The sequence below is a fragment of the Pandoraea aquatica genome, assembly GCF_902459565.1.
GTDB classification, from domain to species: domain Bacteria; phylum Pseudomonadota; class Gammaproteobacteria; order Burkholderiales; family Burkholderiaceae; genus Pandoraea; species Pandoraea aquatica.
On record NZ_CABPSN010000010.1, the window covers coordinates 56,647 to 114,317 of the forward strand.

At 60.2% G+C, this 57,671-nt stretch carries 51 protein-coding genes, 1 tRNA gene and 2 pseudogenes (2 of these 54 only partly in view); 26 read left to right on the forward strand and 28 right to left on the reverse strand.

The genetic code is table 11. From position 1 onward, the window contains the following. Nucleotide 1 carries a 1-nt sliver of a DUF805 domain-containing protein gene (locus PAQ31011_RS23865; RefSeq protein ID WP_150578152.1) on the forward strand. It extends 209 nt beyond the left edge of the window, so only 1 of the gene's 210 nt is visible here; the start codon falls outside the window, past its left edge; only part of the stop codon is in view: it crosses the left edge, with 1 base visible at nt 1. Nucleotides 2-99: 98 nt separating this feature from the next. Here PAQ31011_RS23865 and PAQ31011_RS23870 read toward each other — a convergent pair. Beyond that, nucleotides 100-174 (reverse strand) — tRNA-Arg (locus PAQ31011_RS23870). A gap of 171 nt (nt 175-345) precedes the next feature. Between PAQ31011_RS23870 and PAQ31011_RS23875 the strand changes: the two genes are divergently transcribed. Next, complete coding sequence (locus PAQ31011_RS23875) at nt 346-1,407, forward strand: site-specific integrase (RefSeq protein WP_150578153.1); 1,062 nt, start codon at nt 346-348, stop codon at nt 1,405-1,407. Nucleotides 1,408-1,482: 75 nt separating this feature from the next. On the opposite strand, the gene PAQ31011_RS23880 is transcribed toward PAQ31011_RS23875, so the two are convergent. The 14 genes from PAQ31011_RS23880 to PAQ31011_RS23955 all read right to left on the reverse strand — a co-directional run bounded on the left by PAQ31011_RS23880 (nt 1,483) and on the right by PAQ31011_RS23955 (nt 15,368). Beyond that, on the reverse strand, nt 1,483-2,574 hold the full coding sequence (locus tag PAQ31011_RS23880) for a GTP pyrophosphokinase (protein ID WP_150578154.1): 1,092 nt from the start codon (nt 2,572-2,574) through the stop codon (nt 1,483-1,485). 488 nt (nt 2,575-3,062) lie between these two features. After that, a complete protein-coding gene (locus PAQ31011_RS23890; RefSeq protein WP_174990250.1) occupies nt 3,063-3,842 on the reverse strand; it encodes a rolling circle replication-associated protein in 780 nt (259 codons plus the stop codon). 154 nt (nt 3,843-3,996) lie between these two features. Then, on the reverse strand, nt 3,997-5,661 hold the full coding sequence (locus PAQ31011_RS23895; RefSeq protein ID WP_150578156.1) for a type II secretion system protein GspD: 1,665 nt from the start codon (nt 5,659-5,661) through the stop codon (nt 3,997-3,999). Further along, nucleotides 5,658-6,716 (reverse strand): zonular occludens toxin family protein, encoded by a 1,059-nt coding sequence (locus PAQ31011_RS23900; RefSeq protein WP_150578157.1) that lies wholly within the window; start codon nt 6,714-6,716, stop codon nt 5,658-5,660. The genes PAQ31011_RS23895 and PAQ31011_RS23900 overlap by 4 nt, the downstream gene beginning before the upstream one ends. Before the next feature lie 5 nt (nt 6,717-6,721). Then, nucleotides 6,722-7,021, reverse strand: a complete 300-nt coding sequence (locus tag PAQ31011_RS23905; protein WP_150578158.1) for a DUF2523 family protein — start codon at nt 7,019-7,021, stop codon at nt 6,722-6,724. A 7-nt stretch (nt 7,022-7,028) separates the two neighbouring features. Continuing rightward, entirely contained in the window at nt 7,029-8,690 is a 1,662-nt protein-coding gene (locus PAQ31011_RS23910) for a hypothetical protein (protein ID WP_150578159.1), read from the reverse strand. A gap of 185 nt (nt 8,691-8,875) precedes the next feature. After that, on the reverse strand, nt 8,876-9,121 hold the full coding sequence (locus PAQ31011_RS23915) for a hypothetical protein (protein WP_150578160.1): 246 nt from the start codon (nt 9,119-9,121) through the stop codon (nt 8,876-8,878). Between the two features lie 47 nt (nt 9,122-9,168). Next, entirely contained in the window at nt 9,169-9,444 is a 276-nt protein-coding gene (locus PAQ31011_RS23920; RefSeq protein WP_150578161.1) for a hypothetical protein, read from the reverse strand. Between the two features lie 419 nt (nt 9,445-9,863). After that, nucleotides 9,864-10,172, reverse strand: a complete 309-nt coding sequence (locus PAQ31011_RS23930; protein ID WP_150578163.1) for a cellulose synthase — start codon at nt 10,170-10,172, stop codon at nt 9,864-9,866. A gap of 804 nt (nt 10,173-10,976) precedes the next feature. Beyond that, nucleotides 10,977-11,225, reverse strand: coding sequence for a hypothetical protein (locus tag PAQ31011_RS23935; RefSeq protein WP_150578164.1), 249 nt, complete (start codon nt 11,223-11,225; stop codon nt 10,977-10,979). Between the two features lie 434 nt (nt 11,226-11,659). After that, nucleotides 11,660-12,697, reverse strand: coding sequence for a nucleotidyl transferase AbiEii/AbiGii toxin family protein (locus PAQ31011_RS23940; RefSeq protein ID WP_150578165.1), 1,038 nt, complete (start codon nt 12,695-12,697; stop codon nt 11,660-11,662). Then, the gene (locus PAQ31011_RS26805) at nt 12,690-13,331 is read right to left on the reverse strand and encodes a DUF6088 family protein (protein WP_425495138.1); all 642 of its coding nucleotides are present in this window, start codon (nt 13,329-13,331) and stop codon (nt 12,690-12,692) included. Before PAQ31011_RS26805 ends, PAQ31011_RS23940 begins: the two co-directional genes overlap by 8 nt. A gap of 115 nt (nt 13,332-13,446) precedes the next feature. Continuing rightward, nucleotides 13,447-13,848, reverse strand: a complete 402-nt coding sequence (locus PAQ31011_RS23950) for a hypothetical protein (RefSeq protein ID WP_150578167.1) — start codon at nt 13,846-13,848, stop codon at nt 13,447-13,449. A gap of 149 nt (nt 13,849-13,997) precedes the next feature. Beyond that, the gene (locus PAQ31011_RS23955) at nt 13,998-15,368 is read right to left on the reverse strand and encodes a hypothetical protein (protein WP_150578168.1); all 1,371 of its coding nucleotides are present in this window, start codon (nt 15,366-15,368) and stop codon (nt 13,998-14,000) included. A 361-nt stretch (nt 15,369-15,729) separates the two neighbouring features. Here PAQ31011_RS23955 and PAQ31011_RS23960 point away from each other — a divergent pair, with 361 nt between their 5' ends. Both PAQ31011_RS23960 and PAQ31011_RS23965 read left to right on the forward strand, forming a co-directional pair. Then, nucleotides 15,730-17,436 (forward strand): hypothetical protein, encoded by a 1,707-nt coding sequence (locus PAQ31011_RS23960; protein WP_150578169.1) that lies wholly within the window; start codon nt 15,730-15,732, stop codon nt 17,434-17,436. Between the two features lie 80 nt (nt 17,437-17,516). After that, nucleotides 17,517-18,669 (forward strand): annotated as a pseudogene (locus PAQ31011_RS23965) (IS3 family transposase); the annotation flags it as partial. On the opposite strand, the pseudogene PAQ31011_RS27045 reads toward PAQ31011_RS23965, so the two are convergent. From PAQ31011_RS27045 to PAQ31011_RS24000, 7 genes and pseudogenes are all read right to left on the reverse strand, one after another. Further along, nucleotides 18,662-18,796: pseudogene (locus PAQ31011_RS27045) on the reverse strand (IS3-like element IS407 family transposase); the annotation flags it as partial. The pseudogenes PAQ31011_RS23965 and PAQ31011_RS27045 overlap by 8 nt on opposite strands. Then, nucleotides 18,771-19,292, reverse strand: coding sequence for an SLATT domain-containing protein (locus PAQ31011_RS23975; protein WP_150578170.1), 522 nt, complete (start codon nt 19,290-19,292; stop codon nt 18,771-18,773). The gene PAQ31011_RS23975 and the pseudogene PAQ31011_RS27045, both read right to left, overlap by 26 nt. Before the next feature lie 277 nt (nt 19,293-19,569). Further along, nucleotides 19,570-20,103 (reverse strand): dCTP deaminase, encoded by a 534-nt coding sequence (locus PAQ31011_RS23980; protein WP_150578171.1) that lies wholly within the window; start codon nt 20,101-20,103, stop codon nt 19,570-19,572. A gap of 12 nt (nt 20,104-20,115) precedes the next feature. Then, nucleotides 20,116-20,754: a dCTP deaminase domain-containing protein gene (locus tag PAQ31011_RS23985; RefSeq protein ID WP_150578172.1), complete on the reverse strand. Its 639-nt coding sequence runs from the start codon at nt 20,752-20,754 to the stop codon at nt 20,116-20,118. Then, entirely contained in the window at nt 20,755-21,285 is a 531-nt protein-coding gene (locus PAQ31011_RS23990) for a dCTP deaminase domain-containing protein (protein WP_150578173.1), read from the reverse strand. A 341-nt stretch (nt 21,286-21,626) separates the two neighbouring features. Further along, nucleotides 21,627-22,061, reverse strand: coding sequence for a hypothetical protein (locus PAQ31011_RS23995; protein ID WP_150578174.1), 435 nt, complete (start codon nt 22,059-22,061; stop codon nt 21,627-21,629). A gap of 681 nt (nt 22,062-22,742) precedes the next feature. After that, nucleotides 22,743-23,078, reverse strand: a complete 336-nt coding sequence (locus PAQ31011_RS24000; RefSeq protein WP_150578175.1) for a type II toxin-antitoxin system HicB family antitoxin — start codon at nt 23,076-23,078, stop codon at nt 22,743-22,745. Nucleotides 23,079-23,845: 767 nt separating this feature from the next. On the opposite strand from PAQ31011_RS24000, the gene PAQ31011_RS24005 reads away from it, so the two are divergent. The 14 genes from PAQ31011_RS24005 to PAQ31011_RS24070 all read left to right on the forward strand — a co-directional run bounded on the left by PAQ31011_RS24005 (nt 23,846) and on the right by PAQ31011_RS24070 (nt 39,292). Then, nucleotides 23,846-25,039, forward strand: coding sequence for a porin (locus PAQ31011_RS24005; RefSeq protein WP_150578176.1), 1,194 nt, complete (start codon nt 23,846-23,848; stop codon nt 25,037-25,039). A 281-nt stretch (nt 25,040-25,320) separates the two neighbouring features. Next, nucleotides 25,321-26,121, forward strand: coding sequence for a GntR family transcriptional regulator (locus tag PAQ31011_RS24010; RefSeq protein WP_150578177.1), 801 nt, complete (start codon nt 25,321-25,323; stop codon nt 26,119-26,121). A 20-nt stretch (nt 26,122-26,141) separates the two neighbouring features. After that, nucleotides 26,142-27,356, forward strand: a complete 1,215-nt coding sequence (locus tag PAQ31011_RS24015; protein WP_150578178.1) for an ABC transporter substrate-binding protein — start codon at nt 26,142-26,144, stop codon at nt 27,354-27,356. Nucleotides 27,357-27,360: 4 nt separating this feature from the next. After that, nucleotides 27,361-28,233 carry a branched-chain amino acid ABC transporter permease gene (locus PAQ31011_RS24020; RefSeq protein ID WP_150578179.1) on the forward strand — a complete coding sequence of 291 codons (873 nt, stop codon included), beginning with the start codon at nt 27,361-27,363 and terminating at the stop codon, nt 28,231-28,233. Nucleotides 28,234-28,256: 23 nt separating this feature from the next. Next, a complete protein-coding gene (locus PAQ31011_RS24025) occupies nt 28,257-29,273 on the forward strand; it encodes a branched-chain amino acid ABC transporter permease (RefSeq protein ID WP_150578180.1) in 1,017 nt (338 codons plus the stop codon). Then, on the forward strand, nt 29,266-30,042 hold the full coding sequence (locus PAQ31011_RS24030) for an ABC transporter ATP-binding protein (RefSeq protein ID WP_150578181.1): 777 nt from the start codon (nt 29,266-29,268) through the stop codon (nt 30,040-30,042). The genes PAQ31011_RS24025 and PAQ31011_RS24030 overlap by 8 nt, the downstream gene beginning before the upstream one ends. After that, on the forward strand, nt 30,039-30,749 hold the full coding sequence (locus PAQ31011_RS24035) for an ABC transporter ATP-binding protein (protein WP_150578182.1): 711 nt from the start codon (nt 30,039-30,041) through the stop codon (nt 30,747-30,749). Before PAQ31011_RS24030 ends, PAQ31011_RS24035 begins: the two co-directional genes overlap by 4 nt. A 4-nt stretch (nt 30,750-30,753) precedes the next feature. Further along, nucleotides 30,754-32,022 (forward strand): 3-isopropylmalate dehydratase large subunit, encoded by a 1,269-nt coding sequence (locus tag PAQ31011_RS24040; protein WP_174990251.1) that lies wholly within the window; start codon nt 30,754-30,756, stop codon nt 32,020-32,022. Nucleotides 32,023-32,077: 55 nt separating this feature from the next. Continuing rightward, complete coding sequence (locus PAQ31011_RS24045; RefSeq protein WP_150578183.1) at nt 32,078-32,608, forward strand: LeuD/DmdB family oxidoreductase small subunit; 531 nt, start codon at nt 32,078-32,080, stop codon at nt 32,606-32,608. Further along, nucleotides 32,602-34,302 (forward strand): hydantoinase B/oxoprolinase family protein, encoded by a 1,701-nt coding sequence (locus PAQ31011_RS24050; protein WP_150578184.1) that lies wholly within the window; start codon nt 32,602-32,604, stop codon nt 34,300-34,302. The genes PAQ31011_RS24045 and PAQ31011_RS24050 overlap by 7 nt, the downstream gene beginning before the upstream one ends. Beyond that, a complete protein-coding gene (locus PAQ31011_RS24055; RefSeq protein ID WP_150578185.1) occupies nt 34,299-36,350 on the forward strand; it encodes a hydantoinase/oxoprolinase family protein in 2,052 nt (683 codons plus the stop codon). The genes PAQ31011_RS24050 and PAQ31011_RS24055 overlap by 4 nt, the downstream gene beginning before the upstream one ends. Before the next feature lie 22 nt (nt 36,351-36,372). After that, entirely contained in the window at nt 36,373-36,990 is a 618-nt protein-coding gene (locus PAQ31011_RS24060; protein WP_150578186.1) for a cysteine hydrolase family protein, read from the forward strand. An 8-nt stretch (nt 36,991-36,998) separates the two neighbouring features. Beyond that, nucleotides 36,999-38,411 (forward strand): FAD-dependent oxidoreductase, encoded by a 1,413-nt coding sequence (locus PAQ31011_RS24065; RefSeq protein WP_246179764.1) that lies wholly within the window; start codon nt 36,999-37,001, stop codon nt 38,409-38,411. Further along, nucleotides 38,408-39,292, forward strand: coding sequence for an isocitrate lyase/PEP mutase family protein (locus PAQ31011_RS24070; protein WP_150578188.1), 885 nt, complete (start codon nt 38,408-38,410; stop codon nt 39,290-39,292). Before PAQ31011_RS24065 ends, PAQ31011_RS24070 begins: the two co-directional genes overlap by 4 nt. A gap of 133 nt (nt 39,293-39,425) precedes the next feature. Here the strand turns inward: PAQ31011_RS24070 and aqpZ are convergent, their stop codons facing one another. Further along, nucleotides 39,426-40,163 (reverse strand): aquaporin Z, encoded by a 738-nt coding sequence (aqpZ, locus tag PAQ31011_RS24075; RefSeq protein WP_150578189.1) that lies wholly within the window; start codon nt 40,161-40,163, stop codon nt 39,426-39,428. Between the two features lie 206 nt (nt 40,164-40,369). Next, entirely contained in the window at nt 40,370-41,593 is a 1,224-nt protein-coding gene (locus PAQ31011_RS24080; protein WP_150578190.1) for a CaiB/BaiF CoA transferase family protein, read from the reverse strand. Nucleotides 41,594-41,881: 288 nt separating this feature from the next. On the opposite strand from PAQ31011_RS24080, the gene alaS reads away from it, so the two are divergent. The 5 genes from alaS to PAQ31011_RS24105 all read left to right on the forward strand — a co-directional run bounded on the left by alaS (nt 41,882) and on the right by PAQ31011_RS24105 (nt 48,443). Continuing rightward, nucleotides 41,882-44,506: an alanine--tRNA ligase gene (gene alaS / locus PAQ31011_RS24085; RefSeq protein WP_150578191.1), complete on the forward strand. Its 2,625-nt coding sequence runs from the start codon at nt 41,882-41,884 to the stop codon at nt 44,504-44,506. Nucleotides 44,507-44,858: 352 nt separating this feature from the next. Next, nucleotides 44,859-46,103 carry a YbfB/YjiJ family MFS transporter gene (locus PAQ31011_RS24090; RefSeq protein ID WP_150578192.1) on the forward strand — a complete coding sequence of 415 codons (1,245 nt, stop codon included), beginning with the start codon at nt 44,859-44,861 and terminating at the stop codon, nt 46,101-46,103. 56 nt (nt 46,104-46,159) lie between these two features. Next, nucleotides 46,160-46,930, forward strand: coding sequence for a class II aldolase/adducin family protein (locus tag PAQ31011_RS24095; protein ID WP_150578193.1), 771 nt, complete (start codon nt 46,160-46,162; stop codon nt 46,928-46,930). A 114-nt stretch (nt 46,931-47,044) separates the two neighbouring features. Beyond that, a complete protein-coding gene (locus PAQ31011_RS24100) occupies nt 47,045-47,239 on the forward strand; it encodes a 4-oxalocrotonate tautomerase (RefSeq protein ID WP_150578194.1) in 195 nt (64 codons plus the stop codon). Nucleotides 47,240-47,342: 103 nt separating this feature from the next. Then, nucleotides 47,343-48,443, forward strand: a complete 1,101-nt coding sequence (locus PAQ31011_RS24105) for a threonine aldolase family protein (protein ID WP_150578195.1) — start codon at nt 47,343-47,345, stop codon at nt 48,441-48,443. A gap of 112 nt (nt 48,444-48,555) precedes the next feature. On the opposite strand, the gene PAQ31011_RS24110 is transcribed toward PAQ31011_RS24105, so the two are convergent. Then, nucleotides 48,556-49,863: a chloride channel protein gene (locus PAQ31011_RS24110; RefSeq protein WP_150578259.1), complete on the reverse strand. Its 1,308-nt coding sequence runs from the start codon at nt 49,861-49,863 to the stop codon at nt 48,556-48,558. Between the two features lie 255 nt (nt 49,864-50,118). Here PAQ31011_RS24110 and PAQ31011_RS24115 point away from each other — a divergent pair, with 255 nt between their 5' ends. After that, the gene (locus PAQ31011_RS24115) at nt 50,119-50,649 is read left to right on the forward strand and encodes an NUDIX domain-containing protein (RefSeq protein ID WP_150578196.1); all 531 of its coding nucleotides are present in this window, start codon (nt 50,119-50,121) and stop codon (nt 50,647-50,649) included. 140 nt (nt 50,650-50,789) lie between these two features. Further along, the gene (locus PAQ31011_RS24120; RefSeq protein ID WP_150578197.1) at nt 50,790-51,017 is read left to right on the forward strand and encodes a sulfurtransferase TusA family protein; all 228 of its coding nucleotides are present in this window, start codon (nt 50,790-50,792) and stop codon (nt 51,015-51,017) included. Nucleotides 51,018-51,109: 92 nt separating this feature from the next. On the opposite strand, the gene galU is transcribed toward PAQ31011_RS24120, so the two are convergent. Then, nucleotides 51,110-51,997, reverse strand: a complete 888-nt coding sequence (galU, locus tag PAQ31011_RS24125; protein ID WP_150578198.1) for a UTP--glucose-1-phosphate uridylyltransferase GalU — start codon at nt 51,995-51,997, stop codon at nt 51,110-51,112. Nucleotides 51,998-52,026: 29 nt separating this feature from the next. Then, nucleotides 52,027-54,888, reverse strand: a complete 2,862-nt coding sequence (locus tag PAQ31011_RS24130) for a valine--tRNA ligase (protein ID WP_150578199.1) — start codon at nt 54,886-54,888, stop codon at nt 52,027-52,029. Nucleotides 54,889-54,998: 110 nt separating this feature from the next. Between PAQ31011_RS24130 and PAQ31011_RS24135 the strand changes: the two genes are divergently transcribed. Next, nucleotides 54,999-57,317 carry a UvrD-helicase domain-containing protein gene (locus tag PAQ31011_RS24135; RefSeq protein ID WP_150578200.1) on the forward strand — a complete coding sequence of 773 codons (2,319 nt, stop codon included), beginning with the start codon at nt 54,999-55,001 and terminating at the stop codon, nt 57,315-57,317. Nucleotides 57,318-57,410: 93 nt separating this feature from the next. Here the strand turns inward: PAQ31011_RS24135 and PAQ31011_RS24140 are convergent, their stop codons facing one another. Next, on the reverse strand, nt 57,411-57,671 hold the final stretch of the coding sequence (locus PAQ31011_RS24140; RefSeq protein WP_150578201.1) for a BPSS1780 family membrane protein. The gene runs 552 nt beyond the window's last position; only the last 261 of its 813 coding nucleotides appear in the window; its start codon lies beyond the right edge, outside the window — the gene reads right to left on this strand; it ends in the stop codon at nt 57,411-57,413.

Below are 57,671 nucleotides of genomic sequence, written 5' to 3' on the forward strand. Positions count from 1 at the left end.
ACGCGTTAGTGCTGCAATTCTTGTGAAAGCAAAAAGCCCCGTCCGACGAACGCCGGACGGGGCTTTTTGCTAAATCTGATGAAACGCGGGACGCAAAATTGGTCCCCCCGACAGGAATCGAACCTGTATCTAGCGCTTAGGAGGCACTCGTTCTATCCATTGAACTACAGGGAGAGACTGGATTCTATCCACTGGCGAGACGTCCTTTGAAATCAAAGGCATCGCCTTATTCCACGGGGCTTTCCGGGCGGTAGTGACACCCCTACAGTATCACTCCAGATCACTCCGCAACCTGCTGTTTCACGTCGCCGTTGCTACACTTTTGCTACAGCAAGGAGGGCGACAGTGGCATCGATTGTGCAGATAGGAACGCGTTGGCGCGCTCAGGTCCGACGCGAGGGCAAGAGTATATCAAAAACGTTTCGGACAAAGGCGCAGGCCTCAACATGGGCGCGCGAAATTGAGGTAGCGGTTGATGAGGGCCGGAATCTGGACAAGGTGTCCGCCAAGACGCTGGTGCCCGCGATCATTACGCACTACCGGATTTTGCGTGAGGAATCGAAGCGTCCGGTGAGGGCGAAGTCGACTGAGGATTACACGCTTAAGCAGCTAGCGGAGCACTTCAACGGGGTCACGATAGCTGAACTCACGCCGAAGACGCTTGTGAAGTTCGCTCAGGCTCGGCATAGGGCCGGGGCAGGGGCGGCGACCGTGAATATGGATATCTCGAAGCTCGGGACGGTGCTGCGGCATACGGCGAGTTTTTTGGACTTCGACTTGCCGGACGTGATCGGCAAGGCTCGGCCAATGCTTCATCACCTGAGGTTGATCGGCGCTGCGGGGAAGCGGGAGCGTCGTCCGACAGCTGACGAGATCGCGAGGATTATGGCGTGGGATAGGGAGCATCCGGAACACACTTTGCCGCTGGCTGATGTGATTGAGATCAATGGGCAATCAGGATTTCGGCGTGGCGAGATTTTCCGTATCGAATGGCGTGATCTGGATGAGATCAACCGGATGGTGCTTGTACGTGATCGCAAGGATCCTCGCAACAAGGTTGGGAATCATGAGTGGGTGCCGCTGATCGGGACGTCGCTGGATGTGATCAAGCGGCAGCCTAAGGCTGTCGGCGAGCAGCGCATCTTTCCGTTTTCGCCCCAGACGGCCAGCAAGTATTTCAAGATGGCGTGCGACGACAAAGGCATTCGCGACCTGCGCCTACACGATCTTCGCCACGAAGCAACAAGTGCGCTATTTGAAGCCGGTTGGGGGATTGCCGAGGTAGCCGGTGTTACCGGCCACAAGGATTGGCGACATTTAAAGCGTTATACAAACCTTCAGCCTGAGGATCTTGCGGAGAAAGGTAAGCTTCTTCCGTTCAAAAAGATTCGTTGCGTTGATCGCTAAGAGAGGGGCGTCTTGATGTGTTGGGGAAAATGACCGAGATGGCATCTTGCTCGAAGATGCGACGTGATTTTTGATTTATGACATTTTTAGATATGTGGACTGTAGTTCTGATGTGATTTTGTTGACATCCATTTGTCCTGCGTTTCCAATAAAAATGCTGACGTAATCTTGTAATGTTTCAGTGTTGTGAGTTGCAAGAGCTAGAGTGTATGAGAGGTAGAATAGGCATATTCCTGGGCTAAATGATCCGCCGCTCTGATCGTCATTTCGAGTTAACCAGAGTCGAGCAAATTCTACAATAGATGCTTCATTGGTAGAAAGGGCATTGGTTACGTCATCAATGGTTGTCATGCCAAAAAATTCTAATCTCGCGGCCTCTTTTCCAAAGTCGTCTGTGTCAATTTCATCTATTACGCAATTTCCGGCGTCAGCAATGGCTTGGTCGATGCGCTTCACAAGTTCATTGCTGTCAACCAATGCTCTCAATGAAATGGCATTGAGATCAACGTCTGCCGGTGCTCTCTTGATACTTCCTAGAACCTCACTGGAATACGAGGTCAACTCTTCCCGAATGGTTCGGAACTCTTGGTCGGCCAGTTCGAGGAGGCCTGCGAGCCTTGAGAATCGACGACGAACTGTTTTGGGAATGCCATCGCGGGATTTATATCCAAGGTCATGTTCAATTTCAGCCCAAGCGTGTTGCAAAATAGAGCGAACTTGAATCTCTGCCTTGATGCCGTCGAATCTCTTGTATTCCGTGAGTTTATTTCTCTCTTGACCGTTTGATACTACGAAGTGAACGGAAAGATATCCGAACCTGTCGGGGTCCAGGGATTCTGATTTGTCGCTGGAGTTTGCTTCGTCAATTTCAAGTTCGGAAGAGAATATTTTAGAAACCTTCTTTACATCATCTTCGAAGTATGTGATGACGCGAAGTCCGCAAATATCAGTAATATCGGAAAGTCTCTCATACGTCGCACCTGGTTTATTAAGTTTGTTGCTTAAGCTAAGTCTTTCTTTTTTTCTAAATGAGACTGAGTGAAACGCAACTTTTGAGTCATTGAGTAACTCTTGAACGAGTTCGCTCAATTTTTGCCCGTATGCGGCATATAGCGCAGATTTCTGATCGTACTCTTTCAAAATTATATTTTTTGTTTTTGGGAGCATCGTGCGTGGCCAGTGGTTGGTTCGACAATGCGATATGGTAACCAATTATTTTTGGTTGGCACGAAAATTTTTTGGGGCGATTGGGTGACATCAGGTCCCGTATCGCAAGCCGCTGTTTGGAAAGCGCGTAATGACTATCCCCCTTCTTTTGATAGGGGGGGATGTGCTTCTGCACTTTCTGCTTCGTCGGTTATTTCATTAAGAAAGGGCTATCCGAATGAGTGGAATGGATTCCGATAGCCCCTTCAGTCTCTCAAGCGCTACAGCGGATATTCGCGTCTTTAGCAATGGAGTCGAGATAGTTTGCGATGGCCTCGTACGAGGCAAAGCGTCTACCCCCTTCCACATATGTTGGAACGGGAAAAATATCGGCACTAATCTGATTGCGGATTGTTCCCTCTGCCACGCACAGTAGTTGCGAAAGCTGGGAGACCCCGAGTCGTACTCCGTATCGTTCGAGGATGTAGGCGCGTGTAAGTAAGCTCATGTCAATTTTCCTGTGTGGCCAGCCAGAAGCACCCGAGCTCCTGATTCCAAAATGCCTGGCAGTTGTCTAACCTCGCGCCAGCCTCTTGAGCTGCTTCAAACGCCGTCACGATGGCCTTCACTGGGTCGTCGCTCAAGATGTGGTCGATGGGGTGTCGCTCGGGGATCGTGATGCCGCGACTCGACCAATAGCGCTTTTCGTTCATCTTGTGTTCTGCGAAGTCTTTGGTCAGGTACTTGCCGAGGTAGGCCGCTAGTTTGTGCTGCTGACCGTTGCGCCGAAATGGATTCCGTACATTCACGTTGCCATTGTCTTCGCCAACGATTGATATCCAAATTGCACGCAGTACGCGGTAGTTCTGTCTGCCCTTCACCGCGATGTGCAGATGCCACGCACCCCGCTTTTGACGTTCTGGGACCGCGACGTACTGGAAGTCCTGAATCTTGTTCAAGCGGCGGCGTAGCGCATCAAAGTGGCGCTTGAGGCGCTCCTTGTCCTGCATGTTCTCTCGGTACGTCACCGTAATCATGCGATCCGCACCGATTGCCTTACAACGCAATCTGACCTGCCGCTTGGCCCGTTGGGCCGACGCCATTTGGTTATCTTCCGAATTTTCAGATTCACCGCGCTTGGCTCTTGGCATCGCGTGAAGCGCCTGAGCGCCGATGTAGCGGTCGAATCGGGTGACTGTGACCTCCACCTGACCCCCTCCAAAATTCCGTCCTCTTACAAGCCACTCCCTCCGGAAGGCGGCATCGTTCCCTAAAATTGGTTCCTGCATGGCAGATCCTCCTCTGTCATGTGTCATTGCGGAGAAAGTCTTGGCCCCGGTGTATTTCTGCCGGGGCTTTTTTTCGTCCGGACTTAGATGTGCTCGTGTCTTGGTTGCGTAGGCCCTGTTACCTCCTTTGACGTTGAGTGTTACGGATATAAATTTAGGGCGCGCTTCGCGCGCCCCCGCCGTCCTCGACCCTGCGGGCGGCGGCGGTCGCGCGAATCGTCCCGTCTTCATCACGCACCGCCACGTTGCCGGCGAGGGCGGAAGGGCGGTCTTCAATGAGGCGGTGTGTGGTCGGCGGAAGCGCTTCGGCTGGCAGAAGTGGTGCCACCCGCTGCTCGGTCGCGCGAGCCGCGCTGAGTCGCGCGTTAACGGCCCGGACGTTGCAGTCACGCCCGTGCGCCAAGGCTTCGGCATCAGCGCCGACACTCCCGACGCTAGACGGTCTGACGCGCTCCACCTGGAGGACAAGGAGGATTTCCGTGTTTGAGGATGTGTCGGAGCGGCTGTCGAGAAATCGGGGCAGGAAAGCTAGGCCCGAGGTGTTGTCGGATGCCTTGTTGGTCGTTAGCCCGCCAATCAGGATGACGTCACCGTCCTGAGTGCTGATTTCCGTGCTCACTTCTCGCGTGTTCAGCGTTGGTGACTTGTTGACGCCCGTTGTCGTCTTCACGAAGTCGCTGATTTGCTGCGAGACGTGCAGATCAATGACGCAGTCCTTTATCGTCGGTCTTAGCTCGAAGATGACCCCGGACGAGTGGTATTCCACCGATTGAACCGGTTCGCCGCCGCCACGAGGGTAGGAGACGGACTTGAGTACAGGCACCTTTTGCCCCACGGTCAGCTTGCCGCGTGCGCCGGAGCGAATGCGCAGATTCGGGCTGTTAATGACCTGAAACCGCGTGTCTTTCGATAGGGCAGAAAACACCGTATCAACGTCTCCGGCTCGAATCCGAACGGAATTGCTGAGCTTCTCTCCGCTCATTTGGATCGACAGCCCCAAGCCTTGCGATAACAAATCCAAGGCAAGCTGGAACGCAGAGCCATGCTCTGTCGATTGTGTGACTTCATACGCGGTAGCGCGCACCGCGACCTCACCCACCGGCGTATCGACCTGGGGAAGCAAGTCTTGGAGCGTGACGATCTCGGCCCGCGTTCCACGGAAGACGAGCGTGTCGCCCTTCTGATCGATGAGCATTGCTGCGGACCCATCGGGAATGTTGCCGCCTGCTCGACTGTCAGGCGGCGCGGTCACTTCACGGTTCATCGTGAACTGGCCTCGAAATACCGGCCTGACAAGGTTCGCGAGATAGGAGGTATCGCGGTACTGAGGGCGATAAACGTAAGTGGCTCGACGCTCTGCCAAGTCGTCGACGCTTGATCGCTTCGATACGAAGTCGATGCCCTGTCGTTGTTCGATCCCGAATCCGAGAGAGTCCAGGATGGCAGCGAGGAACTGGCGCACGTTTCCACGCTTTGCATCGAATCTGACCGAGACCGTTCGCTGGTCATTGAGGACGTCCGGAGCAATGACGTAGGGCGTCTTGATGACTTCGCCGTACAGCAGCGAGACGAGCTGCCCGACATTGACGAACTGAAAATCAAAATCCCCGGCTGACGCGCGGTTGGTGCGGCTGAGCGTTTGTGTCTTCCTAACTCCCTCCGACAGGGGCGGGCGGCGCTCGACGTTGTCCCAGACCTCTGGACCGTCATCGTGAAGCGCTGGCCCTCGGTAGTCGATGGGTGCGGGCACGATACGAAGTTCGTCAGCGAATGTCTGAGCAGCGCCAAACAGTAAAGCGGTGACGATGATCGGTTTCATTGCGTCTCTCCAAACAGGCGAGACGAGGGCTTCTGACCGGACCACGTTGTGACCACTTGGCCATCGACTTCGCCCATGACCGCAACGCCGCTATTGCGGAACACCAATGGAGATTCGACGCGCAGACGACCAGTGTTGTCGCTGAGCACGACGTAGCGCCTGCCTGCGACCGAATACTGTCCCGCGACCCTCCATCGCTCGCTGAACGATGGTAGGCGGGGTGTGTACTCCAACGGCATACCTGCCGGGGCAGATGGGGTTGCATCCGGGCTAGCCGCGCTGGTAGGCGGCTCCTCCGTTTTCGGATGAAAGAACCGCCAAAGAAATACGCCGATGCCGATCCAGCAGCACAGGAAGAAGGCGGCCGTCATCCATAGCTTTGGGTTTCGAAGCATGTTCTGACGAGCATCTATCGCGCGCTCTTTCCCTTTGCCGCCTGCATAGGATTGATACAGCGGGAAGACCGCCTTGTCGTACGTCATCGTGCTGCTGCCCAGTCGCGCAGCCTTCGTGAGCCTGCTACCACCAAACATCTCAAGACGATAGCGATTGCCCAGTCCCAACTCTTTGAGCTTCTTCGTGACGAACGTGACCTCAATCACTGAGCGCAGTTGCCGATGGAGATCCGTAATGGACTGGATCATCAGCGCCACATCGCAGGTTTGCCCGGTTTCGGGATGTGCATAATGCCGGTGCAGCCGGAAGAAGCGCATATGTTCCGGGCTGATCTTGTGCGAGACAGACCAGAACTCCCACGCTTCATCGATTGCCACCAGATCGCCCGCCTTGACGAGCGACTCAACGTCGGGCCTCGTCTCGTCGGGGAAGAAGTCAGCTTTGAGAACGTCCGAATTCGAAATCGGAATCACAGGCCCCAAGCTTTCCGGGTCCGCTTTCTTGACGTCCAAGCAGTAAGCGCGAATAGCGTCTGCGTCGATTCCGTCAATGTTGGTCACGACACGGCGACCAGCCAATACGGCGGGCACGATGACGCTGCTGACTACTTCATAGCTTTTCCCTGACCCCATCAGGCCGGTGTACGCGTTGATTGCCATAGCGCTTACCCGATGATCGGCAGCCGCCGAATGAGGAACCGTGCTGCGACGGCGCTAATGACCATCGGAACGCCTTCCGAGACGGCGAACAGATCAAGCCAGTACCAGACGCCATCAGGGATGCCAGCGAAAGCCTCGTTGAGCGTGGAGACCTTCGGGAAGAAGCTGCTCGACTTGATGGCCGCGACGAGTTCGGTGACGACGTACCAGAGCGCGAAGAAGGTTGCCCACTTCACAACCGACGAGCGGAACATGAAGCCGAGCAGGGCGTTCAGCGCGAAGCCGATGATGGTGAATAGCGGCATGGCGATCTCAGGCAGACAAAATAATCAGAAGCGCCATGATTGCGAACGCAGCAAGCATGACCTGGCGGAGTTGTGGTCCGATGCGCTCCGCGATTTCACAGTGCGCGTCGATTGGGATCGAGTGATCGAAGACATTGATGGTCGTGCGCGGGCAGCTTCCGCCGTGTGACGGCATCGTCCATGAGTTGAAATCGGACGTGAGGCCGACCAATGGGTCGAGAATCATTTGTGCGGTGGGCGGTTCTTCCAGTTTCGGCGGAGCGACTTCTGGCACATCACCCAACTCGACTTCGACTTTGACCCGATTGCCGATGTCGACAGTTGGACGATTGATGACGTTGACGTCCTGCACGCCGTCGGTGTTCTTATCGCGGTTCTTGCTTGGATCTGTCGCTTCGTCGGGATCTTTCGCCTTGTCCGGATTCGGTTCTGTCACGGGCTTAGGCCGTACTTGCGGATCGGTTTCCGGGTCTATCTGTGGGGTCGGATCTTGTCTTGGTCGGATGCGCGGTGATATCGGTACTTTCTTATCGCCCGGCGGATTGGCGGGTTCGATCACATCTCCGATGTATGGAACCTTGCGCGGATTCTGCTTAATCCAGATTTCAACCTCTTCCTCAGTGACTGGCTCCGTGTCCCGGTAGGGCAGCCCCACGTAGTTGGCCGTTTCCGCTGCCTGCTGCCAAGACTCATCGATGATCTCGGCAAGCGTCTTGGGGCTGATCGGCATTTTCAGGATGCTGCTGTTCATGTCCGCAACTGCCGCATCCAGATCGGGATACACCTTCGCCATCCTGACCCGATTCAATCCGTGAAAAGCGTCGCGGGTAATGCGGAACACATCCGGATTGAGCTTTAGCGTGACCCACTCGTATTTTTCGAGGCAGGAGGGCGGAGCGTTCCGGCAAAAGAGATGCTTGTTGGTCCACATGCGTTCAGCGAAGCCCGCGAATTCGCCATCGGCGTCAAATGTCTCGATGATTCGCAACTGCGGGTCTGGATCGCCTGGGCCGAACTCCCAACGCGTCCGCAGTTCTTCTAGCTCTGCGATTGAGTTAAGCGGGATGCGGATGGCGTGCTCTGAATACTCGACAGAGATACCGGTGGACACCGACGGGGCTAGCGGGAATTGGTGGCACGCGACCTGTGTGCGCTCTGGCGAGCATCCGGGCGTCCGATAGACGTGTGCGCCGAGGCGTCTCAGGCGCTCGAAAAGCGGTTCGCCAGTGGGGGAGGTTTCAACTCCAGAGTAAGGCGGCAACGTGACGGGGTTTTTCTGAGGAACCTTGCTTACCACTGCGATGGAACCATCGTATGTCTGCCCGATGGCGACTTCGGAGGCCCCCAGTGTCGCAATCAACTGAGTGCCCATGCCACCGATGCCGAGTCCCACGAGGATCGTTAACCAGACCGGAGCACCTGCGAGCGACATACCAACACCGGCGGCCGTCGAGACCACATTAAGTGCCGTGCTGTTTGCGGAGATGGTTTCCAGAGTGGCGATGACGCGAGCATCGTTGGCCGCAAAACCTCGAGATGCGGCAATACGCGTGATGACACCGGCTATTGCGCGATTCATCGCGAAGTTGGCAACAGGAAGCGCTTGCGCTGCGGCGGGTTGCTGCGAAAGAAGCGTCAGGAGAGCGAGTGCGACTAACGTTCGCTTCATCGTCATCCCCTCAAACCTTGTACGACTGCCCATCCGCATACGATTCCCCAAATGAAGAAAGCCAGATCCCACAGTTCTTGCGACGGCATGTTGTTTGGCGGTGTCCCTTGCTAGTGATGCAATGCGCAGCAATTCACGGCCGAGCGTCCGACACGCGTGCTAGGACGCTCGGCCTCACGTGGTGCTTACCCCTTGATCACGGAGAGGACGATCTTCGCTCCGCGCAGCGTGCCGTACACCGTGGCCAGTGCCAATGCGACGGCAAGGATTGCAGTGGATGTCGAACCCATACTGATACCCGACGTCAGTGCGGAAAGGTCCGGGCCAGAGGCCTCTCCCGCAGCGTTAGCAAAGCAAGATGCAGTAGCAAGTGCGACGCCGATGGTTGCTCGTGCACTGGTCGAGCGGAGGTGTTGAAGTGCTTTCTTCATAGGTGTTTCCTCAAGTTGAAATGCCGGGAGGCGCCCGGCGCGCTGGCTCACCCTCGGCGGATAAAGCCGAGCAGTGCGCCCACATGGGCACTCACGAACCACAGTCCGACGACGGTTGTGAATGCCAGTGCCCAGAAGCCCGCCAGTTGGGCGGTATCAAGTGACGTGACGGGCGAGTTGATAAGAGCGGTCTTCGGATCGACCGAGACCACGGTGAACTGCTGTCCGTCTTGTGGCGGGCAGAGCTCACGGTCAATTGCAGTTGCTGCAATGAATGGACGGGAGGGCTTGCAAGCCAGCACACGGATGCCGTGGTCTGTCATGCTTGCGTCCCGCATGTGCGTTGTTGGTGCTTCGCCAAGCGAATCCACTTCGGAAGCAAACGCCCGTCGTAGTTCCTGATTCGGGCGACTAGCGAGCGCAAGGACTTGCACACAAACTGAACGCCATCTGGACGCGTCCAGATGAAGCCCTTTCCAACCTTGATCAAACGACGCAGTGGTAACTTGAGGCGCATCTGGCACCACGGCCGACAAGGCGTCGGATGTACGCGTGGCGCACGCCTCGACTTAGGGCGTGCTGGGCATGAGCCGCCGAGCAGGCTGAGTGATAACTGCTGGAACATCGCAACCCCCAATATCGATCACGGCTGTATAGCGGTGACCATATGAAAAATGCGGCGGGGGGCCGGATGTTTGAAACGAGGAGCGCGTCTAGATGACGCAGTGAAACGTGGACGCCGTCAGGCGGTCGGTTTGCTGGAAGCGGTGGCGCGCGTATTACTTGCGTAGGGGTGCAGCGCTACAATGCGCGGAACCAAGTGACCATCCATCGACTGGGTGAAGGCGAATTCCGCGAGGTATTCGCCTTTGGTCGTTTCTTTGAGACCGTCGGGCAGCATGACGCGGCCAACTACGGCCTGATCGCCTTCGCTCGTCGATTGGTAGAGCACGCACTGTGCGGTGCGCATATCGTATGGACGGCCAGTCTTGCTAGAGATGCCTTCGAGTCGCGTGACGTCGATGATGATGAGCTTTTGCTTGCTGGTCATAAGGTCTCCGCTTGCAGTGAACGGTAGGCAAATCACCTGCACTACCGATGCCTAGAAATTAGACACGCCTAAAGTATAGGTATCGATGTCTGGAACGTATTTGGGGAAATTCCGATATGCGTGAGCGTATCTGCGAGCTCATCGAGCACGTCACCGCCCCTGACCGATGTTGGCGAGAAATGGAGGGCTTCACGGGCATTCCGTCGAAGCGATGGCAGAACGTTGCCCGTGATCTCCAGCGCCCGACATCTGAGATGATTGAGGCAATTGGCCTGATCTGGCCGCAGTTCGCGTTCTGGTTAGTTACGGGACGTACGGACGAAGCGAGTGGGCATATCTCGCCCGCGCTGGAGCAAACGGCTCGGGACTTAAGCAATCGTCGGAAGGCTGGGTAGTCGCAGCCAAGGTTCTAAACCGTTGGATGCAGCGGCGCAAGCCGCGATAACGTTTCATGAAAGCGTCCCCATCATCGCGTTGCGGTGTGCTATGCCGATTCGGTATTGGGGGCGACTGGCAGTTGTTCTACTTGATGTCGTCGCTTTACGTTGGAAGGTGTACGGCGAACGCTGTGTGGTGCTGCAAACCCATCAGCGTTCTACGCGGTTGAGCCGCTAAGGAAAACAGCAAGATCGTTCATCGGCTCCCGGCAAACTGCCGGTTAGAGATATCGCGGGCCTTCGAGACTGCTATTCGGTTGTTGTCGGGCTCGTGGGTCGGCATCGCATCGTGCTGCATTTAGGGGCGCAGAATGCAAAATGCCTCTCGCAATGAGAGGCATCAAGTACGTAGTGAAGCGTAACGACTTCAAGAAAGCAGGAGCGGTGCGTTTCCTGCAAAACTCAGATCGTCATCTAATTGCTGCGTTACATCGAGAACCTCGTCTGCGAGGTCGCCCAACTGCTCGAAGTATGCGCTGGCGAATTCCGAGGGAATGGCTTCCGCACTTTCTTGATTGGCCGCGACCATGCAAAGCGCGACGAGTCGTTCGGAGAGGCAGTGCAGCTTGTCGAGGGAATCGCGAACTGCGACAGGAGTAGATACGAGAGAGGTCATGCTGTGTCCTCATGCTAACCGTTTCATTCCTGCCCCTCGTTAGACGAGAGGGGGTGGGCAGGCACTGGACTGGGTTAGCGGACCGCTGATCAGTCGGATTGGGCGGCACACCCGGAGGTGTCCCAGCCCAGGCCTGCCCGTTGGTTTTCGCGGGCATGCATGAGACCGCACACGAAGCCGCGATGCGTTGCGGCTGTGTGCCCGGACAGATCAATCGGGCCGCTAAGCCCGGCCACGTTTGGGGCGTGACGAGGATAAGCTTACAGAGACCACTCGCATGCAACAAGAACGCGGGCGGCAAATTATGTGTGATGGGCAGGAATTCGGAATGGTCTTAGGCGAAGGTAAGGATATTTCCCCCGCAAGCGCTATTTGCGTTCCAGTATTGAGGTTACGCAAAGTTTTCGGCCGTCTTCTCGAAGCGCTTTTTTTACTCAGGCTGCGTATGTGTCCGCAGCGGTGCGATTCAGAATGTCTTGAATGGCCCCGCATCTAAGCATCAACTCGTCGAACGCCACGTTGCTCTCGACCAGAACGTCGTCTTCAATCATGGCGCTGTAGTCCCTCGCAAGCGCGTCCTTCGCAGCCCCGTCAGGTACGATTCGCAGGCCTCCTGACACGGCGTGTCGATAGTCGATGATGTTTCCGTTGGCGTCTTTCTCGATGAAGAAACAAGACTTGTGATCAGCCACCATCGACGCGACACCCATGTCCGCTAGAACTTCATCGAATTGATTGCTGGCGGCAATCGACATCAAGTCGTGCCAGTGGCGCGCATAGCGCTCACCTCGGATTCGTCCTTGCGCGCAAAAGACATGAGCGGCGGTCGCTTTTTCCCAGAACGTCCGGGACAGATTCATCACGAGCGGCCTCGCATCAGGGAATGAAACGCCATCCAAAACCCTGTCCATGTAGCATTGCACGGACATTTCGGTGTGAGGCTCACCAGTTGCTCGTCCGCCGAATTCCAGTCTGACGACTGGAGCGACATACCCCGTGCCGCTTGCAAGCGCAGGGTAACTGAGCAAAACGGTGTCCATGTCGTCTTCGGCAAGCCCGACTGTTGCGTCGAGTCCTTCGCGGGCGAGGCCGTCGCTGATAACGGGGAGCACTTGTTCGTTGATCCAGGTAGGAAGCGCGTGCCGGACGGCGGTTGTCCATTTGCTGGACTGGCTGCGGCTTGATGGAAGCGACACGCCCTCCGGGACTAGATCCGGAATCAAGCGGCGGATGTCATACGTGAGATCAACGTCTTCGGAAAAGCGATCAATGAGTTTGTACGCCTTGGATAGGGACGTTCCGCCCTTGAACGTGAGATCCGTCGCCAACGCAGAAGTGAACAACGCGCGCAAGACCCACACAACCCATACGTCCTTTTCCAGCAGATGAGTGGGCCTGCCTGTTTGTGCGCTGGAAAAAGCTAATGCTTCGTACTGTTCGTCTGTGCTGAGATCAAAGTAATACTCAGCCACGCAACGACTCCTGTCCTATTGCCTTCGCCATCCATGATGGAAGAACCGCGCGTGCGGATGTGAGCGTATTCCAATCGTCGGCCGACAATCGCTTATGAAGCGCGCTTAACGACTTGGTCACGTGAGATTGGCCCATCCACGCGAGAGCGCGTACTGCGTCTCCCGCCGGTCCGCTTCCCAGTGCAAGCATCCATTGAGGTGCATGCTTTATTGCTACCACCGACCGTCCGAGCCGAAATTTTCGGCTCCGCCCAGACGAAAGAAATACCTCGCGAGTCGGGACCTGCTGTGTAAGTCCGAGGGCATTTGCCGAATTTGCGCCATGAGACACCACGATTTCGCCCGATTTTTCCGCGAATGCTCGTACAACCTTTTCGGGGGAGGGCGGACGGGTTCCAAACCTGCTCGAAATCGGCGAAACGTACACCCCACGGGCCACCCGCAGAAGCTCACCAGATTTCGTCAGACGCGAAAACGCCTGATCGATAGCCGCACGACTCCCCAAATGCAGGAATTCTTTAGGCGAAAGCACGTCGCCCTCAGAAAGCGAGCTGGCGTGCAGGCGAATGGTTTCGGGTAGCTTAGTCATCGAGGAGCTCCATTTTGTCAGATATTGTACTCCAGTTTCTGACATTCAACCCAAAGCTTCCGACTCGTAGTGCTCGCTCGCCTGCTTTGCGACTTACGCGAGTGAGGTCATTGCGCTCGGCATCCTAATTTTTCGGTTTTCCTCGAATTTTTCCGTGGCGTTAGCGACACCAAACGATGTGCAAATCCCCATCAACGAAACCAATGCCAACGCCCTCGCGCGATTTCAGCACGCGAGTCATGTCGTCGTCGATCTCCAACAACGTCCGAAGAAGGGAACGGATGGCCAAGAGACAATCGTCCCAAGCATCGCCAGAAAAAATGATGGGAATTCGGAGCACACGGTCGATAGGTTCCCACACCTCGTTGCAAGCCCAGTCTGAGTCGGTCTGATCGAACTTGCCAGCTCCAACTATTTCGACTCCAAACTTTGCGTTGTCAATATTGGTTAGCTCGAAAAGATTAAAGGCAAACGCCCTCACGGACATGGGCACCCCGCGTTCCAGCGCACGCCGGAGCCATTGACTAAATTCGATGCTGAATGGTTGTTCGCAAGTATTCATTCTTGAGGAGTCGGCTACGTTGCATGCTTTTTCTTACTCGTTGGTCTTGCCGCGTTCAAGCGTCCATTTCCGACCCAGAACGGTCTCCCACCTTCCCAGAACGCGGTCGTTCCATTTCGAGTCGAAACAACGCGAGAGCCTCTCCCTCGTCAAAGTCCGAGTTGCTTTTCGATATAGGATTGCAGTACACCAAAGGCTAAGTCGCCGGTCTTCTTTCCAAGTTCAATCAAGAAGGCAGTAAGCTTCTGTTTTGCCTTCAGCCGGTCAACTTTTTCGACGCCCTTGTCCGCTACTTCGTAGACCGCTGTTTCAAGCTCTTTGGCCCGAGAGCCCCCGTGCTGGCTAGCAAGTTCAAGTAACCTGTGATGCTCTGGCTCGAAGTGCTGATTTCCATTTATCTCCTCCGCTATCACACTGCTTACAGAGCTAATGAATTGCGGCCGCAGGTTGTAGGTGATATTCGTCGTGGACGGGCCGAGCGGCTGCGTCGGGCGGCCGAGATAGAGTGGATCACCGATGATCGCTTCGCTCATAGACGGGATAGATTGCGTCACAAGCTTAGAAATTTCAATCCATTCTTTCGGAGAGGGATCCAAGTCCATTAGTTCCGATTCGAGACGGTGCCGAATAGCGACGCTCTTGGCCTCCGCCTCATGCCTGAGGTCGAGTTGTAGGCGCCTAGCCTCCTTGGCGTACCGCGTGACGATCCTTTCGATTTCTTGGGCGCTCGCTCCTTTCGATGCCACCTCAGCAGCCGCCGCTTCAACATCTGACTGGAACAGCCTCATTAGTTCGGAGAAGTCTCCGAACTCCGACACAAGACTTCGTTGCCCCTCTGGAGGATGCCCGTGAAATTCGTACACGACACCGTGCTCTGTTCTCTTTTGATCGAGACGAACCTGCAGGCGTTCTACGCGTACAAGGTAATCTTGGAAAAGTTGCAGAAATCGATCAGCCTCACCGGACCATATGCGTCCGATGGGGACATAGAGGCGAAAGATAAGATTCCGGTCAGTTTCGTCTAAAAACGCGTCGGCGAGAACTGTAACTTCGGCTTTCCGAGCGTATGGAATCACTTCCACATTATGCGACTTCAGGAATGCAAGAGCCTCATCTATGACAGCTGGATCTGGGTACGAGAAATACTCCGCGTTGGAGCTGTCGGATTGTTTGCCCGTGAAAATGTCTTCGTACAAGAAAATTTGATTTCGAACCGAGCCGATGGCTGAAAAAAGTCGGTCTCGGACCCCGCGATACTGTTCGAGAACAATCAGGTGAAGCACGTGCGCTGGCAATTTTCCAACTACGGCGGATACAGTGAATTGATCAAATAAATCGGCGATAGTTGACCAATTTTGAGGGGATGAATCAACGAGTTTCTTTTTGTATTGACGTCCGGTCGCTTTTAACGAACTGAGAATACCTTCGTGATCTACCCACCCCAATAGCAAAACGAGCGGTTCGTTTGGGTCAAGTTGGTAACCGGAGTCGGGATTTTCTTCGTCGTTGATCGGATCCATGGTTCAAAAAAAATGGTTTTGCTTCGAGCGATTTTATGGGCGGAAGAGATTTCAGGGGGCGCGGGTAATTGTCGACGATCTAGGCATACTTGTCGAACGTTTGAATCTGGCCGCTTGCCATCGCTCATTTGCGACTGTAGCCGACCGAGCATGACTTATGCGGCGGCTTCTAGGGTACAACGGACGTGCGGTCAGGGCTGGCCCGACGCGCGTCCTGCGCTAAGGAAGATAAAGTGCTGGCTTGTCATTAAAATCGCAGACGCAAAACCTACGCGCGTAACAAGGATCGCACACAGCAGCCTGCGTGCAAAATGGACCATGTGTTACGCCCTTAAACAGTCTGCCTTTATGAGCAACTGTAATGCTTCAAATCAGCAGCGGGAAATTCTTCACAACCGAAGAGCGATGGGAAACGCCTCACCGCGCGTCTCTCTACACGAACTGCGGATTGTTCCCTGATCGAACGATCACAACTCAAGTGGGAACGATCCTTCCCGTCAAGCCATCCGGAGACCTGCGTGCCGTAACTTGTGAAGTCATTGAACGACTACCCAAACTTCCCGGCGGCCCGCATTCAGGAGAACTTGTCGCCACTAGTGGCGATTCCCTAATTCAAGACTTCGCGGCGCTACTGTCTTTTTGTTTCAAAGCTATCGTTACCCCAGATCAATACGTTGCTCAACGGCTGCTGTTTGCGCAGCGTCCGCCTCTCGGGATGGTCGCGCTACCCAAGCAGTACCTTCGACATACTTTCGATACCGAGATAGCCATAGCCGAAGCACAAATTGTTTGGACCCAGACTTTCATCGAGAAATTAATCGGAGCCAGCAGAGCAAGGTACTCTGGAGCTATGCGGGCAATACAGCGCTACGTCGCAGCTGTACATCGCCTTGGGGACGATCTAGAGCTGTCATATACGCTTTTGGTCGCATCGATCGAATCATTGGCGCAGGAGTTTGACCAGTTCGAGCCTACCTGGAACGACTACGCACAAGAAAAAAGAACCCTGATTGATCGCGCGCTAACGAGCGCTCCCCAGGAAACTTCCGACAAGGTGCGCGGCGCAGTACTCGCCATAGAGCACGTAGCTGCTGCCAGGCGTTTCCGAGAGTTCGTTCACGGGCACCTGCCGTCAAGCTTCTACCGTGGCGAGGCAACTGACCAACAAGACGCAGTTGGAAAAGAAGATTTAGATGCTGCGCTAAAGATTGCCTACGACTTAAGATCGAAGCACGTTCACACCCTGGCGCCACTTCCGTCAAACCTGAAGGGTATGCCGACTTATAACGACGTGTTAATCATTGATGGAAAGCCGACGCTAACAATTCAGGGGCTCGCGCGCGTCGCCCGAAGCGTCATTTGTGAATTCGTAAGTCGATCCGAAAACGTTGAAAGGGAGACCTATGATTTCTGGCCAGAAGTACCCGGAAGACTAACCGTACAATTGTCTCCGGCCATGTGGATCACGAACGAACAATTTTATACGGTAGAAAATGTACGTCTCTACCTTAATGGATATCTTTCTCTGCTGGCACACGCTTGGCTGACGGGATCTCCTCTTGCTGCCGACATGCGGCACGTCTTAAAAAAGATTGAGCGGCTTGTGCCGAGAACAAAGAAGCCGCGTGAACGTCTGCCGATGCTGGCTTTGTACTATATTTTTGGTAGCAGTTGCTCCCCAGAATCACATGAATATCTAAGTAAATTTCTTCGTACCTATTCGGGGGATTACTTTTCACCATCAATCGAGTCTTTGCTGGCCCATATGTTTGCCGAGGCACACCCGAACTGGTCAGTCGAAGAAAGCGAGAGCTTACTCGCGGAATATATGAAGCAGCGGCACCACAAGAACTCACACAACTTTGGCCCGCTATTCGGTGCTGCCTTAACGCTTTTCGTAGCCGAGCTGCGTCGCGCGACTGATGATGAACCGGCTTGTCGACGGCTTATAACTCAGGCCGTCGAGAATTTCCCGAACTTCGCTGCACTACGTGAGTTCGAGGCGAGGATACAAGAGTCCGCCATCCCGCCGATCGTGATCGACAAAGTCCTTCCCCCGAAGCGCTGACCGGATAAGGCTGGTGTGTAGTGGTCTAATCCCTCCGGACACTCATATAGGTGAGAATGCTCGCCATGAAGAGGTGTCTGATGACCAAACAACGTCGTTCGTTTTCCCCTGAGTTCAAACGCAATGCTGAGGCACTTGTCCTTGATCAGAGTTACAGCCACATGGACGCATGCCGCTCCGTTGGCGTTGCCGAGTCCGTTTTGCGTCGATGGGTTGATCAGCTCCAGCTTGAACGCCGGGATGTTACCCCTCAGAGCAAAGCCCTCACGCCAGAGCAACAGCGTATCCAGGGGTTTGAGGCGCGCATCGACCGCCTTGAGCGAGAGAAGGCCATTTTAAAAAAAGCCACCGCGCTCTTAATGTCGGAAGGGATCGAACGTACGCGCTGGTTGAGCAACTCGCCAAAGATGAGCCCATAGCCTTACTCTGCGCGCTGTTTGAGCTTCCCCGATCTTGCTTGTACGCCTATCGTCAGCGGCGCCAGCGTGTCGATCCGATACGTATGGCGCAACGCAGTCGTGTGCATGAATTGTTCGTCGAAAGCCGCAGCTCAGCGGGCAGCCACAGCATCGTGGGAATGATGCGCGAGCGAGGCATTGCCATCGGACGTTTCAAGGTCAGTCGATTGATGGCGGAGCTTGGGCTGATCTGCAAACAACCGGGCAGTCATACCTACAAGCGAGCCACCATCGAGCGCGTAGATATTCCGAATCGTTTGAATCGGCAGTTTGTGGTGGATGGACCTAATCGAGTCTGGTGCGGTGACATCACGTACGTCTGGGCGCAAGGCCGTTGGTATTACTTGGCCGCAGTCCTCGATCTATTCACGCGCCACGTCGTAGGCTGGGCATTCTCAACACGACCGGACGTCAACCTGGTGGTGCAGGCACTCGATATGGCCCATGAGCAGCGCGGTCGTCCACAACGGCTGCAATTTCACTCGGATCTGGGTGGTCAGTACGGTAGTCGCAAGTTCCGCCAGCGACTATGGCGGTACCGGATCGAGCAGAGCATGAGACGGCGCGGAAATTGTTGGGATAACTCGCCGATGGGGCGCTTATTCCGAAGCTTGAAGACGGAGTGGGTGCCGAACACGGGATATATGACTGCACCCCAAGCGCATCGGGAGATCAGTCATTCCCTGAACAATACAACTGGCTACGTCCGCATCAATTTAACGACGGGGTCGCTCCTGCGGTAGCAGAAGGAAAACTTAACGCTGTGTCCGGGATGGGTTGGCCACTACACCAGCAACATACAAACCTGAAATACCGTGGTCGACGGAAATGTCGACAGCCTCTCTCATGATATCGTCGACGACAATCAGGTCAGCGTCACGTACCGTTCCCCCATTTGCCAATATCCTCAAATTTGGAAATTTCCTTATGCACGCTCTTTGGAATATGGGGCATCTCGGCTGCAAGATTGTCGAGACGATCACGAATTTGATCTAGCGTTGCGATGTTTGGTTCTGGACTTGCCAGGAGTTGCTCGATACACCTCCCCACCGAATTGTATTTAGCGCCCGCGACTCGATGCCGTTCCGCGCGATCTTGATACTGAGAGCCTGCACCTAAGGCGGCCAACACTGCAGCAGCCACACTCATCAAACCAGTCAACACTTTTAGCCAAAGGTCTGGTTGTGCCTGAATGGTGCCGAATACAGCAGTTCCGACCAAAGCAGACAGGCCTGCAGACCATCCAGAGAGCAACCTATTTCTGCGACTAAGCAACTCTGCAGTCTTGTAGTGCCCGACAGCGACAGTAGCGCATCGCTGATACCAGTCAATCGTAAGTTTTCGAAAACTTTCTAATTCGGTCAAAAGGTTATCCTTGAAGGCTAAGCGTTCGATCATCAATCGCGGTCTCAGCGCCTGCTTCTGGCCGACTACAGCCACACCTGAAAGGCTGCTTACGACCCGGAGCGGTCCGTCAACCTAGCATAGGCTCAACGGCGGTTATCGAGGCAGAACGGACGACGGGACTAGAGTTTCTGCTAGCGACCAGTTGGTCTTGTTCATCGTGCCATCGACTGAAGCGGCCCCACAGATACGACATAGTTCGACCTCGTCCGGATCAGTTTCGATGTGAAGGCAGAAAGGGGGCCGTAGCATCCAATCTCAATATCCAAGCTCATTTAAAAAGCGCGAGGGTTGGCGCAGATGCTCCCTGATATCTGCCATTGTATGGATGCGCCGCGTCGCTAGTGCATCGAAAGACAAATAACTGAGCTATGTTATGACCAGGGCTAATGGCAACCGAGAATGTCGCTTGATTCGACAATTCGAGCGTTATTGCTCCGTCGTACCCTGGCTCGACCTGCCCATCATTTGAGGTTGCGGTTACAAACAATCTCGCAAGGCTCCCCTTGGTCTGAACCAAACCAAAATAGCCGGGCGGCATGCGGTATTTGTCACGCGAGCAGGCCAAGACATTCTGGCCGGGTCTCAAAAGAAGATCACCAGTAAGTTTGTGTTCCTCTTCGAAATATTTATCTGGATCGTAATTCGATTCATAGCGGATTGGATCGTCGTTAGTGGGAGTGTCCCGCATACGACGCACAGTCCCACTCAGCTCAATTTTAATAGAAAACTCTTCTACAAGTTCGGGTCTGCAGACGTCGAAAGATTTGACGAGGCCAGATAAATTTTTAGAAACAACAAGCATTGTTTATTAAATTCAATGGTGGTTTTTTAATACAAAGTATGTAACCAGGGCGGCAGACATCGAACCACCAACCAAGGAAACGACCCAGCCAATAATCTGATTTACGCTTTGTGATGCCCATCGTCCCAATCGTTTCCCCATTGGAACTTTCTTCGAAACGACGATACCCTTCTTTGTTATTTCAGGATGAAAATATGTCGTTTCAGTTGAGAAGAATATGATCGATGCAATTTTATCCCCCTTCTTTAGATCGTGTTTATAGTTGGTCGTATTGAAGAGCCTAAGCTTCAGATGCCCGGCATACGAAGGCTCGACTTTGGCTGGCGCAATCAACACCCCGCGGTCAAGAAACAAACTACCTGTAGGAACAATCAGGCCGTACATGTTGTGAGGAACTTTAATTCGCTCAGCAACTTGAACGACAATCGAACCATGTCGCGCCAAATGAACGCCATCAGAAGGGATGGCGTTCATTTGACTGTATGAAGGTCCGTATCGGTCGCTCCAAGCTTCGCCAACGCTTAATTCAACTGAGAAATGGTCTGGCGTGAGCCCATCCTCAATAAACAATGCGCTTTTGTCGGATAGAGCCGCACCATTAAAAATCTCTTCGCTACCCGTAGTTCTGGTCTTAATATGTAAAACGCTCATTTATTTTTGGGGCTCAAAACGGGGTTGGACTATACGCCCATGCTGCCATTGTCCTCTATAATTTGTTGCACCTTCGTCGACCGAAGTTAAGACCAAATGGCAAAACCGGGCGTAGCGTTGAATTAAAAATCCGTCTCTGGCAACCACGTTGAGGCCAAATATGAGAGGGCCTTCATAACCTGGTGGTACCACGCTGCTGTGAAGGGCTACGCCACTACGGAACAACGTGCTGCGAGGGAATACGGTCCCCGCCAAATTCAACGGCAACTTCATTGTTTCTACAGTCTTCACCAAATACCACCGGTCTGGGATGAGTAAAAAGTTGCCATCGACATCTGGCTCAAGCGGCGTCGAATCAGCAGTTTTTCTCGTATCACAGCGCAAAGCCCCCCGGCCATAAATTTCGTGAACGGCGTCGAGCTGGAGGTCGACGCCAACTCCTTCAGGATCTACGATCTCTCGCTCAGCAAGGTTTTGAACCGGCCAACCCTCTGCTTGCCCAACGAAAAGTGTACGCGGTGGAATAATCAAAGTCTGCTCCGATTGCTTTACGGATGAGTGTCAGCCGTATGATAAACGACGGTTCGGCCGACTGCGTGTGATGTTTCGGCGTGGTTGATGATTTTCCGAGCGATCGTTCTGCAAGTTGCAGCCGAACGCATGGGTAGCTCAATGCGCAGACAGGTCCAGCAAATCACATGGCTAGTCGATACTGGTATGCGCCACTTTTCGCAGACAATTGTGGGGCGTCGGGTTAGCGCAGGTGGCGGCCAGCTACCATCCGCTGTCCGCCTAGTTTGCGACGTTCAAACGGTTCGCGGCTCGTAAGAGCGAATGTCTCGTCATGGCCGGTTGCGGACGCTGGCGCTTGCCTAGTTATCTGCCACTCTTTGGCTTTGATAGGAAATGAAGTGACTCGCTTCGTTGGCGAGGCTCAGATGAATGTCAACGCGCTCAGCGACGGCTCGTAGCGCTGAAAAATACTCTTCGCGTTCTTGAGCCGACAAACTTGAGTTCAATACTCGGTTGACCATCAGCAAGGCATTGAACGACGGAGCCCTGGCCAGGGACTCCAGAAGAACACCCTTGTAGCCAGGGTAGAAATGCTCCGTGAGGTGGACCAGCGTCCCAGGCGCGCCGCAATCTTCCAACGGGTACTTTTCGAAAAACCGAAAGATGGAAGGGATTAGGCTTGCTTGACATGAAAGCGGGACGGACTCAACCAGCTTGTCCACCTCCAGAACGAAGCTATCCTCCCGAGGGTTTAGCTCCAATAGGCGAATCTCGAAGTTTCTGATGGCATCCATAGAGGCTTGCAGAGGTTTGAGCTAGCTCCAAACGCCGCGTCTCTGCTGTCAGCGGACGCTGCAAGTTTCGGCACTAGATGCAATGATTTTCAGCCACGGATCCTCGTTTGTCGAATGACCGCTTGTGGCCGGAAAGGGATGCCACCCGTGACGCATTGGGTGCTCGGGAAAGTCCACCGCCACTTGCTCCCCGCGAGGCGAACAATGCGCAGCCCGACCTTGTTCGGCATATCTGTATTGCTGCACCAACGATTTGAGTGCTCGGAGAGCTAGTGCGTATGCCGCGCGCTTTTGGTTTGCTCCAACGGTCAAACCAATAAGGAAACGTCTGAGATTGGGAGCTAGGGAAGGCGGGACAAAATGCTCATAAATTCTGGATTTCGAGCGCCCCAATATGGAAGATTCAGCCCCAAAAACAAAGCCATTTCCACAGCCGTATACACAACCAGCCGCGCATTGCAACTGCTACAAATTTGCTACAGCAAATTCGAATTTCCTTGAGAATCAGTTATTTATCTTGTCATTCTATTAACTGAACTACAGGGAGAGACTGGACGTTATCCAGCGCGACGCAATTGCGTCGTTCTTGCAGGTACGACGCGAGGGCAAGAGTATAGCAAAATCGTTTCGGCCGGATGGCACAGTCGGCGTCCTTGTCTGGGCGACAAGTGATCGGCCTCCCTATGCGAAAGCGGCATGCTCCAGCGTTTCTGCCACCCATTGATTGAGGCTTTGTCCGTGCGCCGCCGCAGCGATTGCTGCCGCCTCGTGGGCCTTCGGTGCCAAGCGGACGACAAACTTCCCCGAGAATTGCTTCTGGGGCTCAATGCCGCGTCGCTCGCACTCATCCAGAAAGACCTTCAGCGACAGCTCACCTTCCTTGCGTAAGCCAGACACATCGCCCGCGTAGAAATCTGCGCCGCCATTGAGACCGACAAACTCCCCTCTGAACATGTCGATCTCCGGGTCATAGGCGATGACTGCCTTATGCCCTCCAATAATCATGATGTTGTTCATGGTTTCACTCCATTGTCCTCAAGCCACTTACGAATCGACGCAACGACACCCTCGTCGACCTCAGGAGACGGGACTTGCGATGCCTGCAAACCTATACGGGGGAAGTCAGTATGCAATGCCGCGCAGAACGTATCGTCGACGCGAGACGTTGTCGATGTAGGTCGACCTAGCGGCCGAAACCGTTCGGGCATTGCTGGGATTGAGAGACGTCAGGACGCAGGCGAGAACGAGAGGGTGGGGCGGCGCATCGGAGTCGGATCACGCCCATCGAAAGTTGATCCATATCCCACAAAATCGATGGCGAATCTACGCATTTCCATCGAGCAAAACACCCCACCGCCAACGTCTCAGGAATTTCCCGATAGAACAACCGGGATTGGCATTTGTTCCATTGACGCTACAAATTGGCCCTCCTAGAGTCGTCGCCATGATGACTCGTCCCTTCCTGCCTATGCTGACGTCCGCCCGTATGCGAGCGACGCATCGCGTGCTGCGCGAGTAACTCGCCGCTTCTCAGCGCGTCCGTGCGTTCACTGCGCTTGTCACTTTCATCCTTTGTGACAAGTCGCATCCGACGCCGCCGCGCTCACCCCATTCGCCCCATGCCGGACGACGCGCTACTCATGAGCGCGCCGCGGCGTCGTGCGCCCTCGCGATTCGATACGTGACGCGAGCGAGTCCAAGGCAGCACCGGATTCGCCGCAACGGTCGACGCCCGGCGTCGTGGGGTGCTGTTTTCCTCAACAACTAGAAAGACGCCCAACCTCATGACGCACTCCTCGCGCAAAACGTCAAAACCGCTGCCTCTCGCCAGTGCCGCCACTATCGCCAGTGCCGCTCTACTCCTCGCAAGCGTCGCCCCATCCGCGCACGCCCAGTCGAGCGTCACGCTCTACGGCCTGATCGAATCGGCCATTGTTTCGCAGAATCACGCCAGCCCCACCGGCGGTCGCATCTACTCCGTCAATCAGGCAGGCGAGGGCTTCCTCTCCGCCAGCCGCTTCGGTCTGCAAGGCATCGAAGACCTCGGCAGCGGGATGAAAGCCCGCTTCGTGCTCGAAAACGGCTTCAACTCGCAAGCCGGCACCTTCGATCAACAAGGACAACTCTTCGGACGTCAGGCATTCGTCGCGCTGCAAGGCGGATGGGGTGAACTCGCGTTCGGGCGTCAATACACCGGGGCCGTCGTCGCCATCTCAATGGTCGATCCGATCTTCATCGGCGCACCGCCCACGAACTCGTGGCTCGTCTTCCTGACCGGTCAGCGCTACAACAACGCACTCACCTGGACGAAGAAGTTCGGCCCGTTCGGCGTGAACCTGCAATACGCATTCGGCGGCATCGCGGGGCAGGGCTCGGCGCGCTCGTCCGCATCGGGCGGCGTGTCGTGGGAGCAGAACGGCAACGTCTTCACCGGCCAGTTGCAGCAGACGCACGACTCGCAAAGCCGCACCGCGAAGACGTGGTCGCTCGGCGGCAAAGTCAGCTACGGCCAGTGGAAGTTTCATGCGGACTACCTGCAAAGCCAACGCGATCCCGGCTTCGACGTGACCAACGGCGGTGTCGACTACGCGTCGATCACCAACATGAGTACGGCCGCCACGCCCACGACCGTTGCCGCTATCGGCTCGGTATTCTCCGCCGCACGACGCGATCAGTTCTTCACGCTCGGTGCGACCTATCTGCTCAGTCCGTCGTGGCAATTCATCGCCGCCTATATGTACAACAACACCACCGCCGTCAATTTCAGCGGCAAGCGCCAGACGCTGTACGGCGTGATCGACTACTTCCTCTCGAAGCGAACCGATGTCTACTTCGCCACCGCCTACGAGCGCGTCGACGGTGGCTGGGGCGGTCTTTTCGGCACCACGACCACCAACTGGACCGGCGGCAACGGCGTGAAGCTCAACGGCTTCGATAACCAAATGAGCTACTACATCGGTCTGCGCCACCGCTTCTAAACGATCGGGATGACGAGAACGAGGCCGTCGTCGCCCGCCGTCATCGGATGACGCGAAGATGACCGCTTCCTGACACACCGGTTGGGCGGCGGGACGACGCTCAAAAACGAAGCGGCGCAGCATCCGAAAATGCTGCGCCGCAACCTTGAAACCCTTGCCGTACCTGCGTTTGCAGGCCATCGAAGAAATATCCTGAATCGCTTAGGTGTTTTCCCGATAGGACATTTTGTCTGTGCCTTTGTTCTATTGACCGGACATTATGACACTTCCAGAATCGCCGCATGGATACCCCACTTCCGCTTCCGAAATACCACCAGATCTACCTCGTGCTGCGCGAGCAATTGCAGGAGGGACGCTTCGATCAGGACGGCGTGCCCGGCGAGCATCTGCTGGCCGATCAGTTCAGCGTGGCACGCATCACGATCCGCAAAGCGATGGAGATGCTCGTGGCCGACGGCCTCGTCGTGCGTCGCCCGGGGCTCGGCACATGGCCGCTGCATGCAGGTCAACGCACCGGCGGTGGCAAGACGCCAGGCATTTCCCGGGAGAAAGCGCACCTCACGGGCCTGCTCGAAAACATCGTCAACATGGGCCTGCGCACGAGTGTCGCTGTGCTCGAATCGTCGGTCGTCGGCGCGAGCGATGCAGTCGCCGATGCGCTGGCGCTCGCCCCCGGTGCCCCCGTCTACAAGAGCATTCGCGTGCGTAGCACCCAAGCCGGGCCGCTGTCGTACATCACCACGCACGTGCCGCAGGACATCGCGCAAATCCGTCGCGAGGAACTCGAACGCAAACCGTTGCTGATGCTGCTCGAAGAAGCCGGCGTCGAGCTGGGCGGTGCGACGCAAACCATTTCCGCGCGTCTGGCCGATGCCGTCGTGGCGCGCCATCTCGACATTGCCGTCGGCTCCGCGCTGCTCGCGGTCACGCGTCTCGTACGCGACGTTGCCGACCGCCCGGTGCAACTGCTGCAAGGCCTGTATCGCCCAGATCGCTACCAGTACCAGCTTCAACTCTCGCGCGTCGGCGACATCGACGCCAAGGTTTGGGTCAGCGAAGAACTGTCCGCCCAATTCCACTGAACACGTCCGGAGAATCTTTCATGAGTTCGCGTCGCACGTTCCTGCGTCAGTCCACCGCCATGGCCGCGCTCGCCGCTGCCTCCACCAGCACCCCGTGGCTCGCGCGTGCTGCCGGCAAGCCGGTCAAGATCGGCGTGCTTCACCCCGTCACCGGTGCGCTGGCCTATTCGGGACAGCAATGCCGTCTGGGTGCCTTGCTCGCCATCGACGACATCAACGCCGCAGGCGGCATCAAATCGCTGGGTGGTGCGCCCATCGAAGCCATGCTCGGCGACGCACAATCGCGCCCCGAAGCCGGCTCGGCCGAAGTCGAAAAGATGAACGAAGCCGGTGTCTCGGCGATTCTCGGTGCGTACGCCTCGGCCATCTGTCTGGCAACGACGCAAACCGCCGCGAAGTATGGTCTGCCGCACGTGGTGGACGTCGGTGTGGCCGACCAGATCGTCGAGCGCGGCCTGACCAACACGTTCCGCTTCGGCCCCGGCTATCGCATGTGCTCGCTGCGCGCGGTCGACGACCTCGCCGCACTGAACAACGCCGCAGGCAAGCCCGCGAAGACCGTGATGATCGTGCATGAGGAGTCGCTTTTCGGCACCGGCACAGCAGCGCTGCTGCAAAAGGAATTGCCGTCGCGCGGCTTCGAAATCAAGGAAGTGATCAAGCACGCGAACCCGACGCGCGACTTCAACAACATCGTGCTGCGCATGCGCTCGGTCAATCCGGATATCGTGATTCCGGCGAACTACTACAACGAATACGCGCTGCTGCTGCGCGCGATGAAACAGCAGAAGGTGCGCCCGAAGGCGATCTACTCGGTGCTGGGCGGCGCGGCGTCGAGCTACAAATTCCTGAAGGAATTCCCGGATATCGCCGACGGCATCATCGATTGCAATCACTGGTTCAACCCGAAGGACCCGCGCGTGGCGTCGCTCAAGAAGCGCGTGGAAGCGAAGGGCGCTTACTTCAGCTACGAAGTGTTCATGACGTACACGGCGATGATGCTGCTGGCCGACGCCATCGAGCGCGCCAAATCGGTCGACCGCGCAGCCATCACGGCGGCGCTCGCGTCGAGCACGTTCAAGGATCACATCATGCCGTACGGTCCGACCAAGTTCGTGAACGGTCAGAACACGGGCGCGCAGCCGCTGCTCACGCAAGTCTCGGGTGGCGACATCAAGGTGATTCTGCCGGACACCTATCGCCAGGTCGCACCGGTCTTCCCGCTCAAGGCCTGATGCAATGCTAGATCCGGTCATTCTGCTCTCAGCTGTGCTCAACGGGCTGACGACGGGCGCGGTCTACGCGCTCATCGCGCTCGGTCTGACGTTGGTCTACGGCGTGTTGCACATCATCAACTTCGCGCATGGCGCGGCGTTGATGGTGGCGCTCTATGCCGTCTGGCTGCTTCGCGAGAAGCTCGGCATCGACCCGTATGTCGCGCTGCCGTTCGTCACGCTGGGCATGTTCGCGCTCGGCTACGCACTGCAACGCGTGGTGATCGAGCGTGCGAGCCACGGCAAGGACGAGAACATCCTGCTCGTCACGCTGGGGCTGGCCATCGTGCTGGAGAACCTCGCGTTGGTGGTGTTCAAGTCGGACACGCACACGATCGATACGCCGTACACGCTGGCGACAGTCGACATCGGCCCCGTCATGCTCGCGCTGCCCAAGCTGATCGCGTTCGGCGGGGCACTGGCTGCTGCCGCCGTGCTGTTCTGGATCATGCGCTCGACGGATCTGGGGCGCGCGATTCGCGCGGTCGCGAAGGAGAAGCACGGCGCGAAGCTCATGGGCATCGATGTGGAACGCGTATATGCGCTCTCGTTCGGCATCGGCATGGCGTGCGTAGGCGCTGCCGCGTGCTTCCTGTTGCCGACGTACTACGTCAATCCGCAGGTCGGTGGCGGCTTCGTGTTGGTGGCGTTCACGATCGTCGTGCTCGGGGGCATGGGGAGTTTCGTCGGCGCGCTGGCGGGCGGTCTGCTCATCGGTGTGGTCGAGTCGCTGGGTGGTCTGTGGCTGGGCGATTCGCTCGGCCAGATGGGCATCTTCGCCATCTTCATCGTCGTCGTGCTGCTGCGCCCGCAGGGGCTCTTCGGCGCGCGCGCCTGATCGAAGACGGCGGGAGAAAAACAATGAAAGATCTTCGGATGATTGTGCTGTTCGGTGTCGTAATGACGGCGTTGCTGCTCACGCTCCAGTCCGGCGTGTGGCTGTCGTTCCTGATGATGACGTTCTACACCGTGCTGCTTTCGCAGTCGTGGAACATTCTCGGCGGGTTCGGCGGGCAGTTGTCGTTCGGCCACGCGCTGTTCTTCGGCGTCGGCGCCTACGCGCAGGCCATTGCCCAATTGCAATGGGGCTGGAACCCGTGGCTCGCCATGCCGTTCGCGATTTTCGCGGGCACCGTGGTCGCCGTGTTGCTCGGTGTCGTGACGTTCCGCTACGGCCTGAAGGGTTCGTATTTCGCGCTCGTCACGCTGGCGTTCGCCGAGGTATTCCGCATTCTGGCGGTGTCGCTGCCGTTCACCGGCGCGGGCGTCGGGCTGATGGTGCCGTTGCGCCAAAGTCTGGGCAATCTTCAGTTCGCCTCGCCGCGCGGCTATGCAGCGCTGCTGCTCGTGTTCGTGATGGCGGCACTGCTGGTCACTGCCTGGCTGCGTCATTCGCGCTTTGGCGCGTGGTTGCAAGCGGTGCGCGACAACGAGAACGCGGCGCGCGCCGTCGGCGTGAACCCGTTGCGTGTGAAGCTCGGTGCCATTGCGCTCTCGGGCGCGTTCATGAGCGCCGCAGGCATGTGCTACGTGCAGATGTTCCAGTACATCGACGCCGGCATTGCCTTCGGTTCGACGATTTCGGTCGAGGCGCTCGTCGGCGTCATCGTGGGCGGTATGGGCACGCTGTGGGGCCCGGTGTTCGGTGCCGCCGTGTTGTACACGCTCGGCGAGTTCACCCGCAACTTGTTTGGTGAACTGCCCGGCCTGTCGATGGTGATTTACGGCGCAGTGCTGATTCTGATTGTCATGTTCCTGCCGCGCGGCATCACGGGGGCAGGTGCGTCGGTGCGTCGCTTGCTGGGTATGGACGGGAAGACGGGCGCGGCGCATAGCGCGCAGCCGACGACGTCGCGCGAGGAGAAGGCCCGTGTCTGACATCTTGTTGAGGGCCGATGGCCTGTCCATCACGTTTGGCGGTCTCAAGGCCGTGCAGGACGTCAGTCTCGACGTCAAAGCCGGTACGCTCACGGCGCTTGTCGGCCCGAACGGCGCAGGCAAGACCACGCTCTTCGGTCTGCTCTCCGGCTTTCTCACGCCAACGGCCGGTCGCGTCGAATTTCAGGGGCGCGACATCACGGGGCAAGCGCCTTACGACACAGCGCGTCAGGGGCTGACGCGCACGTTCCAGATCGTGCAGCCGTTTGGCGCGCAGACCGTGCGCGAGAACATTGCCGTCGGCGCGCATCTGCACCAGCGCGACCGTCGTGCCGCGTTGCGTGAAGCCGAGGAAGTCGCGCTGCGCACCAATCTGCAAGCCCAGCTCGACAAGCCGGCCGCCGACCTCACCGTGTGCGGACGTAAGCGTCTTGAACTGGCTCGCGCGCTTGCGACCAAACCCCGTCTTCTGTTGCTCGACGAAGTGCTCGCTGGCCTGAATCCGAGCGAGATCGACGAAGTCATTCCGGTCGTGCGCGAGATCGCGGACAGCGGCGTGACGGTGCTGATGATCGAGCACGTAATGCGCGCCGTCATGAGTCTTGCCGAACACGTGTGGGTACTGGCGCAGGGCAAGTTGATCGCGGCAGGCACGCCGCGCGAAGTGACGTCCGACCCGGCGGTGATCGAAGCCTATCTGGGGCACGGCACTGCCGCGCGGCTCGCTGCACAGTCGGGCGCGGCGGTAGCGATGGGAGGTGCGCAATGAGCCATCTGCTCGAAGTGGAAGGCCTGCACACCGGCTACGGTCGGGTGGAAGTGCTGCGTGGCGTCGATATGACGGTCGGCGAAGGCGAGATCGTGGTGATGCTCGGCAGCAACGGTGCGGGCAAGTCCACGCTGAACAACACGCTCTCCGGCATCAATCCTGTTTGGTCCGGACGCATTCGCTTCGACGGTCACGATCTCACCGGACGCCATTACCGGGACGTCGTCAAAGCCGGCCTGATTCAGGTGCCGGAAGGGCGTCGCATCTTCCCGAACCTCAGCGTGCGCGAGAACCTGGCGCTGGGCGCGTTCGCCCGGGGTCGCGCGTCGCGGGAGCAGGGGCTGGAGCGCATGCTCGATCTGTTTCCGCGCCTTCGCGAGCGCATCGATCAGGCGGCGGGCACGATGTCCGGCGGCGAGCAGCAGATGCTCGCCATCGGGCGCGGATTGATGGCCGAACCCCGTCTGCTGATCCTCGACGAGCCGTCGCTCGGACTCTCGCCGCTTATGGTGGAAGAGCTGTTTTCGCTGATCTCGCGTCTGCAACGCGAAGGCCTGTCGATCCTGCTGGTGGAGCAGAACGTCGGGCAGTCGCTGGAGACCGGTCAGCGCGGCTATGTCCTCGAAAACGGTGCGATCCGCCATCGCGGCACCTGCGCAGAATTGCTCGCCAGCAGCGATCTGCGCCGCGCCTACCTCGGAATGTAAGGGAATGACTGTGCCTCAAACTCTGACGCAAAAGCTGCTGGCAGCGGCGTGTGGCCGTGACGAAGTCGCTGTGGGCGAGATCGTCACGTGCGGCGTCGACCTCGCCATGTTTCACGATTCCAGCGGTCCCCGCCGCTTGCAGCCGATGCTCGAATCGCTCGGCGCGCAACTGTGGGACAAGTCCAAAGTGGTGCTCGTGATCGATCACTACGTGCCGGAAACCGACGACGAGTCGCGCCGCATCGTGCGCATCGCCCGCGACTGGGCGAGCGCGCAACAACTGCCGAACGTCTACGACTCCGTGGGCATCTGTCACGTGGTAGTGCCCGAACACGGTCATCTGCGCCCGGGCATGTTCTGCGTCGGCGGCGATTCGCACTCGCCCACGGGCGGCGCGTTCGGCGCGTACATGTTCGGCATCGGCAGCACGGAAATGCTCGGCGTGGCGGTGTCCGGCGAAATCTGGGTGAAGGTGCCCGACACGATTCAGATGCGCTGGGACGGCAAGCTCGCCGACGGTGTGACCGCCAAGGACATGATGCTGCACATGATCGGGCGCTTCGGCATGAACGGCGGACGCTATCAGGCCATCGAGTTCTGCGGCGAAGCCGTGCGTGCACTGTCGATGCAGGAACGCATGACGCTCTCGAACATGAGCGCCGAACTCGGCTCGCAAGTCGGTCTGATCGCGCCGGACGCCACGACCGTCGACTATCTGCGTGCGGTAGGCGTGACCGATCCCATCGACGTGGACCGCTGGCAGAGCGACACCGGTGCGCACGCCGAAGTGCATACCTTCGATGCGAGCACGCTCGCCCCGCAGGTCGCCGCCCCGCACAGCCCGGCCAACACGCGCGCCATCGACGCGTTTGCCGATGTGACGGTCGACGTCGCCTATCTCGGCGCGTGCACCGGTGCGAAGCTCGAAGACCTGCGTGCTGCGGCGCGTGTGCTCAAGGGGCGCCGCGTTGCCGACGGCATGCGCTTCGTCGTGGCTCCGGCTTCGGCGCGCGATCAAGCGCAGGCCGCGCGTGAAGGGGTGATGGACGTGCTGGTCGAGGCTGGCGCGCAAGTGCTCGCCAACACTTGCGGCGCCTGTGCGGGCTACGGTGGCTCGATTCCCGAGGGGGCGACCGTGCTGTCGAGCACCGCACGCAATTTCCGCGGGCGTATGGGCGCGGAGACGGCACAGGTCTATCTCGGTTCACCTTACGCCGTGGCGGCGGCCGCGCTGACCGGCCGCATCGCCGACCCGCGCGGATTGCTCGCCTGAGCGCCTGACCGACGCATCGACGCATCGACGAACCCTCGACTTCATCACTTTTGACATGACAACGCCAACGTCTTCTTCCGGCCGAGCTTGGCGGGTCGGTGCCGACATCGACACCGACGCGCTGGCGCCCGGTGCCTACATGAAGTTCGGCATCGACGAAATCGCCCGCCATTGCCTGCATCGCGTGCGTCCCGAGTTCGCGGCAGGTGTGCGCCCGGGCGACGTCCTCGTCGCAGGCCCCAATTTCGGCATCGGGTCGTCGCGCGAACAGGCGGCTGCCGCGCTCGTGCACCTCGGTGTTCGCGCCGTGATCGCGCCGTCGTTCAACGGCCTTTATTTTCGCAACGCCTTCAACGTGGGGTTGCTGCTACTGACCTGTGCCGACGCACAGCGCATTGCCGAGGGCGAAGCCCTCACGCTCGCGCCGCGCGACGGTTACGTCGAATTGGCCGATGGCAGCCGGCTGACCTGCGAGACCGTGCCGGGGTTCCTCCTCGACATGGTCGATGCAGGCGGTCTGCTCAATCTGCTCAAGCAGCGCAGTTCGGCATCCCCATCGACATCTCACGGAGTTTCTTCATGCTAGATCCCGTCACGCTGGCGGTCCTGAAAGGCCGGCTGGAGCAGATCGCCGACGAAATGGACGCGACGCTCTACCGCAGCGCCTTCAACCCGATCATTGCCGAGGCGCACGACGCTTGCCACGGCATCTACGACGCCACCACCGGCGCGACCCTCGTGCAAGGCAAGTCGGGCCTGCCCGTCTTCGTCGGCGCGATGGCGTTCGCGGTGCAGGCGGCGGCACGCGCAGCGTCCGAGCGCGGCGGCATGGTCGAGGGCGACGTGTGGCTCTTCAACGACCCCTATGAGGGCGGCACGCACGCCAACGACTTCAAGCTCGTGCGTCCGGTGTTCCGCAACGGCAAGCTGTACTGCTTTCTTGCCTCGGCGGCGCACTGGCACGATGTGGGCGGCGCAGTGCCCGGCAATTACAACCCGGCCGCCACCGAATGCTGGCAGGAGGCCGTGCAGATCCCGCCGGTGCGCATCGTACGACGCGGCGAACTCGATCTCGACGTGCTCGCCATCCTCAAGGCCAACACGCGTCTGCCCGACAGCCTGTGGGGCGATCTGAACGGTCAGTTGGCGGCACTGGAACTCGGTGGACGCCGTCTGTCGGATCTGCTCGACGAGTACGGCGACGGCACGGTGCAGGACGCGCTGGGTCAGTTGCGCGAGCGCGCCGTCAAGCTGATGCGCACCCACGTGGCGGCGCTGCCCGATGGCGAGTACGTCTATCAGGACACGCTGGATAACGACGGCGTGCGCGACGAGCCGCTCACGATCGCGCTGCGCATGCGCGTCGAAGGCGATCTGCTCACGCTCGACTTCACCGGCACGTCCCCCGCATGCATGGGGCCGGTCAATATCTCGCGCGCCACGGCTATTGCGGCTTGCTACGTGGCGCTCAAGCACTTGTTCCCGGATGTCCCCGCCAACGCCGGTGTGCTCGACGCGGTGCGCTTCGAGTTGCCCGAGGGGCTGCTGATTTCGGCGCAACGTCCGCGCCCGGTCGGTGGCTACACGGAAACCATTCTGCGCATGATCGACGTGATCTTCTGCGCGATGGCCAAGGCCGCACCCGAGCGCGCCATGGGGCAGGCCTACGGCACGATCAACGCGTTGTCGATTGCCGGGTATCGCACCGATGAAGCGCGACGCGGCCAGCGCTGGGTGATGTTCAGCTTCTTCGGCGGCGGTCACGGCGGGCATATCGATGGCGACGGCCTCTCGCACGGCAACGCACCGATCTCGACGGCGACGATTCCGCCCGTGGAGATTCTCGAAGCTGCGTATCCGGTGCGCTTCACGCAATGGGCGCTGCGCCCCGATTCGGCCGGTGACGGTGCGCATCGCGGCGGACTGGGGGCCATCTACGAAATCGAGTTGCTCGAAGACAGCGCAGAAGCGTTCGTGTTCGGCGAGCGTGGGCGCTCCGCACCGCAAGGGATCGCGGGCGGCGAGGCGTCGGTGCCGAACGTCTTCCGCTACCAGAACGAAGGGCAATGGCATACCCCGCCGATGGCCTCGAAGATGCTTGGCATCAAGTTGACGAAGGGCGAACGGGTGCGGCTGGAGACGCCAGGGGGCGGGGGGTATGGGGCACCGGCGCAGCGCGATGAAGCGGCTCGCGCGCACGACCGTGAGATGGGCTACGTGACGACGCAAGACACCGTGAGCGGTGCGCGCGGCGCGACCAAGAAGGAGCAACAGGCATGAGCGAAGCAGCAACGATTGTCGGCGTCGACGTTGGCGGCACTTTCACCGACTTGTTCGTCCTCGACGAAGCGGCCGGTGTGGCGCGCATCGTCAAGGTGCCCTCCACGCGCGGCGAAGAAGCACGCGGCTTCATGAACGGCATCGAGCGCGTCGATACGCAAGGTCGTGGGGCCGCGGCCATCGCCACCATCGTGCACGGGACGACCGTCGGCACGAACGCGCTGCTCGAACGCAAGGTGGCGCGCACCGGGATCATTACCACGACGGGTTTTCGCGACGTGCTGGAGATGCGCCGCCGCGACCGTCCCGCCACCTGGGGTCTGCGCGGCAATTTCACGCCGATCGTGCCGCGCAATCTGCGCCTTGAGGTCGACGAGCGTGTGCTCGCCGATGGCACCGTGCACACGGACGTCGACATCGCACAGGTCGAAGCGGCGGCGCGCGCCTTGCTCGAAGCGGGTTGCGACGCCGTGTGTGTCTTCTTCGTCAACGCCTACGCCAACCCCGTCAACGAACAACGCGCGGTCGCAGCGGTGCGCGCGCTCTGGCCGAACGGCAATGTGACGGCCGCCACCGAAGTGCTGCCTGAGATTCGCGAGTTCGAGCGTTGCTCGACGGCCACGCTGAACGCGTCGCTGCAACCGGTGGTGGGCAGCTATCTGACGCGTCTGGAGAGCGATCTGAAGGCGCGTGGCTTCGGCGGGGAACTGCTCGTCGTGCAGAGCAACGGCGGCATCATGTCGCGCCAGACGGCCTGTGACGTACCGGTACGCACGGCGCTCTCCGGCCCGGCCGCAGGCGTGATCGCCTGCGCGGCCATTGCACGCTCGGCGGGCTTCGCCAACGTGGTCACGGGTGACATGGGCGGTACGTCGTTCGACGTCTCGCTGGTCGCGAACGGTGAGGCGTCGCTCGCGGCGCAGACGTCCATCGAATTCGGGATGGTGGTGCGCTCGCCGATGATCCAGATCGAGACCATCGGCGCGGGCGGCGGCTCGATTGCCTCCGTCGACGCAGGCGGGCTGCTGCAAGTCGGCCCGGAGTCGGCCGGCAGCGTGCCCGGACCGGCGTGCTACGGACGCGGCAACACGCGCCCGACCGTAACCGACGCCAACGTGCTGCTCGGCCGGATTGCGGCGGATCGTCCGCTGGGCGGTGGATTGCTCGCCAAGCTCGACGGCAACCTCGCTTTGCAGGCCATCGACATGCACGTCGCCAAGCCGCTGGGACTCGACGCTTACGCCGCAGCAGAAGCCATTCTGACGGTGGCCAACGCCAAGATGGCGGGCGCGATCCGTCTCGTGTCCATCGAGCGCGGGCACGATCCGCGTCAGTTCGCTTACATGCCCTTCGGTGGCGGTGGTGCGCTGCACGTCTGCGCGATGATGCGCGAAGTCGGCACGACCACCGGCATTGTGCCGCGTTATCCGGGCGTGACGTCGGCGCTCGGCTGCGTGATCGCGGATATGCGTCACGACAGCGTGCAGACACTCAATCAGCCGCTCGCAGCGCTCGACACGGACGATCTCGCCGAGCGTGTGGATGGGTTGGCGCAGGCGTGTCAGGCGCGTCTGGATTCGGCGGGCGTGCGTTTCGAATCGGTGCGCGAAATCATCGAACTCGACATGCTCTATGTGGGGCAGAGCCACACCGTGCGTGTGCCGGTGGCGCGTGATCGACTCGACCGCGACGGCATTGCGTCAGCCTTCGAGACCGCCTATCGCGACGCCTTCGGTCGTGCGCTCGACGGCATTCCGGTGCGCATCATGAACCTGCGTTACGCGCGCATCGGTGTGCGTCCGAAGTTCGACCTGGCAGTGCTCGCACCGCAAGCGAACGCCATGCCCGAGCCGCTCGGCAGCCAGCGCGTGTATCACGCCGGACAGTGGTGGGATGCGGTGCGTTACGCGCGTCTCGATCTGCCGGTGGACGCGAGCGTCGCCGGTCCCGCGATCCTCGAACAATCCGACACCACGATCTGGCTCGAACCGGGATTCTCTGCACGCGTCGATGCGCTGGGTAACCTGCTCATCACGCGCGACGCTTGATGCACGCGACAGGAGCCACGACATGAGTCAAACCTCTTTGCTGGACCCGGCGCGCACGGCACTTGTCATCGTCGATCTGCAGAACGACTTCATCACCCCCGGTGGTGCGTACGACCGGGGCGGTGCCGCAACCCCCGAAGCGCAGGCGTTGCCCGCGCGTGTCGCGCCGATTGCGCAATCGCTCAAGGCCGCGGGTGGTTTCGTCGCGGCAAGCCAGTTCACGTTGTGGCCCGACGCGAATGGCGAGCCGATGATTTCGCCGCATCTGAAGCAGTTGCGGCCGTTCCTGCGCCGTGGCGATTTCGTCGCGGGAACGGAGGGTCACGCCACCGTGGCGGCGCTGGCGAAGCACGTCGACGTGTCGGTCTGGAAGGTGGCGTACTCCGCGTTCTTCAACACGCAACTGGACTGGGTGCTGCGACGTGCCGGTATCGAGACGGTGGCGGTGTGCGGCATCGTGACCAACGGCGGCGTGGCGAGTACGGCGCGTGATGCGCATATGCGCGACTACCGCGTGCTGGTGCTCTCCGACGGCTGTGCGGCACCCAACGTGGCGGCACACGACGCCGCGCTGGCGGACCTTCGTACCGTTGGCGAGATTGTGACCTGTGAGGCCTTTGCGGGCCGCATCGCGTCATGAGCGGGGCAATGACACCTGTCGTTCGTCAGGGGCTGCCGCCGGTGGACGATCTGCCGCAAATCAGCGTGGTGATCGTGGGGGCGGGCGCGTGCGGCCTGACCGCCGCGCTGGTGCTGCAAGACGCGGGCGTCGACTGCGTCCTGCTCGAGCGCGACGCCATTCCCAGCGGTTCGACCGCGCTGTCGTCGGGGTTCATTCCGGCGGCGGGCAGTGCGGTGCAGCGCGCCGCCGGCATTGACGATAGCGCGGCGCAGTTCGCCGCCGACATCATGGGGAAGACGGAGGGCACGGCAGCGGCGAATTTGGTGCGGGCGTATTCGGAAGCGTCCGGCCCGGCGATGGATGCGCTCGCACGCCACGGGCTGACGTTCGACATTCTCGACGGCTTCCTGTACCCCGGACACAGCGTGCGGCGCATGCACAGCCTGCCGGAGCGCACCGGTGCGGCCTTGATGGCGGCGCTGGAGCGTGCCGTGCAGGCGACCGACGCTCACGTCATGACGAAGACACTGGTGCGCGAGTTGTGGGTGGATGCGTCCGGCAAGGTGCAGGCGGTCGGCTGCGTGCGCCCGGATGGCGCGATGGAATACCTCGGCTGCGACACGCTGCTGCTGGCCTGCAACGGCTTCGGCGGCAATGCCGGGTTGCGCACCGAGCTGCTGCCCGACATGGCGCACGCCGTGTACGGCGGACACGAAGGCAACGACGGCAGCGCCTTGCTCTGGGGCCGCGCGCTCGGGGCCGCAATGGCCGATCTTGGCGGCTATCAGGGGCACGGTTCGTGGGCGAGTCCGCACGGCGTGCTCATCTCGTGGGCCGTGATCATGGACGGCGGGGTGCAGATCAACCGGGAAGGCCGGCGCTTTCACGACGAAACGCACGGCTACTCGGAAGCGGCGGTGCATGTGCTCGCGCAGACGGATGGCATCGCCTGGAATGTGTTCGATGCTCAGACGCTCGCGCTGGCGCGCACGTTTCCCGACTTTCAGGAAGCGGAAGCGGCTGGCGCGCTCAAGACCTGTGTCGACATCGACACGCTGGCCGACGTCATCGGTTGCGACGTGGCCGTACTGCGCGAAACGTTGGACGGCATCGCACCCGGCGTGAACGCCGCCGATGGTCGCCGGTTCACGCGTTCGCTCGTTGCACCTTATTACGCGATCCGGGTCACGGGCGCGTTGTTTCACACGCAGGGCGGACTCGATATCGACGCCGCCTGCCGCGTACTGCGTCCCGACGCATCGCCGATGCCGAATCTGCTCGCCGCAGGCGGTGCAGCGCGCGGCGTGTCGGGCAACGCGGTGTGGGGCTACCTGTCCGGTAACGGGCTGCTCTCGGCCGTCGCGGGCGGCTACATTGCGGCGAATACGGTGATTGATTCACTCGCCGCCACCACGAACACTCAGGAGATTTCCTCATGACGGCTTCGTCGTCTGTCCAACCGTCGCTCCCGTCGCTCCGTCAGCGCCTCTCGCAAGGAGTGCTGCTGGCGCCCGGCGTCTACGACGCCTTGTCGGCCCTCATCGCCGCACAGTCCGGCTTCGACGCCTTGTATCTCTCAGGCGCATCGATTGCCTACACGCGGCTTGGCCGCTCCGACATCGGCCTGACCACGTTCCCGGAAGTCGAAGACACGGTCGCACGCATTGCCGAGCGCGTGTCGGTGCCGGTGATCGTCGATGCGGACACTGGCTTCGGTAACGCGCTCAACGTTAAACGCACCGTGCGCGGCTTCGAGCGTGCGGGCGCGGCCATGATCCAGTTGGAGGATCAGACGTTTCCGAAGCGTTGCGGCCATCTCGATGGCAAGGGTGTGGTGCCTGCGCAGGAAATGGCGGGCAAGGTGCGGGCGGCCGTCGATGCTCGGCACGACGCGCAGACGCTGATTCTCGCGCGCACCGATGCGATTGCCGTCGAAGGACTCGACGCAGCGCTGGACCGCGCAGAGCTGTATCTCGAAGCCGGGGCCGACGCGCTTTTCATCGAAGCGCTGCGCACGACCGAGCAGATGACAGCCGCCTGCGAGCGCTTTGCCCATCGCGTGCCGTTGCTGGCGAACATGGTGGAAGGCGGCAAGACGCCTGTGCAAAGCTCGCAGGCGCTCGCGGACATCGGCTTTCGCATCGTCATCTTCCCCGGCGGCACGGCGCGCGCCGTGGCGCATACGTTGCAGGGCTATTACGCCAATCTGCACACGCAGGGCACGACGGCGGCGTGGCGCGAGCAGATGCTCGACTTCGACGGTCTGAACGCCGTGATCGGCACGCCCGAACTGCTGGCCGAGGGCAAGCGGTACGAGTGATTCATGGTTCAAGGGAAAGGACAGGGACGTCTACGATGACTGTGTGACGTCCGTCAGCGTCTCGGCGTGGAACGTGGGTAGCGCCGGAACACGGGGCCTGTCGTGATGAAATTCGCGACAGGCCTTTTTTGCATCAGGCGACTTGCGCCGATGGCGTATCGGTCGGATGGGTCTCGTCCGATGCCTCCGGGCGCAGCGCACGTGCGATCAGCCCACCCGCGATGCCACCGGCAATGGGCACCAGCCAGAACATCCACAACTGCTCGATGGCCCATCCGCCCTGGAACAGCGCAACGGCTGTGCTGCGCGCCGGATTCACCGACGTGTTCGTCACCGGGATCGAGATCAGATGGATCAACGTCAACGCGAGGCCAATGGCGATCGGCGCGACCGCACTCAAAGCAGGGCGGGAAACGATGGTGTTGATGATGACGACGAACAGCGCCGTGAGAACGAACTCGATCACGAGCGCGGCGAATAGCGAGTAACCGCCAGGCGAATGCTCGCCGTAGCCATTCGATGCGAAGCCCGAGGCTTGCGCGGAGAATCCCGTCAGACCACTGGCGACGAGATACAGCACCGCCGCCGCCACGATGCCCCCGACCACCTGCGCAACCACATAGGGCGCAACGTCCTTACGGGGAAACAAGCCGCCTGCATACTGCCCGATCGTGACGGCCGGATTGAAATGGCCGCCCGAGATGTGTCCCACGGCATAGGCCATCGTCAGCACGCTCAACCCGAACGCGAGCGCGACGCCCGCGAACCCAATCCCCAATTCCGGAAATGCCGCGGCCAGCACGGCACTGCCACATCCGCCGAACACCAGCCAGAACGTTCCCAATCCTTCTGCCAACATGCGTCTGAACATCTTGTTCTCCCATGACTCATCAATGACTTGCGCCTTCCCCCGCAACACCGAGATCACGGGGCAGACTTCGTCGTTGGAAGCGCGCGCTCGGAGAACTCAATGGCGTGCGGGGTCAGGCGCCGTGCATAGTAGTCACAACGCAGGTAACGGCGGCTTAATGGGCTGAAATTTGGGATTAGTCCTTGTCTTAAGTGCGGAAAACGATGTCACACCACGCCGTCGGTACGCAGGGAGGCGATCTTCGCGTCGTCAAAGCCGAGTCGCTCGCGCAGGATCTCGTCGCTATGCTGGCCGAGCGTCGGCGGGGCGGTGCGCGCGAGCGGCGGCGTCTCACTCATCTTCATGGGACTTGCGACCAGTCGCGACATGCCGCCGGACGCGTGCGGCAACGCGACCTCCATGCCGCGCGCCTTGACCTGCGGGTGCGCGAAGACTTCGGGCAGCGTGTTGATCGGACCGCACGGCACGCCGGACGCTTCGAGCTTGTCGATCCAGACGTCCTTGCCGAATTTGCGCACCATTTGCGCGAGCAACGGCACCAGCACCTCGCGGTGACGAACCCGCGACGGGTTGGTGGCGAAGCGCTCGTCGTCGGCCAGCGCCGACTCGCCACCGGCTTCCACGAACTTGCGGAACTGCCCGTCGTTGCCGACCGCGACGATGATCCAGCCGTCGTCGCCCGTCTGGAAGGTCTGATACGGCACGATGTTCGGATGCGCGTTGCCCCAGCGCACCGGCGCTTTGTCGCTCGCCAGATAGTTGGTGTTCATGTTCGCGAGCATGGCTACCTGCGTGTCGAGCAGCGCCATGTCGATGTACTGACCCACGCCGGTGCGGTCGCGGTGGGTGAGGGCGGCCATGATCGCGAGACTCGCGTACATGCCCGTCATCAGATCGGCAATGGCCACGCCGGCCTTCTGCGGGCCGCCGCCGGGCAGCGCGTCGCGCTCGCCGGTGATGCTCATGAAGCCACCGATGCCCTGCACGATGAAGTCGTAACCCGCGCGCGAGGCGTACGGGCCGTCCTGCCCGAAGCCCGTGACCGAGCAGTAGACGAGATCCGGCTTGACCGCTTTGAGCGAGGCGTAATCGAGGCCGTACTTCGCCAGTTGCCCGACCTTGTAGTTCTCGACGACGACGTCGCTCTGCGCAGCCAATGCCTTCACGATGGCCTGTCCTTCCGGACGGGAGATGTCGAGCGTGAGCGAGCGCTTGTTGCGGTTGGCCGCGAGGTAATAGGCGGCTTCAGCCGTGTCGTGGCCGTCGGCGTCGCGCTGGTAGGGCGGGCCCCAACTGCGGGTGTCGTCGCCGACGCCGGGACGCTCCACCTTGATCACGTCTGCGCCCAGATCGGCCAGATTCTGCGTGGCCCACGGACCGGCCAGCACACGCGAAAGGTCCAGTACCCGGATATGACTCAGCGCGCCCATCGTTCACTATCTCCTTGTGTTTCGATTTGTCTTCGTTCGTCCGATGCCGCGTTTGCGCGACGTCTGTACGTCGGCGATCGATGGCTCGAACCGATTGCGGAACATCGTTTTGCAATGCGGAACTTATGAGCGAGAGTCTACGGCGCGCGCGCGGTGGCTGACCAGCGCCGTTTCGCACTGCGGTTAGCGGCGGGACGCTGTGGAGAGGTCGATTTCCCGTATAATCAAAAGTTTGCAAAATACCCCGCCAGGCTTAGCCTGCCCGGTCCCCACGCTCCCACGCAGCCTATGAAAGTCGCAGACATTCGGGAAAAATTCCTAAACTTCTTCGAGTCGAAGGGGCACACCATCGTGCGCTCGTCGAGCCTCGTGCCGTCCAATGACCCCACGCTGCTGTTCACGAACTCCGGCATGGTGCAGTTCAAGGACGTCTTCCTCGGACTCGAATCGCGCCCGTACACGCGCGCGACCACGGCCCAGCGCAGCGTGCGCGCCGGCGGTAAGCACAACGACCTCGAGAACGTGGGCTACACCGCCCGTCACCATACGTTCTTCGAAATGCTGGGCAACTTCTCGTTCGGCGATTACTTCAAGCGCGAAGCGATTCAGTACGCGTGGGAATTGCTGACGACCGTCTACAAGCTCCCGAAGGAAAAGCTCTGGGTCACCGTCTACAAGGAAGACGACGAGGCCTACGACATCTGGGCGAAGGAAGTGGGCGTGCCGGCCGAGCGCATCATCCGCATCGGCGACAACAAGGGCGCACGTTACGCCTCGGACAACTTCTGGCAGATGGCCGACACCGGTCCGTGCGGCCCGTGCTCGGAAATCTTCTTCGACCACGGCGAAGACGTGTGGGGCGGCCCGCCGGGATCGCCGGAAGAAGACGGCGACCGCTACATCGAAATCTGGAACCTCGTGTTCATGCAGTTCAACCGCGACGAGCAGGGCAATATGACGCCGCTGCCCAAGCCGTGCGTTGACACCGGCATGGGGCTGGAGCGTATCGCGGCTGTGCTGCAACACGTTCACAGCAACTACGAGATCGACCTGTTCCAGCACCTGATCAAGGCCGCGGGCCGCGAGACGGGCGTGACCGATCTGGGCGCGAACTCGCTCAAGGTGATCGCCGATCACATCCGTGCGTGCTCGTTCCTGATCGTCGACGGTGTGATTCCGGGTAACGAAGGTCGCGGCTACGTGCTGCGCCGTATCATCCGCCGCGCGATTCGTCACGGTTACAAGCTCGGCTGCAAGAAGCCGTTCTTCTACAAGCTCGTGCCGGATCTGGTCGCCGAGATGGGCGTCGCCTATCCGGAACTGGCCCAGGCACAGCAGCGCGTGACCGACGTGCTCAAGCAGGAAGAAGAGCGTTTCGGCGAGACCATCGAGAACGGCATGGAAATTCTCGAAGGCGCGCTGGCCGATCTGGCCAAGAAGGGCGTGACCACGCTCGACGGCGAACTGGCATTCAAGCTGCACGACACGTATGGCTTCCCGCTCGATCTGACGGCAGACGTCTGCCGCGAGCGCAGCATCACGGTGGACGAAGCGGGCTTCGATTCCGCGATGGCGCGTCAGCGCGAACAGGCACGTGCTGCGGGCAAGTTCAAGATGGCGACGGCCCTCGAATACACGGGTGACAAGACGCGCTTCGAAGGCTACGACAAGCTCGCGCTCGAAGGCGCGAAGGTCACGGCGCTGTACGTCGACGGCACCAGCGTGGGCAAGATGAGCGCCGGTCAGCAAGGCATCGTGGTGCTCGACACCACGCCGTTCTACGCCGAGTCGGGCGGTCAGGTGGGCGATCAGGGTCTGATCGTCGCCGGCGCGGCACGCTTCGGTGTGTCGGACACGCAGAAGATTCAGGCCGACGTGTTCGGTCACTACGGTTCGCTGGAATCGGGTGAGCTGAAGGTCGGTGAAGCGGTGACGGCACAGGTCGACGCCGTGCGTCGCGCGCGCACCGTGCGCAACCACTCGGCGACTCACTTGATGCACAAGGCATTGCGTGAAGTGCTGGGCGGCCACGTGCAGCAGAAGGGTTCGCTCGTCGACGCCGACAAGACCCGCTTCGACTTCGCCCACAACGCTGCCATGACGGCCGACGAAATTCGTCGCGTGGAAGACATCGTGAACGCGGAAGTGCTGGCGAACGCGCCGACGCAAGCCGCGCTGATGTCGTTCGACGACGCGGTCAAGGGCGGTGCGATGGCGCTGTTCGGCGAGAAGTACGGCGACGAAGTGCGCGTGCTCGACATCGGATCGTCGCGCGAACTGTGCGGCGGTACGCACGTCTCGCGCACGGGCGATATCGGCCTGTTCAAGATCGTGATGGAAGGTGGCGTGGCTGCCGGTATCCGTCGCGTGGAAGCGATCACCGGCGATAACTCAGTGCGCTTCGTCCAGACGCTCGACGACCAGATCAACGAAGCGGCCGCTGCGCTGAAGACGCAACCCGCAGAACTGAGCCCGCGTATCGCGCAGGTGCAGGAGCAGGTCAAGTCGCTGGAGAAGGAACTGGCGGCGCTCAAGTCGAAGCTGGCGTCGAGCCAGGGCGACGAGCTGGTCGAGAAGGCTGTCGACGTGAACGGTCTGAAGGTGCTGGCCGCACAGCTCGAAGGCGCCGATGCGAAGACGCTTCGCGAGACGATGGACAAGCTCAAGGACAAGCTGAAGAGCGCAGCCATCGTGCTGGCTGCCGTCGAAGGCGGCAAGGTCACGCTGATCGCCGGTGTGACGGCGGACGCGACGGCCAAGGTCAAGGCGGGCGAACTGGTCAACTTTGTCGCGCAGCAAGTCGGCGGCAAGGGCGGCGGTCGTCCGGACATGGCGCAGGCCGGTGGTACCGACCCGTCGCAACTGCCGCAGGCGCTCGCCGGCGTGCAGGCATGGGTGGCGGGCAAGCTGTAATACCTCGATGGCGGGGATTCGTCCCCGACCTCGGTCAGGCATGCATCAAGTCTGACCCAAGCAAAACGCGCACTTCGGTGCGCGTTTTGCATTTCTGGCCGGATCGCACGCAACATCGCCCTGTCGCGCGCAGGGGAACCCACCCCTTCGGTAATGGTTTGCATGTAAAGTATTCCGCACGTTGTCCGCATAAGAACGAGCGACATCGGGTGCGCAAGACACCGGATGCGCAGATCAACGAGTCAAACGAGTCAAACGAGACATGCAGAACCCACGAGACGCCACGCGAAACGGCGCAAGCGGTTCTGCCAAGATTCCACCCATTCACCTCGCCTGCGGGCCAGCCATCGCCATGCCAGCTACTCTCGCCGATTCCGACAATGTCACGAAGCTGCATCAGCCGTCGCCGGAGCGCGCGGCGTGGCGCATTGCGCTGTCGTGCATGCTCGCCTTGTCGATTGCGATGGGAATCGGTCGCTTCGCTTTCACACCGATGCTGCCGCTCATGCTGCATGAGCATCTCACTGACATTCAGCACGGCAGCTGGCTCGCATCACTGAACTACGCGGGGTACTTTATCGGGGCGTTATCGTGCATGTGGCTGCACTTCACGCCGACGCTCATCATTCGCTTCGCACTCGCCGCGACGGTCGCACTGACGTTGGCGATGGGGTTGATGGAATCGTTCGCGGTATGGGCGATCGTGCGTACGCTCGCGGGCGTGATGAGCGCGTGGGCGATGGTGTTCTCGGCAGGGTGGGGCTTTCGCAAGCTGGCCGAGCTGCGCATGCCGAGTCTGGGCGGCGTGATCTTTGCAGGCCCCGGCGCGGGCATCGTGGTGACGGGCCTGCTCGCGAGTCTGAACGATGCGCTCGGTTGGCCGGCGCGCGGCGGCTGGTTGCTGTGCGGCGTGCTCGCGCTGGCGTTGCTTGCCGTCATCTGGCGGACGTTCGTGGCCGATATGCCTGTGGCCGTCGACGCGACAAAGTCGGCCGACGCCGCCAAATCTACGGCCGCCCCCTCGATCAATCATGGCAGTGGCGAGAGCGTGATCCCGGTCACGATCCTGTACAGCTTCGCAGGCTTCGGCTACATCATCACAGCGACGTTCCTGCCGGTGATTGCACGTCAGGCATTGCCCGGCTCCCCGTGGCCCGATCTGTTCTTCCCGCTGCTCGGTCTGATGGTGATTCCGGGCGCCATCATCGGCGCACGCGCGCCGCTCTCGTGGGATAACCGTCTGCTGCTCGCGGTGTGTTACGTCATGCAGGGGCTGGGGGTGGGCATCGGCATCGTGCTGCCGAACGTCGTGGGCTTTGCGCTGGGGAGTGTGCTGGTGGGGCTCCCGTTCACGGCGATTACGGTCTACGCGGTGCGCGAGTGCCGACGTTTGCGTGGGGACAATGCCAATGGCCTGATCGGGCTGGTGACGGCATCCTATGGCATCGGGCAGATCGTCGGGCCGCTGGTAGCCGCGCCGCTCGTCGCCGCGACCGGTGGGTTCACGACGGCCCTGCTGTGTGCCAGCGGCGTGCTCGTGCTCGGGGCTGTCGGCTTCGTGTGGGACTGGCGTCGTTCGCTCGAACGCGCGCCCTGATGCGACGACCCCAGTAGACCCTCGCCCGAAACTTCGGACTTTCCTCAGAGAAGCGTATGTCTTTTACCTTGAAGGCGGGCCGAAAGGCCGCCACTGCCATGAGTGACGAGGAGCGTCAGGTGCGCGTCGATCTCGCCGCCTGCTATCGCCTCGTGGCGCTGAACGGCTGGGACGATCTCATCTACACGCACATCTCCGCGATGGTGCCGGGCGAGCCGGGGCATTTCCTCATCAACCCGTTCGGACTGGCGTTCGACGAAGTGACCGCGTCGAATCTCGTCAAGATCACGATGGACGGCGAGATCGTGGGCGAGAGCGAGCATCCCGTCAACGTGACCGGGTTTGCGCTACATGGCGCGGTACACGCCGCACGCGCGGATGCCGTTTGCGTCATGCATTTGCACAACACGGCGGGTATCGCTGTGTCGATCCAGCCGCACGGTTTGTTGCCGATTTCGCAGCACGCACTGCGCTTTCACGAGCGCATCGGGTATCACGATTACGAAGGTCTGTCGTTTTCGCCGTCGGAGGGTGAGCGGCTGGTGACGTCGCTCGGCGCACACCCCGCGATGCTGCTGCGCAATCACGGCACACTGACCGTCGGGCGTACGGTGGCCGAAGCCTTCGTGCTGATGGCGACGCTGATCAAGGCCTGCGAGATCCAGTTGCAGGCGCTGACGGGCGGCGCTGCGCCGAATTTGCCGAGCCCGGCGGTGCAGGACAAGACTGCGATTCAGCTCGAAGACGGCGGCGCGATCGAAGGCGTTCTGGAATGGCCTGCGCTGCTGCGCAAACTCGATAGAATAGACGCCTCGTTTCGCGATTGACCGTTCGATGGAGGACGCGCGGACTTCTGGTCTGTGGCGGTCGGGCAGGGCATCGGAGACGTCCGGCAGCGTCGCGCCGCCGGTTCCAATAACGACATCAGGAGATAGATCGCAATGCCAACGTTTCACGTCGAGATGTTCGAAGGGCGCACCGTCGAGCAAAAGCGCGCGTTCGTCAAAGCCGTTACGCAAGCGGCAGTGGAGACGATCGGTTGCACGCCGGGGTCCGTCGATATCATCATCACCGACATCAAGCCCGAGAACTGGTCCACGGCAGGCACGCTCTGGTCGGATCCGCGCCCCGAGTGAGCGCGTGTATCTGAAGTCGCAAATCTGTTAAGCCGGTGACCGTCACCGGGCAGTCTGAAGCGGGGGCGTCGTGTGGCGTTCCCGCCGTCTTGAAGAGGTCGTCATGTCGCAAGCTCCGTCCGTTCCGAATATTGAGATCACGTCCGCCGACGCGGCGCAAACGCCGCAGCACTTCGCGTCCGACAACTACGCCGGGATTTGCCCCGAGGCCATGCGCTATCTGGTCGAGGCAAATGCCAGCGGTCATGAAGTGTCGTATGGCGACGATACATGGACGCAACGCGTGTGCGACGGCATCCGGCAACTCTTCGACACGGACTGCGAGGTCTTCTTCGTTTTCAACGGCACGGCGGCCAACTCGCTTGCACTGGCGTCGCTGTCGCAGTCGTATCACTCCGTCATCTGTCACGAACTGGCGCACGTCGAGACCGATGAGTGCGGTGGTCCGGAGTTCTTCTCCAACGGCGCGAAGCTGCTCACCGCGCGCGGTCGCGAGAACAACGGCAAGCTCACGCCTGACGCCGTCGAGGCCGTGATCAACCGCCGCTCGGACATCCACTTCCCGAAGCCCAAGGTCGTCACGCTCACGCAGGCGACGGAGGTGGGTACCGTCTATTCGGTCGACGAGGTCAAAGCGATCTCGGCCGTCGCCAAGCGCCGCAACCTGCGCGTGCATATGGACGGCGCCCGTTTCGCCAATGCGGTCGCGACGCTCGGCTGCCATCCGGGCGACGTGACCTGGCGTGCGGGCGTGGACGTGCTGTGTTTCGGCGGCACGAAGAACGGCTTGCCGGTCGGTGAGGCGGTGGTGTTCTTCAACCGTTCGCTCGCAGAAGATTTTGCTTACCGCGTGAAACAGGCGGGGCAGTTGGCCTCGAAGATGCGCTTCATCTCCGCGCCGTGGCTCGGCATGCTGGAGAACGACACGTGGTTGCGCCATGCGCGGCACGCGAACGAGATGGCGCAGTTGCTTGCGAGTCGCATCCGCGACATTCCCGGCGTGTCGATCATGTTTGAGACGCAGGCCAACGGCGTGTTCGCAGAACTCCCGCCGCATGTCATCGAAGCGCTACGCGCGAAGGGCTGGCGCTTCTATACGTTCATCGGTGCGGGTGGCTGCCGCTTCATGTGCGCGTGGGATACCCGTGTGGAGACGGTTGAACGTCTAGCCGCGGATATCCGTGCGCTGAGCACCAAGGTCTAATAAAAATTGCCGCAAAACGCCACGTCAAGCGGCGTTTTTGATGTGGCGGGAAGCGGGCAGGAAGCGGCATGCCGAACGGTGCTTACGGCCGATCTCGCGCGATCTTGTCCGATCAGGCCTGACGCGGCGCCGGCACCGTCGGCGTCAAGAAGCGGTGCGCCAGCGTGTGATAGAACGACGGCGCGATGGTGCGCGAGACCTGCGTCGACAGCAGGGCGACGGCCATGAGCGGAATCACCATCTGGTGGCCGTCGATCATCTCCATGACGATCACGAACGACGTAATCGGCGACTGCGTCACCGCTGCCAGATAGCCGACCATGCACAGCGCGGCCATGGCGGGCAGCGGGATCACGGATGTTACGTGCGCCATCACATTCCCCAACCCGGCACCGATCGCCAGCGACGGCGCGAAGATCCCGCCGGGAATGCCCGACAGATACGACACACACAAAGCGGCAAACTTCAGCACGGCGTAAAACGGCGAAAGTGCGGCGTGCGATTCCAGCAATCCCCGCGCTTCGGCGTAGCCGCTGCCGAACGTGGTGCCGCCCGAGACAATGCCGATCACCGCAATCGCCAGACCGCACAGGAAAGCGAAGCGCACCGGGCGTGCGCGACGCAGATTGACCAGTTGCGCGGGCATCCATCGCGGTACGTTAAGCATCAACCAGCCGAACAGCCCACCGGCTACGCCCGTCAGCACGCTGGCGGCGATGAGCACGGGAATGAGCGCCCAGGTGAACTCGCTGATGGCCTTGATCTGGCCGAAGTAGAGATAGTTGCCTTGTAGACCGAGCGCCACGACGCCTGAGAAGATGATGGCGGTGATGAGCGTGCCGCTACTGCGTGCGACGAAGCTGCGGCTCAGCTCTTCAATGGCGAACACGACGCCCGCGAGCGGCGTGTTGAATGCGGCTGCCAGACCTGCCGCTGCCCCGGCGAGCGTGAGTTGCCGCTCGATGTGCACGCTGCTGCGGCGATACCCGCGTCGCATGGCGTACATCAGCGATGCGCCGATCTGTACCGTCGGGCCTTCGCGACCGATCGTGAAGCCGCAGAGAATGCCGAGAAACGAGATCGCGATCTTGCCGAACATGATGCGCAGCGTCAGCAGCGATTTCGACAGACGCGAGTCCTGAAGCGTGGCGATCACCTGGGGAATGCCGCTGCCTTCCGCGCCGCGGAAGAACTTCTGCGTCAGCCATATCGCCAGCGCGGCCCCCAGCGGTGTGACGAACAGCGGCAGCCAAAAGCCGTGGGTCAGCATGCGCTGGAACAGCTCGAATCCGAAGTCCACGAGCTTGGCATAGGCCACCGACACCAGACCGACGAGCACTGCGCCGAGCCAGAACACGCCGTAGTTGTGCCACAGACGCCGTGAGCGGCGCACGCCGCGTTGGGTCAGCCGGGCCGACAGCGAGGTGGGCGACGCGGCAGGCGGGGAGGGCGAAGCAGACGACGAGGGCGGCGGAGGCGACGAAGGCGGGGTGTCGGACGCGGGCGGAACGTTCGGTGGAATGTCAGTCACGGGGCCGTGATCGAAAATTGAAAGACGTTCGACGATTATACGCCCCGACCTGTTTGGGCCTGGTCCGGGCGAGTCTCGGAATTTGCCGAATATGCAGCGCGTCATGAGTTCATTTAATATGTTCGGATTCGCTGAAGAACGATCATGAACGAACTCATTTTTTGTCCCCGCTGTGCCTCCGCGCTCGATTCTCGCGACGTCGCGGGGCGTATTCGCCGCGCCTGTCCGGACGCGGCTTGTGGTTTCGTCCACTGGGACAACCCGCTGCCGGTCGTGGCCGGGCTCGTGGAATACCGGGGCCAGATTCTGCTGGCACGCAATGCGGCCTGGACCGAAGGCATGTTCGCGCTCATCACCGGTTTTCTTGAGCGCGACGAGACGCCCGAAGACGGCATTCGCCGCGAAATCAAGGAAGAGACGAATCTGGAGACCGACGCGATTTCGCTGCTCGGCGTCTACGAATTCATGCGCAAGAACGAGCTGATCATCGCGTATCACGCGGTCTGTGACGGCGATATCCAGCTGTCTGAGGAGCTGGCCGAGTTCCGGCTCGTCGCGCCGCATCAGGTGCGTCCGTGGCGCGCAGGCACCGGGCATGCGGTTGCCGAATGGCTGCGACGGCGCAATCTGCCGGTCGAGTACGTCGAGTCGGCGCGGATGTCGATTGCCGGTTGATGTGTCGATGGGCGTCGATGCGTGTCGATGCGCTGAAACGGGCGCGGTCGGGCGTGTTTTGCGATGACTACGGTAGAATCGCGGTTTGCGGGGCAAACCCCGCAACAGATTCGAACAAGACCGAAGAGAGGGACATGAGCATGGAATTCCAGAAAGAAGTCGACGCGAGCGGCCTGAACTGCCCGCTGCCGATCCTGCGTGCCAAGAAGGCGCTGGCGGAAATGCAAAGCGGTGAAGTGCTTCACATCATCGCCACCGATCCGGGCTCGGGGCGCGATTTCACGGCGTTTGCGAAGCAGACCGGGAACGAATTGCTGCAAACGACGGGCGACGGTAAGACGTTCCACTTCTGGATGCGTCGTCGCTGAGCCCAGCGATGCCGAGGCGGTAAGCGCTCGGCAGACACAAAAAAACCGACGGACATGCCGTCGGTTTTTTTATTTGCGCAGGTGACAGACGCTCAGGTCAGGTCGCCTTGCACATCTTCCTGCAAGTACTTGCGGAAAGCATCCTTCAGCTCCGGGTGACGCAGCGCGAACTCCACCGTCGCCTTCAGATAGCCGAGCTTGCTGCCGCAATCGAAGCGCTTGCCAGCGTAGCGATAGGCGAGCACGACTTCATCCTGCATGAGCTTCTGGATGGCGTCCGTCAGCTGGATCTCGCCGCCCGAACCCGGATCGATCTCTCGGATGCAGTCGAAGATGCGCGGACGCAGCACATAACGGCCGACCACGCCCAGATTCGACGGTGCATTTTCCGGCGCCGGCTTCTCGACGATGTCCGTCAACTTGACGATCGCCTTCTCGCCCCAGTCCGTGCCCTTGACGATACCGTACGAGCGGCTTTGCTCGATGGGGATCTCTTCTACGCCGATGATCGAGTTGTGATACTGGTTGTACAGATCGACCATCTGCTTGAGCACCGGCGGCTGGCCGTCGAGCAAGTCGTCGGCGAGGATGACGGCGAACGGCTCGTCACCCACCAGCTTCTCGGCGCAAAGCACGGCGTGACCCAGACCCAGCGCCTTCGGCTGACGCACATAGAAACAATCGATGTGCGGCGGCTTGATCGAATGCACCACGTCGAGCAGCGCTTGCTTATTCTTCGCTTCGAGTTCGGCTTCCAGTTCGAATGCCGTATCGAAGTGATCTTCGATGGCGCGCTTGTTACGGCCCGTCACGAAAATCATCTCGGTGATGCCCGCCGCTGCCGCCTCTTCCACGGCGTACTGAATCAGCGGCTTGTCCACGACCGGCAGCATTTCCTTGGGGCTCGCCTTGGTCGCCGGCAGAAACCGCGTGCCGAGGCCCGCAACGGGGAACACGGCTTTGGTCACAATGGCTTTCATTAGTTTCTCCCTGATGGATATTGCGCGTCTCAGGCGGGCAGGCGGGCGAGCTGTGCCTGCAATTTCCCGAGTACCGCTTCAAAGTCGACCAGTCGTTGCTTCTCAAGTTCCACCACGTTGGCAGGGGCGCGCGCCACGAAACTCTCGTTGGAGAGCTTGCCGTGGCATTTCGCGATCTCGCCTTCGAGACGCTTCACTTCCTTGCCGAGACGCTCGCGCTCGGCTGCAACGTCGATTTCGACCTTCAATGCCAACTTGTTTGCACCCACCACCGCGAGCGGCGCGCCGGCGGCCTGCGCGTCGAGCGTGGCTTCATCGGCCAGCACCTGCACTTCCGAGAGCTTCGCCAGCGTTTGCAGATACGGGGCAATCGATGTCAGGAACGCCACATCGCCCGCGACCAGCAGCGGCACGCGCTGTGCCGGCGACAGGTTCATCTCGCCGCGCAGGTTACGACAGGCGTCCACGGCGGCCTTCAATTGCTGCATCCAGGCTTCGTCGCTTTCGTCGATCTTGCTCGCATCGGCGACCGGGTACGGCTGCACCATGATACTGGCTTCGCCCGGGGCCTTGTCGGCCGGATAGCGGCCGGCCAGCGGGGCCACCTTCTGCCACAAGGCTTCGGTGATGAACGGAATGATCGGGTGGGCCAGACGCAGCACCGTTTCCAGCACGCGCAGCAGCGTACGGCGCGTGGCGCGCTGTTGCGCCGGCGTGCCGTTCTGAATCTGCCACTTGGCCAGTTCGACGTACCAGTCGCAGTACTCGTCCCACACGAACTTGTAGATCGCGCTGGCGATGTTGTCGAAGCGGTAGTCGGCAAAACCCTTCGCGACGTCGGCTTCCACGCGCTGGAGCAACGAGACGATCCAGCGGTCGGCACGCGAGAAGTCGAGCTGACCTTCCGGGCCGCAATCGCCCACGCACGGCGCGAGACCGCAGTCCTGACCTTCGCAGTTCATCAGCACGAAGCGCGTGGCGTTCCACAGCTTGTTGCAGAAGTTGCGATAGCCTTCGCAGCGCGCGAGATCGAAGTTGATGTTGCGGCCGAGCGTGGCCATCGACGCGAACGTGAAGCGCAGGGCGTCGGTGCCGAACGGCGCGATGCCTTCCGGGAACTCCTTGCGGGTCTTCTTCTCGATGGTCGCGGCCTGCTTCGGGTTCATCAGACCCGTGGTGCGCTTGGCGAGCAGCGTGTCGAGCGACACGCCGTCGACGATGTCGATCGGATCGAGTGTGTTGCCCTTCGACTTGGACATCTTCTGACCTTCGGCGTCGCGCACGAGGCCGTGCACGTACACGGTCTTGAACGGTACCTTGCCGGTGAAGTGCGTGGTCATCATGACCATGCGCGCCACCCAGAAGAAGATGATGTCGAAGCCGGTCACGAGCACCGACGACGGCAGGAAGTGCTTCAGTTCCGGAGTTTCCTGCGGCCAGCCCAGCGACGAGAACGGCACCAGCGCCGACGAGAACCACGTGTCGAGCACGTCTTCGTCGCGCTTGAGCGCACCGGTGGAGCCAGCGGCACGCGCCTTCTCGATGGCTTCGGCTTCGGTGCGGGCGACGAACACGTTGCCTGCGTCGTCGTACCAGGCCGGAATCTGATGGCCCCACCAGAGCTGACGGGAAATACACCAGTCCTGAATGTTCTCGAGCCACTGGTTGTACGTCGTCGTCCAGTTCTCCGGCACGAACTTGATCTCACCGCTGCGCACGACGTCGAGCGCGGTTTCGGTGATCGACTTGCCGGGGTGGAATGTGCCTTCGGGGGCCGGCTTGCTCATCGCGACGAACCACTGGTCCGTGAGCATCGGTTCGATGACCGTGCCCGTGCGGTCGCTGCGCGGCACCATCAGTTTGTGCGGCTTGACCGATTCGAGCAGGCCCAGCGCGTCGAGGTCGGCCACGATCTGCTTGCGCGCGTCGAAACGATCCAGACCCTGGTACTTTTCCGGGGCGTTTTCGTTGATCTTCGCGTCGAGCGTGAGGATGTTGATCTGCGGCAGGTTATGACGCTGACCGACGGCGTAGTCGTTGAAATCGTGTGCCGGGGTGACTTTCACCACGCCCGTACCGAATTCGAGGTCAACGTAGTCGTCGGCAATGATCGGGATTTCACGATCCGTGAGCGGCAGCTTGGCCGACTTGCCGATCAGATGCTTGTAGCGCTCGTCTTCCGGATGCACCATCAGCGCGGTGTCGCCCAGCATCGTTTCCGGACGCGTGGTCGCGACCGTGAGCGTGCCGGAGCCGTCGGCGAGCGGGTAGCGGATGTGCCACAGCGAGCCTTCTTCTTCCTCGCTGACCACTTCCAGATCGGACACGGCGGTGAGCAGCGTCGATTCCCAGTTCACGAGACGCTTGCCGCGATAGATCAGGCCCTGCTCGTAGAGCGCGACGAACACATCGCGCACGGCGCTGGACATCTTCTCGTCCATCGTGAAGTACTCGCGGCTCCAATCGATGGAAGCCCCGAGACGGCGCACCTGACGCGTGATCGTGCTGCCCGACTGCTCTTTCCACTCCCAGACGCGTTCGGTGAACTTCTCGCGGCCGAGGTCATGGCGGGAGACCTTCTGGGCGTCGAGCTGACGTTCGACGACGATCTGCGTGGCAATGCCCGCGTGGTCGGTGCCCGGCACCCACAGGGTGTTCGCGCCCTTCATGCGGTGGTAGCGCGTCAGACCATCCATGATCGTCTGGTTGAACGCGTGCCCCATGTGCAGCGTGCCGGTGACGTTCGGCGGCGGCAACTGGATGCTGAAATCTTCGCGGGCGTCGTCGAGGGTCGGGCGGGCATAGCCGCGGCGTTCCCATTCGGGGCCCCAGTGGGCTTCGACGTCCTGCGGCTCGAAGCTCTTGGCAAGCGTATTGTCGCTGTCGCTCATGGATTGATGGACCGTGTAATGCGTGAAACCTTGAATTATAAAAGATTCGGTGGCGTTTCCGCGCCGCAGCAGGATTTATAATCGGGCTTCACTCGAAATTCCTCCCCGACATGCCCGATCTGCTCGCCAATCTGAACCCCGAACAACTGGCCGCCGTCACGCTTCCCGACGAGCCGGCCCTCATTCTCGCGGGCGCGGGTTCCGGCAAGACGCGCGTGCTCACCACCCGTATCGCCTGGCTGATCCAGCAGGGACACGTCGGCCCGGCAGGCATTCTGGCGGTGACCTTTACCAACAAGGCCGCCAAGGAAATGCAGGCCCGGCTTGGCGCGATGCTGCCGATCAGCACGCGCGCCATGTGGATCGGCACCTTCCACGGGCTGTGCAACCGCATGTTGCGCGCGCACTTTCGCGACGCCGGGCTGCCGCAGAGCTTCCAGATCCTCGACCAGTCCGATCAGCTCTCCGCCATCAAGCGGATGATGAAGGCGGCGAATGTCGACGATGAGAAATTTCCGCCCAAAAATCTCCAATATTTCATCAACAACGCGAAGGAACAGGGCCTGCGGCCGCATGAAGTCGAGGCCAACGACGCGTTCAACCAGAAGTTCGTCGAACTGTACGCGAGCTATCAGGAGCAATGCCAGCGCGAGGGCGTGGTCGATTTCGCCGAACTGCTGCTGCGCTGCTTCGAACTGCTCAAGCACAACGAGCCGCTGCGCGTGCATTACCAGTCGCGCTTCCGTCATATCCTCGTCGACGAGTTCCAGGACACCAACAAGCTCCAGTATGCGTGGCTGAAGATGCTCGCCGGCACCCAGGCTGCCGTGTTCGCCGTGGGCGATGACGACCAGAGTATCTACGCGTTTCGTGGTGCCAACGTCGGCAATATGGCTGACTTCGAGCGCGAATTCCGCGTTCGTCACCTGATCAAGCTGGAGCAGAACTATCGCTCGCACGGCAATATTCTCGACGCCGCCAACGCGCTGATTTCCAACAACGCGCGACGTCTGGGCAAGAATCTGCGTACCGACGCGGGGCATGGCGAGCCGATTCGCGTCTACGAAGCGGCGACCGACCTGCAAGAGGCCAGTTGGCTCGTCGAAGAAATCAAGGCGCTGGTCGCACAAGGTCTGTCGCGGCAGGATGTGGCGATTCTGTATCGCAGCAACGCTCAGTCGCGGGTGATGGAACATGCGCTGGTCGGCGCGGGCATCGCCTACCGCGTGTATGGTGGCCTGCGCTTTTTCGAGCGTCAGGAAGTCAAGCACGCGCTGGCGTATCTGCGTCTGATCGAGAATCCGAACGACGATACGGCGTTCGTACGCGTCGTCAATTTCCCCACGCGCGGGATTGGCGCACGTTCGCTGGAGCAACTGGCCGACGCGGCGCGTCTCTACAACTGCTCGATGTATGCGGCTGTGCCTTATATGACGGGCAAGGCCGGGACCAATCTGCTCGCGTTCGTACGCATGATCGAACAGATGCGCCACGCGACCGAGCGGCTCACGCTGCCGGAGGTGGTGACGCATGTCATCGATGCGAGCGGCCTGATTGCGCACTATCAGACCGAGAAGGAAGGTCAGGACCGCATCGAGAACTTGCAGGAACTCGTGCATGCCGCCACGGCCTTCATCGCTGAAGAGGGGTATGGGCTGGACGCACCGGCGCGTCTGATTGCGATGCGCCCCGCACTGCCGGGCGCGCCTGACGTGCTGGCGTCCCCCGATGGCGTGGTCGACGCCGATACGCCGGTGGAGATGACCCCGCTCGCAGGCTTCCTCTCGCACGCGTCGCTCGAAGCGGGCGACAACCAGGCCGAAGCCGGGCAGGACGCCGTGCAACTGATGACGGTGCACGCTGCCAAGGGGCTGGAATTTACGGCGGTGTTCGTCACCGGCCTGGAAGAGGGGCTGTTCCCCCATGAAAACAGTGCCCTCGAACTCGACGGGCTCGAAGAAGAGCGTCGTCTGATGTACGTGGCGATCACGCGCGCGAAGGAGCGTCTGTACCTGTCGTTCACGCAAAGCCGCATGTTGCACGGCCAGACACGCTACAACGTGCGCTCGCGCTTCTTCGACGAAATCCCCGAGGAAGTGCTGAAGTTCCTTACGCCGCGTGCGCAACCGGGCGCGCGTCTGAGTCAGAGCGAACCGGCCTGGGGGCGTGACTGGTTCTCACGTCCGCAGGTCAGCGCGCCGAAGGACGAGTGGGCGGCGACGAAGTCCGAGCAGGCGCTGGCCGACCGCTCGCGCGCGTCGGAGACGGGCTTTAAGCTGGGGCAGGGCGTGTTCCACACCAAGTTCGGCGAAGGCAAGATCATCGGGCTGGAAGGCACGGGTGACGAGGCGCGTGCGCATGTGAAGTTCGGCCGTCACGGCGAGAAATGGCTGGCGCTGGCCGTGGCAAAGCTTCAGCCGATCGAGTGATCGTGCGTGCGGCAGCGGAGCCATAAGCCAAGGCAATAAAAAAGGGCACCTTCGGGTGCCCTTTGCTTTTCTCGACGCAGGTCGATGCCAGACTCAAGCCTCTGGCGGCGAAACGTTCGGATCGAGTGCGCCGATCTCCTGCACGCCGAAGCATCCGCGATAGCTGGCGTAAAACGAGCAATAGATGATGGCCGCGAACAGCAGCGACAGCGGCGAGACCAGAAGAATGGCGTATTGGAAAACGCCCAGCACCGCCATGATGATCGTGAGAATCATCGACGCCCCGGCTGCGAGCAACATCACACACAGCGCGTAGACGACGAAGGCGCGGAAGTTACGCGTGCAGGCCGTCCA

Coding starts and splice junctions, on each gene's coding strand:
- PAQ31011_RS23905 (WP_150578158.1), bottom strand. CDS start 7,021: ATGCCGCTATTCACCATCATCGGCTTCGCGCTGAACGCCCTGCTCGGC.
- PAQ31011_RS24130 (WP_150578199.1), bottom strand. CDS start 54,888: ATGAGCGACAGCGACAATACGCTTGCCAAGAGCTTCGAGCCGCAGGAC.
- PAQ31011_RS24015 (WP_150578178.1), top strand. CDS start 26,142: ATGAGTTCGCGTCGCACGTTCCTGCGTCAGTCCACCGCCATGGCCGCG.
- alaS (WP_150578191.1), top strand. CDS start 41,882: ATGAAAGTCGCAGACATTCGGGAAAAATTCCTAAACTTCTTCGAGTCG.
- PAQ31011_RS24050 (WP_150578184.1), top strand. CDS start 32,602: ATGCTAGATCCCGTCACGCTGGCGGTCCTGAAAGGCCGGCTGGAGCAG.
- PAQ31011_RS24005 (WP_150578176.1), top strand. CDS start 23,846: ATGACGCACTCCTCGCGCAAAACGTCAAAACCGCTGCCTCTCGCCAGT.
- PAQ31011_RS24100 (WP_150578194.1), top strand. CDS start 47,045: ATGCCAACGTTTCACGTCGAGATGTTCGAAGGGCGCACCGTCGAGCAA.
- PAQ31011_RS26805 (WP_425495138.1), bottom strand. CDS start 13,331: ATGTCAGAAACTGGAGTACAATATCTGACAAAATGGAGCTCCTCGATG.
- PAQ31011_RS24025 (WP_150578180.1), top strand. CDS start 28,257: ATGAAAGATCTTCGGATGATTGTGCTGTTCGGTGTCGTAATGACGGCG.
- PAQ31011_RS23915 (WP_150578160.1), bottom strand. CDS start 9,121: ATGAAGAAAGCACTTCAACACCTCCGCTCGACCAGTGCACGAGCAACC.
- PAQ31011_RS24095 (WP_150578193.1), top strand. CDS start 46,160: ATGTCTTTTACCTTGAAGGCGGGCCGAAAGGCCGCCACTGCCATGAGT.
- PAQ31011_RS24010 (WP_150578177.1), top strand. CDS start 25,321: ATGGATACCCCACTTCCGCTTCCGAAATACCACCAGATCTACCTCGTG.
- PAQ31011_RS23980 (WP_150578171.1), bottom strand. CDS start 20,103: ATGCTTGTTGTTTCTAAAAATTTATCTGGCCTCGTCAAATCTTTCGAC.
- PAQ31011_RS24040 (WP_174990251.1), top strand. CDS start 30,754: ATGACTGTGCCTCAAACTCTGACGCAAAAGCTGCTGGCAGCGGCGTGT.
- PAQ31011_RS23930 (WP_150578163.1), bottom strand. CDS start 10,172: ATGACCAGCAAGCAAAAGCTCATCATCATCGACGTCACGCGACTCGAA.
- PAQ31011_RS23995 (WP_150578174.1), bottom strand. CDS start 22,061: ATGGATGCCATCAGAAACTTCGAGATTCGCCTATTGGAGCTAAACCCT.
- PAQ31011_RS24105 (WP_150578195.1), top strand. CDS start 47,343: ATGTCGCAAGCTCCGTCCGTTCCGAATATTGAGATCACGTCCGCCGAC.
- PAQ31011_RS24000 (WP_150578175.1), bottom strand. CDS start 23,078: ATGAACAACATCATGATTATTGGAGGGCATAAGGCAGTCATCGCCTAT.
- PAQ31011_RS23985 (WP_150578172.1), bottom strand. CDS start 20,754: ATGAGCGTTTTACATATTAAGACCAGAACTACGGGTAGCGAAGAGATT.
- galU (WP_150578198.1), bottom strand. CDS start 51,997: ATGAAAGCCATTGTGACCAAAGCCGTGTTCCCCGTTGCGGGCCTCGGC.
- PAQ31011_RS24135 (WP_150578200.1), top strand. CDS start 54,999: ATGCCCGATCTGCTCGCCAATCTGAACCCCGAACAACTGGCCGCCGTC.
- PAQ31011_RS24045 (WP_150578183.1), top strand. CDS start 32,078: ATGACAACGCCAACGTCTTCTTCCGGCCGAGCTTGGCGGGTCGGTGCC.
- PAQ31011_RS23895 (WP_150578156.1), bottom strand. CDS start 5,661: ATGAAACCGATCATCGTCACCGCTTTACTGTTTGGCGCTGCTCAGACA.
- PAQ31011_RS23880 (WP_150578154.1), bottom strand. CDS start 2,574: ATGCTCCCAAAAACAAAAAATATAATTTTGAAAGAGTACGATCAGAAA.
- PAQ31011_RS24090 (WP_150578192.1), top strand. CDS start 44,859: ATGCCAGCTACTCTCGCCGATTCCGACAATGTCACGAAGCTGCATCAG.
- PAQ31011_RS24020 (WP_150578179.1), top strand. CDS start 27,361: ATGCTAGATCCGGTCATTCTGCTCTCAGCTGTGCTCAACGGGCTGACG.
- PAQ31011_RS23960 (WP_150578169.1), top strand. CDS start 15,730: ATGCTTCAAATCAGCAGCGGGAAATTCTTCACAACCGAAGAGCGATGG.
- PAQ31011_RS23950 (WP_150578167.1), bottom strand. CDS start 13,848: ATGAATACTTGCGAACAACCATTCAGCATCGAATTTAGTCAATGGCTC.
- PAQ31011_RS24080 (WP_150578190.1), bottom strand. CDS start 41,593: ATGGGCGCGCTGAGTCATATCCGGGTACTGGACCTTTCGCGTGTGCTG.
- PAQ31011_RS23900 (WP_150578157.1), bottom strand. CDS start 6,716: ATGGCAATCAACGCGTACACCGGCCTGATGGGGTCAGGGAAAAGCTAT.
- PAQ31011_RS23910 (WP_150578159.1), bottom strand. CDS start 8,690: ATGAAGCGAACGTTAGTCGCACTCGCTCTCCTGACGCTTCTTTCGCAG.
- PAQ31011_RS24055 (WP_150578185.1), top strand. CDS start 34,299: ATGAGCGAAGCAGCAACGATTGTCGGCGTCGACGTTGGCGGCACTTTC.
- PAQ31011_RS24035 (WP_150578182.1), top strand. CDS start 30,039: ATGAGCCATCTGCTCGAAGTGGAAGGCCTGCACACCGGCTACGGTCGG.
- PAQ31011_RS23920 (WP_150578161.1), bottom strand. CDS start 9,444: ATGACAGACCACGGCATCCGTGTGCTGGCTTGCAAGCCCTCCCGTCCA.
- PAQ31011_RS24115 (WP_150578196.1), top strand. CDS start 50,119: ATGAACGAACTCATTTTTTGTCCCCGCTGTGCCTCCGCGCTCGATTCT.
- PAQ31011_RS23975 (WP_150578170.1), bottom strand. CDS start 19,292: ATGATCGAACGCTTAGCCTTCAAGGATAACCTTTTGACCGAATTAGAA.
- aqpZ (WP_150578189.1), bottom strand. CDS start 40,163: ATGTTCAGACGCATGTTGGCAGAAGGATTGGGAACGTTCTGGCTGGTG.
- PAQ31011_RS23935 (WP_150578164.1), bottom strand. CDS start 11,225: ATGACCTCTCTCGTATCTACTCCTGTCGCAGTTCGCGATTCCCTCGAC.
- PAQ31011_RS23890 (WP_174990250.1), bottom strand. CDS start 3,842: ATGCAGGAACCAATTTTAGGGAACGATGCCGCCTTCCGGAGGGAGTGG.
- PAQ31011_RS24070 (WP_150578188.1), top strand. CDS start 38,408: ATGACGGCTTCGTCGTCTGTCCAACCGTCGCTCCCGTCGCTCCGTCAG.
- PAQ31011_RS23955 (WP_150578168.1), bottom strand. CDS start 15,368: ATGGATCCGATCAACGACGAAGAAAATCCCGACTCCGGTTACCAACTT.
- PAQ31011_RS24060 (WP_150578186.1), top strand. CDS start 36,373: ATGAGTCAAACCTCTTTGCTGGACCCGGCGCGCACGGCACTTGTCATC.
- PAQ31011_RS24120 (WP_150578197.1), top strand. CDS start 50,790: ATGGAATTCCAGAAAGAAGTCGACGCGAGCGGCCTGAACTGCCCGCTG.
- PAQ31011_RS24065 (WP_246179764.1), top strand. CDS start 36,999: ATGACACCTGTCGTTCGTCAGGGGCTGCCGCCGGTGGACGATCTGCCG.